This window comes from Nocardiopsis coralli, from assembly GCF_014892575.1.
GTDB lineage: Bacteria > Actinomycetota > Actinomycetes > Streptosporangiales > Streptosporangiaceae > Nocardiopsis > Nocardiopsis coralli.
Map to the genome: position 1 here is coordinate 57,100 of NZ_JADBGI010000025.1, position 44,179 is coordinate 101,278.

39 protein-coding genes and 1 tRNA gene are annotated in these 44,179 nt (G+C 70.7%); 6 read left to right on the plus strand and 34 right to left on the minus strand.

Annotation, left to right across the window (positions count from 1 at the left end; genetic code table 11):
• Positions 1 to 247: 247 nt before the first annotated feature.
• Positions 248 to 439, plus strand: coding sequence for a DUF397 domain-containing protein (locus tag IDM40_RS22820; protein ID WP_193124095.1), 192 nt, complete (start codon positions 248 to 250; stop codon positions 437 to 439).
• Positions 440 to 910: 471 nt separating this feature from the next.
• Here the strand turns inward: IDM40_RS22820 and IDM40_RS22825 are convergent, their stop codons facing one another.
• From IDM40_RS22825 to IDM40_RS22940, 24 genes are all read right to left on the minus strand, one after another.
• Entirely contained in the window at positions 911 to 1,396 is a 486-nt protein-coding gene (locus tag IDM40_RS22825; protein WP_193124138.1) for a DUF2550 domain-containing protein, read from the minus strand.
• A 16-nt stretch (positions 1,397 to 1,412) separates the two neighbouring features.
• Positions 1,413 to 1,802 carry a F0F1 ATP synthase subunit epsilon gene (locus IDM40_RS22830; RefSeq protein WP_193124096.1) on the minus strand — a complete coding sequence of 130 codons (390 nt, stop codon included), beginning with the start codon at positions 1,800 to 1,802 and terminating at the stop codon, positions 1,413 to 1,415.
• Between the two features lie 129 nt (positions 1,803 to 1,931).
• Complete coding sequence (gene atpD, locus IDM40_RS22835; RefSeq protein WP_193124097.1) at positions 1,932 to 3,380, minus strand: F0F1 ATP synthase subunit beta; 1,449 nt, start codon at positions 3,378 to 3,380, stop codon at positions 1,932 to 1,934.
• Positions 3,381 to 3,384: 4 nt separating this feature from the next.
• Entirely contained in the window at positions 3,385 to 4,305 is a 921-nt protein-coding gene (locus tag IDM40_RS22840; protein WP_193124098.1) for a F0F1 ATP synthase subunit gamma, read from the minus strand.
• 3 nt (positions 4,306 to 4,308) lie between these two features.
• Positions 4,309 to 5,949, minus strand: a complete 1,641-nt coding sequence (gene atpA, locus IDM40_RS22845; RefSeq protein ID WP_193124099.1) for a F0F1 ATP synthase subunit alpha — start codon at positions 5,947 to 5,949, stop codon at positions 4,309 to 4,311.
• A 73-nt stretch (positions 5,950 to 6,022) separates the two neighbouring features.
• Positions 6,023 to 6,844: a F0F1 ATP synthase subunit delta gene (locus tag IDM40_RS22850; protein WP_193124100.1), complete on the minus strand. Its 822-nt coding sequence runs from the start codon at positions 6,842 to 6,844 to the stop codon at positions 6,023 to 6,025.
• The gene (locus IDM40_RS22855; protein ID WP_193124139.1) at positions 6,844 to 7,386 is read right to left on the minus strand and encodes a F0F1 ATP synthase subunit B; all 543 of its coding nucleotides are present in this window, start codon (positions 7,384 to 7,386) and stop codon (positions 6,844 to 6,846) included. Before IDM40_RS22855 ends, IDM40_RS22850 begins: the two co-directional genes overlap by 1 nt.
• Positions 7,387 to 7,442: 56 nt before the next feature.
• Positions 7,443 to 7,661 carry an ATP synthase F0 subunit C gene (atpE, locus tag IDM40_RS22860; protein WP_193124101.1) on the minus strand — a complete coding sequence of 73 codons (219 nt, stop codon included), beginning with the start codon at positions 7,659 to 7,661 and terminating at the stop codon, positions 7,443 to 7,445.
• Between the two features lie 116 nt (positions 7,662 to 7,777).
• Positions 7,778 to 8,629, minus strand: coding sequence for a F0F1 ATP synthase subunit A (atpB, locus tag IDM40_RS22865; RefSeq protein ID WP_193124102.1), 852 nt, complete (start codon positions 8,627 to 8,629; stop codon positions 7,778 to 7,780).
• Between the two features lie 99 nt (positions 8,630 to 8,728).
• Positions 8,729 to 8,959: an AtpZ/AtpI family protein gene (locus IDM40_RS22870; protein ID WP_193124103.1), complete on the minus strand. Its 231-nt coding sequence runs from the start codon at positions 8,957 to 8,959 to the stop codon at positions 8,729 to 8,731.
• Between the two features lie 105 nt (positions 8,960 to 9,064).
• A complete protein-coding gene (locus tag IDM40_RS22875; protein WP_193124104.1) occupies positions 9,065 to 9,487 on the minus strand; it encodes a hypothetical protein in 423 nt (140 codons plus the stop codon).
• A 251-nt stretch (positions 9,488 to 9,738) separates the two neighbouring features.
• Complete coding sequence (locus IDM40_RS22880) at positions 9,739 to 10,887, minus strand: glycosyltransferase family 4 protein (protein ID WP_193124105.1); 1,149 nt, start codon at positions 10,885 to 10,887, stop codon at positions 9,739 to 9,741.
• A gap of 115 nt (positions 10,888 to 11,002) precedes the next feature.
• A complete protein-coding gene (locus tag IDM40_RS22885; RefSeq protein WP_193124106.1) occupies positions 11,003 to 11,821 on the minus strand; it encodes an L-threonylcarbamoyladenylate synthase in 819 nt (272 codons plus the stop codon).
• Between the two features lie 22 nt (positions 11,822 to 11,843).
• On the minus strand, positions 11,844 to 12,707 hold the full coding sequence (gene prmC / locus IDM40_RS22890) for a peptide chain release factor N(5)-glutamine methyltransferase (protein ID WP_193124107.1): 864 nt from the start codon (positions 12,705 to 12,707) through the stop codon (positions 11,844 to 11,846).
• Positions 12,704 to 13,771, minus strand: coding sequence for a peptide chain release factor 1 (prfA, locus tag IDM40_RS22895; protein ID WP_193124108.1), 1,068 nt, complete (start codon positions 13,769 to 13,771; stop codon positions 12,704 to 12,706). The genes prmC and prfA overlap by 4 nt, the downstream gene beginning before the upstream one ends.
• Positions 13,772 to 13,888: 117 nt before the next feature.
• Positions 13,889 to 14,104 carry a 50S ribosomal protein L31 gene (rpmE, locus tag IDM40_RS22900; RefSeq protein ID WP_017615179.1) on the minus strand — a complete coding sequence of 72 codons (216 nt, stop codon included), beginning with the start codon at positions 14,102 to 14,104 and terminating at the stop codon, positions 13,889 to 13,891.
• Positions 14,105 to 14,294: 190 nt separating this feature from the next.
• Positions 14,295 to 16,130, minus strand: a complete 1,836-nt coding sequence (locus IDM40_RS22905) for an L-lactate permease (RefSeq protein WP_193124109.1) — start codon at positions 16,128 to 16,130, stop codon at positions 14,295 to 14,297.
• Between the two features lie 216 nt (positions 16,131 to 16,346).
• A complete protein-coding gene (gene rho, locus IDM40_RS22910; protein ID WP_193124110.1) occupies positions 16,347 to 18,353 on the minus strand; it encodes a transcription termination factor Rho in 2,007 nt (668 codons plus the stop codon).
• Between the two features lie 437 nt (positions 18,354 to 18,790).
• The gene (gene thrB / locus IDM40_RS22915; protein WP_407940039.1) at positions 18,791 to 19,729 is read right to left on the minus strand and encodes a homoserine kinase; all 939 of its coding nucleotides are present in this window, start codon (positions 19,727 to 19,729) and stop codon (positions 18,791 to 18,793) included.
• Between the two features lie 97 nt (positions 19,730 to 19,826).
• Entirely contained in the window at positions 19,827 to 20,885 is a 1,059-nt protein-coding gene (thrC, locus tag IDM40_RS22920) for a threonine synthase (RefSeq protein ID WP_193124112.1), read from the minus strand.
• Between the two features lie 354 nt (positions 20,886 to 21,239).
• Complete coding sequence (locus IDM40_RS22925) at positions 21,240 to 22,523, minus strand: homoserine dehydrogenase (RefSeq protein ID WP_193124113.1); 1,284 nt, start codon at positions 22,521 to 22,523, stop codon at positions 21,240 to 21,242.
• A gap of 71 nt (positions 22,524 to 22,594) precedes the next feature.
• Positions 22,595 to 23,980 carry a diaminopimelate decarboxylase gene (lysA, locus tag IDM40_RS22930; RefSeq protein WP_193124114.1) on the minus strand — a complete coding sequence of 462 codons (1,386 nt, stop codon included), beginning with the start codon at positions 23,978 to 23,980 and terminating at the stop codon, positions 22,595 to 22,597.
• A 121-nt stretch (positions 23,981 to 24,101) separates the two neighbouring features.
• Entirely contained in the window at positions 24,102 to 25,160 is a 1,059-nt protein-coding gene (locus IDM40_RS22935) for a DALR anticodon-binding domain-containing protein (protein ID WP_193124115.1), read from the minus strand.
• Positions 25,157 to 25,543: a response regulator gene (locus IDM40_RS22940; protein ID WP_193124116.1), complete on the minus strand. Its 387-nt coding sequence runs from the start codon at positions 25,541 to 25,543 to the stop codon at positions 25,157 to 25,159. The genes IDM40_RS22935 and IDM40_RS22940 overlap by 4 nt, the downstream gene beginning before the upstream one ends.
• Positions 25,544 to 25,695: 152 nt before the next feature.
• On the opposite strand from IDM40_RS22940, the gene IDM40_RS22945 reads away from it, so the two are divergent.
• Positions 25,696 to 25,767, plus strand: a tRNA-Arg gene (locus IDM40_RS22945).
• Between the two features lie 147 nt (positions 25,768 to 25,914).
• Here IDM40_RS22945 and IDM40_RS22950 read toward each other — a convergent pair.
• The 8 genes from IDM40_RS22950 to IDM40_RS22985 form a co-directional block, all read right to left on the minus strand.
• Entirely contained in the window at positions 25,915 to 26,697 is a 783-nt protein-coding gene (locus IDM40_RS22950; protein ID WP_193124117.1) for an IclR family transcriptional regulator, read from the minus strand.
• A gap of 22 nt (positions 26,698 to 26,719) precedes the next feature.
• A complete protein-coding gene (locus tag IDM40_RS22955; protein WP_193124118.1) occupies positions 26,720 to 28,090 on the minus strand; it encodes a YjiH family protein in 1,371 nt (456 codons plus the stop codon).
• A gap of 241 nt (positions 28,091 to 28,331) precedes the next feature.
• Positions 28,332 to 29,306, minus strand: coding sequence for an arsenic resistance protein (locus IDM40_RS22960; RefSeq protein ID WP_193124119.1), 975 nt, complete (start codon positions 29,304 to 29,306; stop codon positions 28,332 to 28,334).
• 3 nt (positions 29,307 to 29,309) lie between these two features.
• Positions 29,310 to 30,137: a MerR family transcriptional regulator gene (locus IDM40_RS22965; RefSeq protein ID WP_193124120.1), complete on the minus strand. Its 828-nt coding sequence runs from the start codon at positions 30,135 to 30,137 to the stop codon at positions 29,310 to 29,312.
• 99 nt (positions 30,138 to 30,236) lie between these two features.
• Positions 30,237 to 30,938 carry a carbonic anhydrase gene (locus tag IDM40_RS22970; RefSeq protein WP_193124121.1) on the minus strand — a complete coding sequence of 234 codons (702 nt, stop codon included), beginning with the start codon at positions 30,936 to 30,938 and terminating at the stop codon, positions 30,237 to 30,239.
• 256 nt (positions 30,939 to 31,194) lie between these two features.
• Positions 31,195 to 32,484, minus strand: coding sequence for a WD40 repeat domain-containing protein (locus IDM40_RS22975; protein WP_235997856.1), 1,290 nt, complete (start codon positions 32,482 to 32,484; stop codon positions 31,195 to 31,197).
• A gap of 290 nt (positions 32,485 to 32,774) precedes the next feature.
• Positions 32,775 to 33,206 carry a PPOX class F420-dependent oxidoreductase gene (locus tag IDM40_RS22980; RefSeq protein ID WP_193124122.1) on the minus strand — a complete coding sequence of 144 codons (432 nt, stop codon included), beginning with the start codon at positions 33,204 to 33,206 and terminating at the stop codon, positions 32,775 to 32,777.
• A 324-nt stretch (positions 33,207 to 33,530) separates the two neighbouring features.
• Entirely contained in the window at positions 33,531 to 34,472 is a 942-nt protein-coding gene (locus IDM40_RS22985) for a LysR family transcriptional regulator (protein WP_193124123.1), read from the minus strand.
• A 197-nt stretch (positions 34,473 to 34,669) separates the two neighbouring features.
• Between IDM40_RS22985 and IDM40_RS22990 the strand changes: the two genes are divergently transcribed.
• From IDM40_RS22990 to IDM40_RS23000, 3 genes are read left to right on the plus strand one after another with little or no spacing between them, the layout of a single operon-like run.
• Entirely contained in the window at positions 34,670 to 35,854 is a 1,185-nt protein-coding gene (locus tag IDM40_RS22990; RefSeq protein WP_193124124.1) for an acyl-CoA dehydrogenase family protein, read from the plus strand.
• Positions 35,851 to 37,083 carry a CaiB/BaiF CoA transferase family protein gene (locus IDM40_RS22995; RefSeq protein ID WP_193124125.1) on the plus strand — a complete coding sequence of 411 codons (1,233 nt, stop codon included), beginning with the start codon at positions 35,851 to 35,853 and terminating at the stop codon, positions 37,081 to 37,083. The genes IDM40_RS22990 and IDM40_RS22995 overlap by 4 nt, the downstream gene beginning before the upstream one ends.
• Positions 37,080 to 37,994 carry an FAS1-like dehydratase domain-containing protein gene (locus tag IDM40_RS23000; RefSeq protein ID WP_193124126.1) on the plus strand — a complete coding sequence of 305 codons (915 nt, stop codon included), beginning with the start codon at positions 37,080 to 37,082 and terminating at the stop codon, positions 37,992 to 37,994. Before IDM40_RS22995 ends, IDM40_RS23000 begins: the two co-directional genes overlap by 4 nt.
• Positions 37,995 to 38,262: 268 nt before the next feature.
• Here the strand turns inward: IDM40_RS23000 and IDM40_RS23005 are convergent, their stop codons facing one another.
• Entirely contained in the window at positions 38,263 to 39,519 is a 1,257-nt protein-coding gene (locus IDM40_RS23005; RefSeq protein WP_193124127.1) for an MFS transporter, read from the minus strand.
• Positions 39,520 to 40,023: 504 nt separating this feature from the next.
• Between IDM40_RS23005 and IDM40_RS23010 the strand changes: the two genes are divergently transcribed.
• Entirely contained in the window at positions 40,024 to 41,085 is a 1,062-nt protein-coding gene (locus IDM40_RS23010; protein ID WP_193124128.1) for a LacI family DNA-binding transcriptional regulator, read from the plus strand.
• A gap of 865 nt (positions 41,086 to 41,950) precedes the next feature.
• On the opposite strand, the gene IDM40_RS23015 is transcribed toward IDM40_RS23010, so the two are convergent.
• Positions 41,951 to 43,858, minus strand: coding sequence for an AfsR/SARP family transcriptional regulator (locus IDM40_RS23015; RefSeq protein ID WP_193124129.1), 1,908 nt, complete (start codon positions 43,856 to 43,858; stop codon positions 41,951 to 41,953).
• Positions 43,859 to 44,179 lie beyond the last annotated feature (321 nt).

Sequence of the window (44,179 nt, forward strand, 5' to 3'; positions counted from 1 at the left end):
TCCGCTCAGCCCTCGCGCGAGGCCGCGGCGGCCGGAGCCGCATCAGCAACCGGACTCGGAGTTGTCCGGTGAGGGGACTGACGAGCCCGGCCGCAACACCTCCATCATCCGTTCCAGACGCTCCGTACCGCAGGATGCAAGCACTCCACGGCCACATCCGGACACCCCGTGTAAGCGATGTAAGCGCAAGCCTCACCCTTGGGACAGAGGACCCCTACGGTCGAACCTGCTGAAGGAGAACCAGCGAATGAGTGACGCGAGAGCGCCGCTGTGGCGGACCAGCAGCTACTCGAAGGCCAGTGGCGAGTGCGTCGAGGTGGCCGACAACGTCGGCGACGTGCTGATCCGGGACTCCGAGCAGCGCGAACAGGGCCACATCACCATCCCGGGCCATGGGTGGAGCATGTTCCTCACGACGCTCAAAGCCCCCAACAGCTGAGCGTCGGGAAAGAGAACCCTCGGGAAGAGGGCGCGGCCTGCACGCCGGGGTGAGGTCGGCCCCGCAGGCGCCGGGAGGGGCGGGCCGTTGGTTGGCCTGGTGCGCGCGGGGCTCGAAGGGGGTTGCTTGAGCCCCGCGCACGTCCTGGGAAGCGGCCTCGGAGCGTGCCCCCGGCGACGAGGGGCGGCCTTGCGCTTCACCCTCATCATTGCGCATCGACGCAGGCCAGGACGGTTGGATCACCCCCGTGGCCGGATGCGGACACACGATGTAAGCGCCCGAGCAGCGAGAGCCACGTGCCAACCCCCGCGTTTACAGCCCAGACAGACGTTTTCCCTGTTCAAGAGGGATCCAGCGCTCAGCGCGGTGCGCTTACGCAAAACCGTCGGCGCTCACATCTTCGTGTGAGCGCCGACGAAAGACCAGAAACCACCGGCGACCGGGGAGCGCGGAACGCCGACCCCGGGGTCCTCACGCCTCCCAGTGCGTCCCGGGGGGCATCGACTCCAGCCACGACAGGAACCCGGTCATCGCCATCTCGCCCATCGCGAGCTCGAAGGCGGCCTCCGTCGGGTCCTCGCCCTCGGCGGTCAACCACCCGAGGCTGACCACGCTCACGTCGGCGGGCAGCCGGTCGCGGTCCTCGGGCGTGGGGGAACGCCGCCCCACAATGACAAGACCGCGGCGCGACAGCGTAGCTGTCGGCCGCGGTCTGAGCGAGAAGATCGGGAACCAGCCGAGGCTCTCCGAGCCGTACCGGCCGAAACCGATACGCCATACACCTCGGCGTCCCCGAGCTCCGGGCGCACGCAGATAACACTCGACCGCGCCGCCGCGCCGCTCGATCACCGAACGGCGCAACGCGCCGGCGAGCAGGACCACCGCCCCGACCAGGAGCACGGCCAGCAGCGTCCACTGCGCGGTCTCGAACCCGATCCCCGACAGCAGCCGCTCCATGACCACCCAGTCCGTTCTAGGCGACGTCCTCGCCGGCAGCACGCAGACGGCTGCGGGCGCGGCCGAGAGCGACGTTGTCGCCCTCCTCGGTCGCGGTCGTCAGCGCCGTGCGTGCACGGTCCACATCGATGTCCTCGGCGAGCTCGGCGGTCTCGGCGAGGATGGACACCCGACCCTCACCCGAAACCGAGACGAACCCGCTGTGCGCGGCGACCCGGACCTCACCGGTCTCGCGCGCACCCAGTACGCGAACGACGGCGTCGTGGGCGAGAACCGAGAGCACCGGGACGTGCCCGGGCTGAACGCCGATCTCACCCTCGACGGTCTTCGCGATGACCATGTCGCCCTCGCCGGCCCAAACCTCGTGCTCGGGCGAGACGATCTCGACGAAAAGCTTCTTCGACACTGCCACAAACTCCTCGGCTAGCGGGTGGGTTCGGCCGGGCCGGCCCCGACTCGTTTCCTTCGGGGCGGCCCGGCCCGACTATCCCGCCCGACGCCCGCCCACGATCGGGGACGGACGCATGGCGCGGTTCTAGCCTTCCTGCAGCTTCTTGGCCTTCTCGACGACCATCTCGATGTTGCCGGCGTCGAGGAAGGCCTGCTCGGGCAGGTGGTCGTACTCGCCGTCGCAGACCGCCTTGAAGGAGGAGATCGTCTCCTCCAGCGGCACGAACACGCCCGGGTTGCCGGTGAACTTCTCGGCGACGAACATGTTCTGCGAGAGGAAGCGCTCCAGGCGGCGGGCCCGGTTCACGACGACCTTGTCCTCCTCGGACAGCTCGTCCATACCGAGGATCGCGATCTGGTCCTGCAGGTCGTTGTTGCGCTGCAGGATCTCCTTGACGCGCTGGGCGACGTCGTAGTGCTCCTGGCCCACGTACTGCGGGTCGAGGATGCGCGAGGACGAGGCCAGCGGGTCCACCGCCGGGTAGATACCCTTCTGCGAGATCGGGCGGGAGAGCTCCGTCGTCGCGTCCAGGTGGGCGAACGTGGTCGCCGGCGCCGGGTCGGTGTAGTCGTCCGCGGGCACGTAGATCGCCTGCATCGAGGTGATCGAGTTACCGCGCGTCGAGGTGATGCGCTCCTGCAGCTGACCCATCTCGTCAGCCAGGTTGGGCTGGTAACCCACGGCCGAGGGCATACGGCCCAGCAGCGTGGAGACCTCCATACCCGCCTGGGTGAAGCGGAAGATGTTGTCGATGAACAGCAGCACGTCCTGGTTCTGGACGTCGCGGAAGTACTCCGCCATCGTCAGAGCCGAGAGCGCGACGCGCAGACGGGTGCCCGGGGGCTCGTCCATCTGGCCGAAGACGAGCGCGGTGTCCGGGAGGACCCCCATCTCGTCCATCTCCAGGAAGAGGTCCGTACCCTCACGGGTGCGCTCACCGACACCGGCGAACACGGACACACCACCGAAGTTGCGGGCGATACGGGTGATCATCTCCTGGATGAGCACCGTCTTGCCCACACCGGCGCCGCCGAACAGACCGATCTTCCCGCCACGCACGTACGGCGTGAGCAGGTCGATGACCTTGATGCCGGTGACCAGCATCTCGGTCTTGGACTCGAGCTGGTCGAAGGACGGCGCCTTGCGGTGGATGGGCCACCGCTCGCTGACCTGCAGCTCGGAGCTGGGCACGTCCATGGACTCGCCCAGCGTGTTGAACACGTGGCCCTTGACGCCGTCGCCGACGGGCACGCTGATGGGCGCACCGGTGTCGCGCACCTCGGCGCCGCGGACGAGACCGTCCTGCGGGGCCAGGGCGATCGCACGCACCTGGTTGTCACCCAGGTGCTGGGCGACCTCGAGCGTGAGGGTCTTGGTCTCGCCGCCCAGCGTCACGTCGACGTGGAGGGCGTTGTAGATCTCGGGGATGGAGCCCACGGGGAACTCCACATCGAGGACCGGGCCGGTGACCCGGGAGATGCGGCCGGTGGCGGTGGCGCCAGCGCCGGCCGTCCCTTCAGCAGTCGCAGTCACTTTCTTACTCACTTCCCGCGCTGGCACCAGAGAGGGCGTCGGCGCCGCCGACAATCTCACTGATCTCGTTGGTGATCTCGGCCTGACGCGCCTGGTTGGCCAGGCGGGTCAGGTTCTTGGCGAGCTCCTCGGCGTTGTCCGTGGCGGCCTTCATGGCTGCACGGCGCGACGCCTGCTGGGAGGCGGCCGACTCCAGGAGGGAGAAGTAGATCCTGTTGGTCACGTACTGCGGGAGCAGCTGGTCCAGGACCTCCTCGGCGGAGGGCTCGAACTCGTACAGCGGCAGTGCCTCGCCACCGTGCTGCTCCTGCAGCTCCTCCTCGTCGACCTCTTCGACCTCCAGCGGGAGGGCACGCACCGAGCCCGCTGTCTGGGTCAGCATCGAGACGAACTCGGTGGAGACCACGTGGATCTCGTCCACGCCGCCTTCCTCGGTGTCCTGGGAGAACTTCTCCATGAGGGTGGAACCGATGTCCTGGGCGTCGGCGTAGGACGGGCGCTCGGTGATGCCCTCCCACGAGCCCTCGATCGGACGCTCGCGGAACTTGTAGAAGGCGATCCCCTTGCGGCCGACCATGTAGGTGACGACCTCCTTGCCCTGCTCATGGAGGAGCTGGGTCAGGGATTCGGCCTCCTTCATGACGTTGGCCGAGAAAGCTCCGGCCAGACCCTTGTCACTGGAGACGACGAGAACGGCAGCACGCTTGGGGTTCTCGGCCTCGCTCAGCAGCGGGTGGTCCTCCACCCGGCTGGCCAGGGCCGAGACCGCACGTGTGATCTCCCGTGCGTAGGGGCCGGCAGCCTCGGCCGCGCGCTGCGCCTTGGTGATGCGCGTCGCGGCGATGAGCTCCATCGCGCGGGTGATCTTGGCCATCGACTTCGTCGACTTGATCCTCCGGCGATAGACGCGAAGCTGTGCACCCATGGGTTACTTCCCGCCCTTGGCGACCTTGATGGTCTCCTGGCCGACCTTCTCCTGCTCGAGAGCCTCGGGCTCCGCCTCCTGGCCGAGCAGCGTGCCGGCCGAGGTCTGGAAGCCCTGCTTGAACTTCTCGATCGCGTTCTCGAGAGCGCTGCGGGTCTCGTCCTCGAACTTGCCGCTCTCGCGGATGTTGTCGAGGATGCCCTTGTGCTCGCGCTCGAGGTAGGAGAGGAAGTCGTCCTCGAAACGGCGCACGTCCTCGACCGGGACGTCGTCCACGTGGCCGGAGGTACCGGCCCAGGTGGAGACGACGGTCTTCTCCATCGCGAAGGGCGAGTACTGCCCCTGCTTGAGGAGCTCCATCATGCGCTCACCGCGGGCGAGCTGCTGCTTGGAGACCGCGTCCAGGTCGGAACCGAAGGCCGAGAACGCCTCGAGCTCGCGGTACTGTGCCAGGCTCAGACGCAGGCTGCCGGAGACCTTCTTGGTCGCCTTGGTCTGCGCGGAACCACCCACACGGGAGACCGAGATACCGACGTCGATCGCCGGGCGCTGGCCCTGGTTGAACATGTCCGAGTCCAGGAAGACCTGGCCGTCGGTGATGGAGATGACGTTGGTCGGGATGTAGGCCGAGACGTCACCCGCCTTCGTCTCGATGATCGGCAGGGCCGTCATCGAACCGGCGCCCATCTCGTCGGAGAGCTTGGCGCAGCGCTCCAGGAGACGGGAGTGCAGGTAGAAGACGTCACCGGGGTAGGCCTCACGGCCCGGCGGGCGGCGCAGCAGCAGCGACACCGCACGGTAGGCCTCCGCCTGCTTGCTCAGGTCGTCGAAGACGATGAGCACGTGCTTGCCCTGGTACATCCAGTGCTGGCCCAGGGCCGAACCGGTGAAGGGCGACAGGTACTTGAAGCCGGCCGGGTCGGACGCCGGGGCGGCGACGATGGTGGTGTAGTCCATCGCGCCGGCCTCCTCGAGGGCGCCGCGCACGGAGGCGATGGTCGTGCCCTTCTGGCCGACGGCGACGTAGATGCAGCGCACCTGCTTGTCGGGGTCGCCGGACTCCCAGTTGGCCTTCTGGTTGATGATCGCGTCGATGCCGACCGCGGTCTTACCCGTCTGACGGTCACCGATGAGCAGCTGGCGCTGCCCGCGACCGATGGGGGTCATGGTGTCGATCGCCTTGATACCGGTCTGGAGGGGCTCCTCGACCGGCTGGCGCTGCATCACGGTCGCGGCCTGGACCTCCAGGTCGCGGCGCTCGTCGGAGGCGATCTCGCCCTTGCCGTCGATCGGCTGACCGAGGGGGTCGATCACGCGCCCGAGGAAGTCGTCCCCGACCGGCACCGAGAGGACCTGGCCGGTGCGGCGCACCTGCTGGCCCTCCTCGATGCCCGTGAAGTCACCCAGCACCACGACACCGATCTCGCCGATCTCGAGGTTCTGGGCCATGCCCAGTGTGCCGTCCTCGAACTGAAGCAGCTCGTTCGCCATCGCCGAGGGAAGGCCACCGACGCGGGCGATGCCGTCACCGGAGTAGATGACGGTACCCACCTCTTCCGCGCGGGTGGCACCAGGCTCGTACGACTGGACGAAGCGCTGTAGCGCGTCCCGGATCTCGTCCGGTCGGATCGTCAGCTCCGCCATCTCTACGTTGTCCTTGCTCTCAAATGGCGCCGGGCCGGCGCCGTGCGTGCTTGCCTTGCGTTGTTCGCGTGTGTCAGCCGGCCAGACGGCGCTGGACCTCAGCGATGCGCCCGGCGATGGTGCCGTCGATGACCTCGTCACCCACGCGGACCGAAAGGCCACCCACGATGTCGGGGTCGACCTCGGTGTTGAGGTGGATGGCGCGGTCGTACTTGCGGGTCAGGAGAGTCCTGAGCCGCTCCAGCTGCGCCTCGCTCAGCGGGTGGGCACTGCGCACCACAGCGATGTAACGCTGGGCGCGGTCGGCGACCAACTGCCCGAGGTGCTCGAGCGCCTGTTCCAGGGTACGTCCCCGCGGACGGGTGACCGCTTGGCCGACCAGAGCCAGCGTCGCGGAGTTCACCTTGCCCGAGAGCAGGTTCTCCACCAGGGAGAACAGCTGGGACTCCTCCACACCTTCCCGGGTCAGGGCAGCGCGCAGCTCGGGCTCGGAGATGACGATCCGCTGGAAGCGGAACAGCTCGTCCTCGAGCTCGTCCAACCGCGTGCCCTCGACCGAGGTGACGGTCGCGTAGACCGCCAGGCGCTCCAGGGCGTTGGTCATGTCGCGCGCACCGGACCAGGGCTGGGAGACGACGTCGTTGACCACGATGACCGTGGACGGCGACACCTTGCCCTCGAGGACCTGTCCCACGAGGCCGGTCTTGGCCTCGACGGGGTTGGCCTGGTCCGCGAGCCAGCGGCGGAGCGAGTGCTCGCGGTCGAGCACTGCCACGACCTCGAAGAGCTCGCTCCCGAGGGAGACCGCGTGCTGGGCGGCGTCCGCCGACGCCAGGACGTTCTCGTCCAGGCGCCGGGTCGCCTCAGCCAGGGAGTTTCGGCTGATCCCACGCATCAGCGCACCTCGGCTTGCTTGGTGCTCTCGCTCTGCTCCAGCTCCTCGAGGAACCGGTCGACCACGCGGTTCTGCGCGGCGCTGTCGTTCAGGGTCTCGCCGACGATGCGGCCGGCGAGATCGGTGGACAGCGAACCGATCTCGTTGCGGAGCTGGACGAAGGCCTGCTGGCGGTCCGCCTCGATCTGGGCCTGTGCGGCCTCGACGATGCGGCGGGCCTCCACCTGGGCCTCTTCGCGGGCCTCGGCGATGATCGCGGCGCGCTGTTCCTTGGCCTTCTCGAGCTCCTGGGCGTACTCGCGGTGCGCCTCTTCGAGCTTCTCGCGGTACTGCTGGCGGATCTCCTCGGCCTCGGCCTCGGCGCGCTGTGCCCGCTCGATGCCGCCCTCGATGGCGTCGTGGCGCTCGTCGAGGACCTTCATGACCTTGGGTACTGCCTTGCGGGCCACAAAGAAGTAGACCACGGCGAGTGCGATCAGACCGAAGGCGAACTTCACCCAGTCGATCCGCAGAATGTTCTCTTCGGCTGCCAACTCCACCAACATGGTCAGCCCTCCTTCGCGTCAGATGCCATCAAAAACGGTTGGCAGGAACAGCTTTAGATGGCGAACGCGAGGACGAAGCCCAGAATGGCGAGGGCCTCGATGAGCGCGAAGCCCAGGAAGATGTTGGTCTGCAGCGGGCCGCGGGCCTCGGGCTGACGGGCGATGGCCTGCATACCGAGACCGAAGACGATACCGACACCGATACCGGCGCCGATGACGCTGATGCCGTAACCGATGCTGTTGAGGTTGCCCTCGATGGCGGCGATGTCCATAGTGTTTCCCTTTACTCGACGTCCGGCGTCGCATTTCCGCGATTGGTCAGTGCGCCGGGTGTGGACGGGTCGTTACACCTTCGTTCCGGCCGGGGAGGCCGGAATCCAGGGGTTCTTTAGTGAGCGGCCTCGAGAGACTGATTGAGGTACAGGCTCGCCAGCAGCGTGAAGATGAACGCCTGGACGAGCATGATCAGGATCTCGAAGACGAAGAAGAGGATGTAGCCGATCACCGCGGCACCGGAGAACAGCACCGAGACCGCAGCCAGCGCCGGCTCGGCGCCGATGCTCAGCATGTACCAGCCGCCGTAGGCGAACACGGCCAGCAGCAGGCTGCCCGCGAACATGGTCGCGAACAGACGCAGGGCGTGCGTCACCGGGCGGATGATGAAGACCGAGAGGGTCTCGATCGGGGTGACCAGCACGTAGATCGGCTTGGGCATCCCGGGCGGGAAGATCTGGTTCCTGATGTAGCCCCATCCCCCCTGCTGGCGCATACCGACCACCAGCGTGAGGACGAAGATGAACAGGGCGAACATCGCCGGGAAGGAGAGGTCGCTGTTGACCGGCAACATGCCCGGGATCAGACCCGAGATGTTCATGAAGACGATGAGCGTGAAGATCGCCGTCATCAGCGGGATGAACTTGTCACCCTTGGCACCCATGGTGGGGCGGGTGATCTGGTCCCGGATGAACAGCACGAACATCTCGCCCACGCCCTGCCTGCGACCGGGGACGAGGCTCAGCTTCTTGCTGAACCACGACCACAGGAGCAGGGATGCGCCGAGGGCGACGACCAGCAGGACCAGGTAGAGGTCGATGCCGTCGCTGCCGGGGATGCCGCCGAGCCACGGTTCGGGGAAGAACATCCCGATGCTGGGAGCCTCGAACCCGCAGCCCGCCTCTCCTTGAGCAGGGAAGAGGTGGCAACCCGGTTCGGCCGCGAGAATGCGCGCGTCAGCACTCACGGCGAATCCTTTCGTCGTGACGCAAGAAAGCCTCTTGGATGGTTGTGGAGGAGGTCGCCCGAACCCGGACGGGTGTCGGACTCACTCCGGCGGGAGAGTTCAGGCCTGGCGGGACTTGGCGACGATCAGGTAGACCGCGCCGACCAGGCCGAGCACCGCCCCGATGGGCAGAAAGAGTGCATCGAAGCCCAAGAGCCAGTCCGCGATCCAGCCGATGCCGGTCCACACGAGCACACCCGCGAGGAGAGTGGAGAACATGGCCCAACCGTCGGACTGACGCGGCGCTTGCGCATCGCGGTCCTGGGTGTCCTTGGCTGGTTCGCTGCTCATCTCGCTCCGGAATATAGCATGTGGCGCCGGGCTGGAACGGGGCCTCCCGCCTGCCGTCGGCCAGGGTATTACGCCCGCTCTCGCGGGCCCCCGCGGGGTGCCCCATCACGTGTTCCCCGACGTCTCGTCCGGATCCACGTGCGGGATCTTGGCCTTGGAGATCGCTCGGATCTGCCCGCCCAGCCAGACCAGTACACAGGCCAGCGCCGTGTAGACGAAGGCCTCGTTGTCCAGGTCAGCCATGAGAGGGCTTCGGCCGAGGGTGACCAACAGGATGCCCAGGACCGCCATCTTGATGACGAAGCCGAGCAGGTTGGCCGCCATGAACAGGTCCTTGTTCCGGCGGGACACCGCGATCACGGCCCACTGCCCGAGCCCGAAGCAGCTCAGCACGACCACTGCCCCCATGAGCGCGCTGAGCGCACTGGGTGCACCGCCGAGCAGTGCCGCCACACCGATGGCCAGAACCCCGCACACCACGCTGGGAAGTGCGGCGCCGCGGAAGATCGCGACGTCGTGTTCCTGCATGACAAAGCTCCGTCGGGGTTCTGTGGATACCTGCTCGTGAAAGCTATCACAAGGTTTCGGGGGCCGAATCCGGGGATGCCTTAACGCGACCTTAACGGCTCTCGAAACCCCACTTCGACGGCGCTTTCGGGCCTTGTGTCACCTTCGCCACATCCGCACCGATCAGGACATCCCAGGTCAGATGGGAGCCATCAGGGACCTTCGGTCACCGGGGGACCGAAGGCAGGTCCCGATCGAGAGCGACGGACCGGTCAATCGTGACCGGAACGAGTCTTAACGCGTCCTATACGCTCCCACGACAGCAGTCCGCGGCGGCGCAGTCGGGGCAGCACGATGAGACCGACCGCACAGACGGCGACCAGTGCCGTGACGGTCAGGACGATGAACGGGGTGTCGAAGACCGACAGCGACACCGCCGCGAACGCGACGATCCCCGCCCACAGGTACATCAGGAGCACCGCACGCACGTGGCTGTGTCCCATGTCCAGGAGCCGGTGGTGCAAATGGCCGCGGTCGGGGGCGAACGGGGACTTGCCCGCCAGGGTCCGGCGCAGCACGGCCAGCACAAGGTCGGCCAGCGGCAGCGCGATGACCAACAACGGCAACAGGATCGGCAGGAACACCACCAGGCCGGAGTTGAACTCCTCGCGTGCGGTGTTGGCGTCGAACTGCCCGGTGACGTTGATCGTGATCGAGGTCAGCAACAGGCCCAGCAGCATCGACCCGGTGTCGCCCATGAAGATCTTGGCCGGGTGGAAGTTGTGGAACAGGAAGCCCAGACACGTGCCGGCCAGGATGATCGCGATCATCGCCGGGTACGACTGGCGCTCGAAACCCTGCTCCACCGCGACCACGTAGTAGTAGGCGAAGAAGGCCAGCGCCGAGATGCCGACGATGCCCGCGGCGAGCCCGTCGAGTCCGTCGGCGAAGTTGACCGCGTTGATGGTGACCACGATCAGCAGCACCGAGATCATCGCGCCGAGCCAGGGCCCCAGCGACAACTGTGTGCCCGGCAGTGGCAGCCACAGGAGCTGGACGCCGTGCGCGACGAGGATGCCGGCCGCGGCGGTCTGCCCGGCGAGCTTGCTGATCGCGTCCATCCCCCACCGGTCGTCGATGATGCCGATGAGGGTGATGAGTCCGCCGGCCAGCAGCAGCCCCCACCAGGTGTCGGCGACGAAGACGTTCTGCAGGTGCGGGAGTTGCGCGGAGATCAGCAGCGCCGCCGCGAAACCGCCGTAGATGGCGATGCCACCCATGCGGGGGATGGGTTCCTTGTGCACGTCGCGGTCGCGCACCGGGGGTGTGGCCCCGATGGCGATCGCGAACTTGCGCACCAGCGGAACCAGTAGGTAGGTCACCGCGGCAGCGATGACGAACGTGAGTGCGTACTCGCGCACGTCCGTCCCCTCTAGGCTCTGTTACTCGGACTTCGCGGTCGGGTTCGGGGGCCGTCGGCCGGTGCCGGATGCCCCGGAACGCGTACACGGGGTCGGCCGGACCGTGGGCCCGAGCCTAACCCTCGGAGCGTCCCTCGGGGGTGTTCTCGGCGGCCGGGGCCTGCTCCTCGGCGGTGTCCCCGGGCTTCTCTCCGGTGTCTTCCGCCGGGGTCTCGGCGGAGCTCTCGGAACCCTCGGAGTTCTCGGCGCTCTCGTCGGCCTTCGTCTCCGCGCGCTTCTTGGGCTTGCGCAGCTCACCGATGACGGTGCCGCACACAGCGCGCAGCTGCTCGATGGAGATCGCACCCGTGCGCAGCACCCGCGGCACCGCGTAGGTCAGATCCACGATCGTCGAGGGGACCGCGGATTCGGTCGCGCCCCCTTCGAGGTAGACGGCGACGTCGGCACCGAGCTGCTCGTTCGCCTCCTCCGCCGTCGTGGCGGCGGGCTGCCCCGACTTGTTGGCGCTGCTGACCGCCATCGGGCCGGTCTCCTTGAGCAGCTCCAGCGCGACCGGGTCCATGGGCATGCGCACCGCGACGGTGCCCTTGGTGTCGCCCAGGTCCCAGGACAGGCTCGGGGTGGCCGTGCACACGAGGGTGAGCGGGCCCGGCCAGAACTCCTCCATGAGGTCGCGGCCGTGGTTGCCCATGTCGTCGACCAGCGCGGTGGCCGCACGCATGGAACCCACCAGGACCGGCGGGGGCATGTCGCGTCCGCGCCCCTTGGCCTCCAGCAGCCGTGCCACGGCGCCCGGGTTGAAGGCGTCGGTGCCGATGCCGTAGACCGTGTCGGTCGGCAGCACCACCAGATCGCCCCGGCGCACCGCCGAAGCGGCGTCGGTGACCCCGTCCTTGCGGGCGGTGTCGTCCGCACAGTCGTAGATGCGGCTCACCTGTCGTTCACCTCTTCAAGACTCAGCTGTCTGCGTCGGCCCGGCGCATGACCACGAAACGGTCGCGCCTGACCATGTCCTTGCGGTTGAGCACGTCGCGCCAGCCCCGGTCCTCGGGGAAGAACCACGGGATCTCGATGCCCTGGCCGTCGTGGTGCTCGACCGCCATCGCGCCGCCCGGGCGCAGCAGCCGCCGTCCGACCTTCTCCAGGTCGCGGATCATGTCGAGGCCGTCCTCGCCCGACCACAGGGACGGGGAGGGATCGTAGTCGCGGACCTCGGGCGGGATGGCGCCGGAGTCCCGGGTGGGGACGTACGGGGGGTTGCTGATGAGCAGGTCGACGCGCCCGTCCAGCTCCGACAGCGCGGTGCGCATGTCGTCCAGGTGCGCGGTCACACGGTCCGCGTGGCCGGTCTCGTCGATGTTGGTCTGGGCCCACTTCAGGGCCTCGGGATCGATCTCGACGGTGTGCACCCGCGAGCGCGGGACCTCCTGCGCGATGGAGATGGCGATGGCGCCGGAACCGGTGCCCAGGTCGACCACGAGCGGGTCGGCCACGTCCATCGAGCGCAGGGTCTCGATCGCCCAGTCGACCATGATCTCGGTCTCCGGGCGGGGGACGAACACCCCCGGCCCCACCTTCAACTGGAGGTAGCGGAAGAAGGCGTTCCCGGTGATGTGCTGGAGGGGTTCGCGGGCCTCGCGCCGGGCCACGCACTCCCAGTACCGGGCGTCGAAGTCGGAGTCGGCGACCGCGTGCAGCTCTCCTCGACGAACGCCGTGCACGAACGCCGCGAGTTCCTCGGCGTCGGTGCGTGGCGATCCCACGCCCGCTTCCGCGAGCCTCAATGTCGCGCGGGCGACCTCGTCGAGCAGGAAGTTCATGATTGAGCTGCTTCGAGCCTCTCCTTGGTGTCGGCGTCCACCAACGCGCGGATGACCCCGTCCAGTTCGCCGTCGAGGACCTGGTCGAGGTTGTAGGCCTTGTAACCGACCCGGTGGTCGGAGATGCGGTTCTCCGGGAAATTGTAGGTGCGCACACGCTCGGAGCGGTCCACGGTCCGGACCTGGCTCGCCCGCTCGGCGGCGGCCTCGGCGTCCTTGCTGGCCTGGGCCTCGGCGTAGATGCGGGCCCGCAGGATGCGCATGGCCTGCTCCTTGTTCTGGAGCTGGCTCTTCTCGTTCTGGCACGAGGCCACGATGCCCGTGGGCAGGTGGGTGATGCGCACGGCCGAGTCGGTGGTGTTCACGCTCTGGCCGCCGGGCCCGGAGGAGCGGTAGACGTCGATCCGCAGATCGTTGTCGTGGATCTCGACCTCGATCTCCTCGGCCTCGGGCACGACGAGCACGCCCGCGGCGGAGGTGTGGATGCGCCCCTGGGACTCGGTCACCGGCACACGCTGCACGCGGTGCACGCCGCCCTCGAACTTGAACACCGGCCAGACCCCGGTCCCGGGTTCGGGGTTGCCCTTGTTCTTGAAGGCGATGGTGATGTCCTTGTAGCCGCCCAGGTCGGAGTGGGTGGCGTCGATGACCTCGGTCTTGAAACCGAGGCGCTCGGCGTAGCGCAGGTACATGCGCACGAGGTCGCCGGCGAACAGGGCGGACTCCTCGCCGCCCTCGCCGGCCTTGACCTCCATGATGAGGTTCTTGTCGTCGGCGGGGTCGCGCGGGATCAGCAGCACACGCAGGCGTTCGGTGAGTTCGTCGGCCTCCGTGGAGAGGCGGTCGGCCTCCTCGGCGAAGGCGGGGTCCTCCGACGCGAGTTCACGCGCGGCCCCGATGTCGCTCTCGACCTGCTTGAGCTGGCGGTAGGCCTCGATGATGGGGGTGAGCTGCGAGTACCGCTTGCCGAGCGTGCGCGCCTTGTTCTGATCGGCGTGCACCTCGGGGTCGGCGAGCTGCTGCTCCAGCTCGTAGTACTCCCCCAGAAGATCGTCCAGCTTCACTGTGCCACGTTCCCGTCCTGTATCGCTTGCCTCGCCTGGTTGTGTGTCACCCCGCCGTGTGAGGGCGGTGGTGCGCACCGGCGGCGCCTCCCCGGCGCCGCCGGACAGCGGGCAGCGCTACTTGGCGGTGCGCTTGCCGAAGCGCTTCTCGAAGCGGGCGACCCGGCCACCGGTGTCCAGGATCTTCTGCTTGCCGGTGTAGAACGGGTGGCACTCGGAGCACACGTCGGCACGCAGTTCGCCCGCGGTGAGGGTGCTCCGCGTGATGAAGTGGGCGCCGCAGGTGCAGGTCACTTCAGTCGGAACGTACTCGGGGTGGATGTCGGACTGCATGGTGTGTCTCCTCTTCAGGGGCGCAGCCGCCGGACGCATGCCGAGCGCGCCACCCTGAGGGTGGGGATGTGTCGGGACCATGCGCGAACCGGTGCCGCGGCGATCTGGGTAGTGAGGACAACGGCGCCCGTGGGGCGGACCGGTCCTCACTACCAGTTTGCCAGACTCACAACGATGCCGGGACCAGTCCCTATTCCGGACGGCCCCCTCCCGCGCCGGGCCTCGGCAGCCGTGTGTGCTCGGGGACCGGCAGCTTGGCGTCCCTGCGTTTGAGCCAGGCGAGGAGCGCCGCCAGGGCCGCGAGCGTCGCGGTGAGCATGATCGTACCTGCGTGCAGTGCGACCCCGTTGACCAGCACGTAGGCCAGGGATCCGGTGACGAGCAGGTAGTAGGTCATGGGCAGCACGGTCTGGCGCAGCACGTCGCCCTCGCGCCCGACGAGGCCGACGACGGCGGACGCGGCCACGACGTTGTGCACGGTGATCATGTTGCCCGCTGCGCCGCCGGCGGCCTGGGCGGCCACGACGGACTCGGGCGGTGCGGCGATCCGGTCGGCGGTGGCGTGCTGGAACAGGGAGAACATGAGGTTGGAGACGGTGTTGGACCCGGCCACGAACGCGCCGAGCGCACCGATCCACGGTGCGACGAGCGGCCAGTCGGTACCGCCGAGTTCGGCGGCCCCGGCGGCCAGGGTGAGCGGCATGCTCTCCAGTCCGGTGTCACCGAACTCGGCCCCGGTGTTGATGAAGACCCGCACCAGAGGCACGGCGAAGAGCAGGGCGACGGCGGCCCCGGCCAACTGGGATCCGGCCATCTTCCACGAGTCCAGGATCTGGCGCCGGCCCATGCGGTGCAGGCCGTAGGTCACCAGGCTCACGAGGATGAAGGTCGCACCCGGTGAGAACAGCGGTTCCACGGCGTCGCCGATCCCGGTGCCGAAGATGTCGTCCCAGCTGAGCGTGGCGCCCTCGAGCCAGACCTTGAGCGGCTCGATGGTGCGGGTGATGACCAGGACCGCGGCGACCATGAGGTAGGGCGCCCAGGCGCGCAGCAGCCCGATGCGGTGTTCGGTGCTGACGGCCTCGGAGCTGCCGTCGCCGGACTCGATCTTGCCGGTCCAGCGCGCGAGCCAGTCCTCACGGGGCGGGAAGTCCCAGACGGTCTTCGGCAGCAGGAACCCCTTGCGGGCCGCCAGCACGACGATGACCAGGCCGGTCAGACCGCCGAGGAGGCTGGTGAACTCCACCCCGAGGAAGTAGTTGTACAGCACCGACGGGATCGTGAGGGCGAAGGCGGCGAAGAGCGCGAACTTCCAGGCGCCGAGGCCGTCGGAGAAACGGCGTTCCTTGCCGTAGAACCCGCAGAGCATGCAGCAGATGAGCAGCGGGACGAAGGTGCCGGCGCCGGCGTGCAGGAGAACGGTCTGGAAGCCGATCTCGGAGATGTACTCGGGGAAGCTCATCCCGAGAGCGGCGGCGCGTTCCTCCACTCCCCCGCCGCCCTCGAGGCCGCCGGAGACACCGACGAGGACCGGTGTGCCGACGGCACCGAAGCTGACGGGGGTGCTCTGGATGACCATGCCGACCATGACGGCGGCCATCGCGGGGAACCCGAGCGCGAGCATGAGGGGCGCGACCACTGCGGCGGGGGTTCCGAAGCCGGAGGCCCCCTCGATGAAGCTGCCGAAGAGCCAGCCGATGATGATGGCCTGCACCCGGCGGTCGGGGCTGATGTCGGTGAAGGTGCGTCTGATGGTCGCGATGGCCCGGCTCTTGGTGAGGGTCGCGAGCAGGAGCAGTGCGCCGAAGATGATGTAGAGCAGGCCGACCGCGAGGATCAGGCCTTGGATGCTGGAGGCGAGGACGGCGACCCATTCGGTCTGCCAGAAGTAGACGGCGATACCGACGACGACGATGTATCCGACCGGCATCGCGTACATGGCGGGCAGCCGGAACCCCACGAGCAGGATCCCGACGAGGACGATGGGGGCGAGGGCGAGAAGGCTGAGTACGGCGAGGTGGTCCATCCAGACGGCTCCCTGGCATGGGGGGTACTCGACGCCGCGATGCTAGGGGTGATCCCCCTGGGGCGATACACCCCTTCTGTGATCCGAGACACACAAGTGATCTTTTCCGGGCCGCGGTGCCTCCATCTCGCTATGTGGAATGCCTGGGCGTCGCCGCACACACGAGAAGGGGCCCTCCGCCGCGGGAGGGCCCCTTCGCCGTTACCGGATCCCCGATCAGGTGGTCTTCTGCACCTGCATCAGGAACTCGGCGTTGGTCTTGGACTCCTTCATCTTGTCCAGGAGCAGCTCGACGGCCTGCTGCGTGTCGAGCGCGTGCAGCACCCGGCGCAGCTTCCAGACCACGTTGAGCTCCTCGTTGGACATGAGGATCTCTTCCTTACGGGTGCTCGAGGCGTCCACGTCGACCGCGGGGAAGATCCGCTTGTCGGCCAGGGACCGGTTGAGCCGCAGCTCCATGTTGCCGGTGCCCTTGAACTCCTCGAAGATCACCTCGTCGGCGCGCGAACCGGTCTCGACCAGCGCGGTCGCCAGGATGGTCAGCGAACCGCCGCCCTCGATGTTGCGGGCCGCACCGAAGAACTTCTTCGGCGGGTACAGCGCCGTGGAGTCCACACCGCCGGACATGATGCGCCCGCTGGCCGGTGCGGCCAGGTTGTAGGCGCGGCCCAGGCGGGTGATGGAGTCCAGCAGGACCACGACGTCGGTACCCATCTCCACCAGGCGCTTGGCGCGCTCGATGGCCAGGTCGGCGACGGTCGTGTGGTCCTCGGCGGGACGGTCGAAGGTCGAGTGGATGACCTCGCCCTTGACGGTGCGCTGCATGTCCGTGACTTCCTCGGGACGCTCGTCCACGAGGATCACCATGAGGTAGCACTCGGGGTTGTTCTCGGTGATCGCGTTGGCCACCGACTGCATGACCATCGTCTTGCCGGCCTTGGGCGGGGAGACGATGAGACCGCGCTGCCCCTTGCCGATGGGCGCGACCAGGTCGATGATGCGCGTGGTCATGATGCCGGGGTCCGTCTCCAGCCGCAGGCGCTCCTGCGGGTAGAGCGGCACGAGCTTGGAGAACTCCTGGCGGCCCTTGGCCTGGTCGGGCGACATGCCGTTGACCGAGTCCAGGCGGACCAGCGCGTTGAACTTCTCGCGGCGCTCGCCCTCGCGGGGCTGGCGCACCGCACCGACGATCTGGTCGCCCTTGCGCAGGCCGTGCTTGCGCACCTGGGCGAGGGAGACGTAGACGTCGCTCTGCCCGGGCAGGTAGCCGGTCGTGCGCACGAAGGCGTAGTTGTCGAGGATGTCGAGGATCCCCGCGACCGGCAGCAGGACGTCGTCGTCGCCGATGACCGGGTCGGCCTCCTGGCCTCCCCCTCGGCGCCGGTCCCGGCGGTCGCGCCGCCGGCCGCGACGGCGTCCGCCGCCTCCGCCGAAGTCGTCGTCGTTGTCCTTGTTGTGGTCGCGGCCCTGGTTCTGACCACCGCCGCCCTGCTGGGCGTTGTTGTTGTTCTGGTCGTCGTTGCCGCCTCCGCCGCCGCGGTTGCGGTTACGGCGGTTGCGCTGACGCTCGCGCCCCTGACCGGACCGGTTGTTGTTCTCCCGGTCCTCAGAGGCGTCGGGGCCGTTCTTCCGGGGGGTGCTGGATGTCTTGGTCACGCTGCTCGCGGAGGTAGAGGAATCGGCGCCGTCCACCGCTCGGGGCTGCTCACCGGAGTCGTCACCGCGGTTGCGGGACGAACGGCGGTTCCGGGAGGGCTTGTCGCCCTTCCCGCCCTGGGAGTCGGCCACGGCCTGGTCCGACGGCTGCTCACCCGAGGACTTCTTGTCGTCCTGGGTGTGGTCCGAGGCCGTCTTCTCGGAGGCCGGGACCTCGGCCGATCCGCCGGTGTCCCCGACCTTACCGGCCTTGGGCGCCGGGTCGGCTTTCTTTGCTGATTTGGGCTTCGCCGGGGCGGCCTCGACGGGTCCCCCCTGCTTGGCCTCGATCGCGGCGATGACGTCGCTCTTGCGCATGCGCCCCGTACCGGTGATGCCCAGGCTCGACGCGAGCTTTTGCAGCTCGGGGAGCTTCAGAGCCGCGAGCCCGGTACCCCGCGTACTCGCGCGGGACCGAGACGAGGAGGTGGCGTTCGACGCCGACTCACCGTTCTCGGCACCGGAAGCGTCGGTGGTGGCTTTGCTGTCGACCGCCGCGTCCGTGTGGAGCTCGGTTGTGTCGCTCACTAAGGGTCCTTCCCAAGGAGCGGGCTTCGGCCGTCAGCGGGTCGCTGGAGCGGCCGGCCCGTGTGTTGCGAACCGGCAGGGGCCGGGTAGGGCGTGCCCCACGTCGGTCGGAACCGGCGAGAAGACGGTCCCCTACCCAATCGCGGCGGGCTCTGGGTATGGCCAGACGTCGGGGCGGGTGGCTCGGTGATGATGCCCGTCAACCTTGGCCACACTCATCCGGGGACGAGGTGACTGCGGAGAATGAAGGGCGAGATCGCGGAGAACCGCTGACTCACCACTCGGGCCACCGCCTCCGCGCGATCGTAGGACCGGACCGCCGGAGTATGGGACGCGGGTGCCGTCGTGGCGGATGAGCACACGCCCCGCAACGGGGCATCTGGTGCTTCACCAAGCCTAACATCACCAGCGGCCACGGCTATTCCTCGACACGGAAGCTACGGATGGGGAGATGGGGTCCACACCCCCGCCGGCTCGACGTGCAGGGGGCGTACGTCCCAATCATTACCCGCCCTCCGCCGGATCGAATCAACCTGCCCGGCGATTTCCGGCGATTCCGGGGCGGCCTCGCCCTCGGGGACCGAACACAGGACGAGCACGGTGGGCCCGGCCCCGGAGACCACGGCGGGCAGTTGCCCGTGTTCTCTGAGGTCAGAGACGAGGTCGAGAGTGCGGGGCATGGCCGGGGCCCGGTACGACTCGTGTAGCCGATCCCGGGTGGCCGCGTACAGACCTTCGGGGTGGCCACAAACGGCCGCGGTCATGAGCGCCGCGCGCCCGGCGTTGAAGGCCGCATCGGCGTGCGGGACGGTCTCCGGGACGAGTCCCCGCGCCTGTGCGGTGGAGACCCGCCAGTCGGGCACACACACGACGGGCAGGATGCGCGGGTCCACGGGCAGGGAGACCGCGCCCCACCCCTTGCCCTCGCGGTAGGCGACGGTGTAACCGCCGTACACGCAGGGCGCCACGTTGTCGGGGTGGCCCTCGATGTCGGCGGCGACCCGGTAGATCCAGTCGCGGTCGGGGCCACCGTCGGGCCCCGTGCGGCCCAGCAGTGCGGCGGCCGCGGCGACCCCGCCGACGATCGCGGAGGAGGACGACCCGAGCCCGCGTGCGTGCGGGACCCGGTTCACGCAGGTGAGGTCGAGGCCCGGGGCCTTCTCCCCCACCCGGTCGAAGGCCTCGTGCAGCGCGCGGACCACCAGGTGGCGTTCGTCGAGCGGGACCTCGCCGGCGCCCTCTCCCCGGACGACGACCGTCAGCTGGTCGTCGTCGCGGAGGCGGACCTCGAACTCGTTGTACAGGCGAAGCGCCAGGCCCAGGGCGTCGTAGCCGGGGCCGAGGTTGGCGCTCGTTGCGGGCGCGTGCACCGTCACCCGCGTGGGTCGGGTCATCGTGGCTCCTCGATGGGGCGCCCCGGGCGCGGACCCGGGGCGTATGCGGTGCGGGACGGCGGGGGCGCCGCCCGCGGAGTCAGACGAGGCCGAGGGCCTTGGCGGCGGCCTGGGCGTCGACGGGCACGGTGGTGGCCGCGCCCGCGCCGGCCAGGGCCCAGTCCGGGTCCTTGAGGCCGTTGCCGGTGACGGTGCAGACCACACGGCTGCCCTCGGGCACGAGCCCCTGCTCGGCGGCCTGGATCAGGCCGGCCACGCTCGCCGCGGAGGCGAGCTCGACGAAGACGCCCTCCTCGGCGGCCAGGAGCTTGTAGGCGGCCATGATCTGGCGGTCGGTGACCTTGTCGATGAGGCCGCCGGACTCCTCGCGGGCGTTCTCGGCGAGGTCCCAGGAGGCCGGGTTTCCGATGCGGATCGCGGTGGCGATCGTGTTGGGCGCGGTGACCGGAGCGCCGTCGACCATGGGCGCGGAGCCGCTGGCCTGGAACCCGAACATGCGGGGCTTGTGGGTGGAGACGCCGTCGTCGGCGTACTCGGAGTAACCCATCCAGTAGGCGGAGATGTTGCCCGCGTTGCCCACCGGGATGCAGTGGATGTCGGGGGCGTCGCCGAGCGCGTCGACGATCTCGAACGCGGCGGTCTTCTGGCCCTGGAGGCGGTACGGGTTGACCGAGTTCACCAGCGCGACGGGGTAGTCGATGCTGAGCTTGCGGGCCAGTTCCAGGCAGTCGTCGAAGTTCCCGTCGACCTGCAGGAGCGTGGCGCCGTGCACGAGCGCCTGGGCGAGCTTGCCCATGGCGATCTTGCCTTGCGGGACCAGGACGGCGCACGTCATGCCGGCACGGATCGCGTAGGCGGCGGCGCTCGCGCTGGTGTTGCCGGTGGAGGCGCAGATGACGGCCTTGGCGCCCTCCTCGGCGGCCTTGGTGATCGCCATGGTCATGCCGCGGTCCTTGAAGGAGCCGGTCGGGTTGAGACCCTCCACCTTGAGGTGGACGTCGCAGCCGGTCAGCTCGGAGACGCGCGTGGCGGGAAGGAGCGGGGTCCCGCCCTCCTGAAGGGTGACGACGGGGGTCTTCTCGTTGACGGGGAGGCGGTCGCGGTATTCCTCGACGACGCCTCGCCACGCCCGTGCCATGCTCACGACGGTGTCCCTTTCGGGTGTTGGATGACGCTCCACGCGCGATTGGTCCGGTGGGTCCCGGCGCGAGTGCGTGGGCTCCCACCTGCCCAAGAGTCTATGGGCATCGGGGGACCATCTCGAATCGCGGGCAAGCGTCTCGGGATATGGGCATTCGGGTGCGCAGCGGGTGCACAGCACGCACGCCGAGGGCCCGCCCGGCGCCCGGAGGACGGGCACCGGACGGACCCGAACCCCGTAGAGCCTGCTCTCGATTTGAGCTCGACCCCCGAACCCATGGGCTACTGCACCGAAGGTGTCCGTTGAGGGTTGGTGGCGGGCGACGGGTGGGAGGAGCGGAGGCCCGAAGAACTACTCGAAGTTCTCCACGCGCATCACACTCGCGACCTCGCGCACGACGTCGTCCTCCTGCAGCCGTTCGACGGTGCTGCGCAGGGCGGCGTCGGGCGCCTGGTGGCTGACGAGGACGAGCTGGGCGTCGTCGCCGCTGCCCTCCTGGCGCACGTTCTTGATGGAGACCCCGTGCTCGGCGAAGGTCTGCGCGACCGTTGCGAGCACACCGGGACGCTCGGCCACGTCGAGGGCGACGTGGTAGCTGGTGACGGTCTCACCCATGTCGTGCACGGGCAGTCCGGTGTCGTGGCCGCCCTCGCCCACATGGGTGTCGGCGAGGCGGTTGCGGGCCACGGCCACCATGTCGCCGAGCACGGCGCTGGCGGTCGGGGTGCCCCCGGCGCCGGCACCGTAGAACATGAGGCGTCCGGCCGACTCGGCCTCCACGAAGACCGCGTTGTAGGCCTCCTTGACGCTGGCGAGCGGGTGGTCGACGGGCAGCATGACCGGGTGCACACGCACCCCGACCGACTCCCCGTCCTCCGAGCGCTGGCAGATCGCCAGGAGTTTGACCACGCAGCCCATCGCCCGGGCGCTGGCGATGTCGGCGGCGGAGACGCCGGTGATGCCCTCGCGGTGCACGTCGGCGGCGGTGACCTGCTGGGTGTGGAAGGCCAGGCGGGCCAGGATCGCGGCCTTGGCGGCGGCGTCGAAGCCCTCCACGTCGGCGGTGGGGTCGGCCTCGGCGTACCCGAGGGTCTGGGCCTCCTCCAACGCCTCGGTGAACCCGGAGCCGGCCGAGTCCATGCGGTCGAGCACGTAGTTGGTCGTGCCGTTGACGATGCCCAGCACCCGGTTCACGCGGTCCCCCGCGAGGGAGTCGCGCAGCGGGCGCAGCAGCGGGATCGCCCCGGCCACGGAGGCCTCGTAGTAGAGGTCGACGCCGGCCTCACGCGCGGCGGCGTGCAGGGTCTGGCCGTCCTCGGCGAGCAGGGCCTTGTTGGCCGTGACCACGGACTTGCCGGCCTTGAGGGCGGTCAGCATCAGCGTGCGGGCCGGTTCGATGCCGCCGATGACCTCGACGACCACGTCGATGTCGGGCCGGGTGACCAGGCCCGTGGCGTCGGTGGTCAGCAGCGCCGGGTCGACACCGCGGTCCCGGTCGAGGCGGCGTACCGCGATGCCGCCGATCTCCACCGGTGTGCCCACGCGCGCGGCCAGTTCCTCGGCCTGCTCGTCGACCAGGCGGACGACTTCCGAACCCACTACGCCGCATCCGAGCAGCGCCACCTTCATCGCCATTTGGGCGTGACTCCCACTTCTCTCGTGTCCGTGACCTCGCGCGGCCGGGGCCGCTCCCGGGGACGGACGTTTCAGCCGACGTCGAGGCGGAGCAGGTCCTCCTCGGTCTCCCTCCGCACAATGACCCGGGAGTCCCCGTCCCGGACCGCGACCATGGCCGGACGCGGCAGATGGTTGTAGTTGCTCGCCATCGAGTAGCAGTACGCACCCGTGGCCGCGACCGCGACCAGGTCCCCCGGCCGCAGGTCGGCGGGCAGGTACAGGTCGTGCACGATGATGTCACCGCTCTCGCAGTGCTTGCCGACCAGGCGCGAGAGCATCGGGTCGGCCTCGCTGACCCGCGAGACCAGGCGGCCGGTGTACTCCGAGCCGTACAGGGCGGTGCGGATGTTGTCGCTCATGCCGCCGTCGACGCTGACGTAGGTGCGGATGCCCTCGACGTCCTTGACGGTCCCGACCTCGTAGACGGTGATGCCGGCGGGGCCCGCGATGGCCCGGCCCGGCTCCACGGCCAGGCGCGGGACCGGGAGACCGGCCTCCTCGCACTCGCGCTGGACGATGGTGGTCAGCCCGGCCGCGATGGTCTTGGGGTCGAGCGGGTCGTCGGCGGAGGTGTAGGCGATGCCCAGGCCCCCGCCGAGGTCGAGCTCGGCCAGGGTCACGTCGAGCTCCTCGTGGATCTGAGTGAGGAAGCGTGCGACCCGGCGGGCGGCGACCTCGAACCCGGAGGTGTCGAAGATCTGCGAGCCGATGTGCGAGTGCAGGCCGACCAGGTCGAGGTGGTCGGCGGCCAGCGTGCGGCGGACGGCCTCGGCGGCGGCGCCGGTGCTCATCGCGAAGCCGAACTTCTGGTCGTCGTGCGCGGTGGCGACGAACTCGTGCGTGTGCGCCTCGACGCCGGTGGTGACGCGGATGAGGACCTTGGGGCGTGCCCCGGCCTCGGCGGCCACCGACTCCAGGCGGTCGATCTCGTCGAGGGAGTCGAGGATGATGCGGCCGACCCCGGCCTCGACGGCGCGGCGCAGCTCGGCCACGGACTTGTTGTTGCCGTGCATGCCGATGCGCTCCGGCGGGACCTCGGCGGCCAGGGCGACGGCCAGTTCACCGCCCGAGCACACGTCGAGCTTCATGCCCTCCTCGGTGACCCAGCGGGCCACGGCCTTGGTGAGCAGCGCCTTGCCGGCGTAGTAGACGTCCGAGCCGGCGAACGCGGTGCTGTAGTCGCGGGCCCGGGCGCGGAAGTCCTCCTCGTCCATGACGAAGAGCGGGGTTCCGTGGGTGCGGGCGAGTTCCCCGACCCCGATGCCGCCGACGGTCAGCTCGCCCTCGACACGGCGTGACGTGGCGGGCCAGACCTTGGGGTCGAGGGCGTTGAGGTCCTCGGGCGGCAGTGGCGGGTTCTCCTCCGGCAGGACCTCCGCGTGGCGGGATCCGGCGGGGTGCGCGTAGCGGCTCATGATGGGCTTTCGACTGGACTTTCGTCTGTGCGGTGGCGGAGGGCGCCCCGTCCATTGTCCACCAACCCGACCGGGACGAGAGGGTTGGGTCGGGGGCGTGCGACTGCGGTGCCGGCGGGCCCTACAGCCTCGTGGGCGCGGACACACCGAGAAGGAAGAGCCCCGTGCGCAGGACCCCGGCGACGGCGGCTGGCAGTGCCGGGTCCGCGGCGGCCCCCTCCGCCCGCGCGGCGGCACGGGGACACGTCCGCCAATCATCGTAGGCACTGGCCAGCCCCTCCAGGTATCTCACCAGGATATGGGGTTCCTCTCTGCGTGCGGCCGAATCGAGCGCGCTGGGGCCGTCGAAGAGGCGCCCTCTCAGGGACGCCGCGTGCACGGGGCAGGCCGCTGGTGGCCCTGAGCCCTGGGCGGTCCAGCGTTCCTGGCTGGTGGCGTGGGCGTGGGCGTAACGCAGGCGGAAGGCCGGGTTGGCGTCGGTCAGACGGGACCAGGCGCCCGGCCGGTCTGCGGAGGGCAGCACGGGCAGATCGTTGCCGGTGGTCTCGCTGTCGCGGGGGCGTTCGGGGACGGAGCGGCAGAAGGCCACACGTGCGCTGTCCTCCCCGACGGCGCCCAGGGCCCGGGCGGCCTCGGAGAGCAGTTCGGTCTCGTCGCCGTCGCGGTAGGGGTCGCGCCAACCGACGTGCTCCTGCCCCGGGCCGGGCGGGGGGTCGTCCGAGTCCAGGGCCAGGGTGATGCGGGCGCGTGCGTCGGCGCGGGCGTGCCTGCGTGCCTGGGCGAGCGGGCCGGCCTCGTGGAGCGCGGTGCGCGGCCAGACGCCCTCACCCGTCCAGGTGCGGCCGGTGAGCCAGCGGGGGCCGTCGGCGGCGGCGCGGACCATGCGGGTGCGCTGCTCCGCGGTGAAGGTGACGTTGACGAACCCGCGCCGGTCGCCGCTGACACCCGCGTATCCGGGGCGGAGTTCCTCGGCGAGGCGGCCGCCGACCCGCGCGGGGGCGTCCTTGGCCCGGGAGGTGCCCACCAGGCGGACGATGCGGGGCGCGAGCGGGGAGGCGGCGTCGTGGCCCTCCTGTGCTTGTTCGGCGCGCGGCCAGGCGAACGGGACCTGCTGCGGGTCGAGGTCGAAGGCGCGCACGGCGGCGCCGCGGACCTCGGCCTCCAGGGACCACGGGGTCACTCCCGCTCCCCCTCCAGCAGCCCGCGCACGATCTCCACGAGCGCGTCGGGGTCGAAGGGTTTGGTCAGGTAGGCGTCCACCCCGATGCGCTCCCCGTGCCTGCGGTCCTCTTCCTGTGCACGCGCCGTCACCAGCACGACCCGGCAGTGGAGCTCGTCCTGGCGGGCACGCAGGCGCTCGGCCGCGGTCCAGCCGTCCAGGCGCGGCATCATCACGTCCAGGGTGACCACGTGCGGGTCGACGTGGTCGACCTGGTCGAGGCAGTCCTGGCCGTCGACGGCCGTGAACACCTCGAAGCCCTCGAGTTCGAGGTTGAGGCGGATGAGTTCCCGGATCATCTCGTCGTCCTCGACGACGAGAACCCGTGCGGGTAGGGCGTTCACGGGCGAGACCCTACCGCCGCCGGGTGAACGTGCACCACTGGAACGGCCGAACGGCGCGTGGCGATGCAGGATCCGGGCACGGGGCCGTGTGCCCGGGTTCTCCGAGTGGACGAGGACCCCGCAGCCCCTGCTACAGTTGGTCCCGCAAGCGCGCCCCCTTAGCTCAGGGGATAGAGCACCGGCCTCCGGAGCCGGGTGCGGAGGTTCGAATCCTCCAGGGGGCACAGCTACAGGGCCGGCGGGAACACCCCGCCGGTCGGCAGGAGAGGCACCCTTCGGGGTGCCTTTCGTGTTTCCGGGGTCCGGGTCCGGCGGAGGCCCGTCACACGGGCCCGCGCACGACGGTGTGATGTGCGCGACCCCGGCACGGATCAGGTGCGGGCCCCGCGCCTACGGCCGGGGCGCCGACCACTGAGGCGGCGGGTGAGTTCCCGTGCGACCGCGCGGGCGTCCTCGGCGAGCGCGGTCAGGGGCACCGGATGGGTGCTGGGCACCGTCAGGCCGATCGCCGCGACGGGGGTGGCGTTGTGGTCGAACGCGGCGGCCGCCACCGAGGAGAAGCCCGACGTGACCTGCCCCTGCTCGCTCGACCAGCCCTGTCGGCGCTCCTGGGACAACACCTCGCGCAGTTCACCCGGCGTGGTGGGGCCGAGCCCCGTGCGGGCGACGAAGCTGTCCCGGTCGGGGTAGAGGGCACGCACCTGGACGCGGGGCAGATGGCACATCAGGGCGCGGCCCGAGGCGGTCAGGTGGGCGGGCAGCCGGACCCCGACCGCGGTGATGAGGGTGGCGACGTGGGGCGGGTGCTCCTTGAGCAAGTAGAGCGTGTCGGCGCTGTGCAGGATGCCGAGGTGGGCGGTGGCGCCGGTCTTCTCGGTGAGTTCGCGCAGGAGGGGCCGGGCGAGGCGTTCCAGGGGTTCGTGCCGCATGTAGGCGGAGCCGATCTCGAAGGCCGCGATGCCCAGGCCCCAGCGGTGTTCCTCGGGCAGATGGGTGACGAAGCCGTCCTCGGCCATGGTCTCCAGGAGCTGGTAGACGCTGGAACGCGGCAGGTCCAGGTCGGCGGCGATGGCCGTGGCCGGCACCGGTCCTGAGCACGTCGCCAGGTGGCGCAGGATACGCAGGGCCCGAGTGGCGGCCGGTACGCGGTTCATGCGGCGATTGTTCCACCCGGCCTCACTGAGCAACGAGGAAGACGACGTGGGTGATCCCCGCGACCAGGGGGATGGCGAGCAGGGTGCGCAGGAAGAAGAGGACGATGCAGTCCCGCAGGCGGATCGGGATGTCCAGCTCCAGCAGCAGCGGGATCGTCGCGGAGAAGAAGAACAGCTGGCTCAGGGACAGCACGGCGACGAAGAACTTGGCCTCGACGGCCAGCCCCGTACTGATGAGGGCCGGCAGGAACACCTCGCTGATGCCGATCAGGCTCGCGGGGGCGACCGTCTCCGCGTCGGGGATCCCCATCAGGGCGATGACCGGTTCGAGCGGGCGACCGAGCCAGGTGAACAGCGGCGTGTGCTCGGCCACGAGCACGGCGAGCGTGCCGATCGCCAGGATGGTGGGCAGGATGACCAGGGCCAGGCGGATCCCCTCGGTCACCGCCCGGAAGCACTCGCGGGCGATGCTGTCGGCGTTCGACGCCCGTTCGACCGCGCGGCGCACCGCGGCCCGGGCGAGGGATCCCTCGGGGGCCGACTCGGGCTGCGGCTCGGCCACGTAGTCGTCGCGGATCCGGGACAACGGCGGGATCCGGGCGAGGACCACGGCGAGCACCACGCACACCAGCAGGACCGAGCCCACGATGACGGGAAAGAACCGCATCAGGTCCAGGGTCGCGGTGGCCACGGCGAAGAAGCCCAGGCTCACACCGCTGAAGCACGTCGCGAGGATCACCGCCTCACGCGCGCTGTACCGGCCTTCCAGGTACATACGGTTCGTCACGTACAGGCCGACCGAATAACTGCCCACGAACGAGGCCAGCGCGTCGAGCGCTCCCCGGCCCGGGACCCGGAAGACCGGCCGCATGAAGGGCCGCGCGAAGGTCCCCAGGAACTCGAGCCCTCCGTAGGCGAGCAGCAGGCTCACGAACACCGCACCGATCGGCACGATCACCCCGACCGCCATGACGACGGTGGAGAAGATCATCGGTCCGACGCCCTCGTCCAGCACCGCGGCCGGGCCGACGCCGAAGACGATCATCACCGCGAGGACGGCGCCCAGCAGGCGGACGGCCGTGAACACCGGGCCGGTCCCGAACGCGCGGAGGTCGAAGCGTTCGGTGGAGAGGGTTCCGCGGCGCTGCAGGGCCGCACCGACGGTGAGCACCGCGGCGACGAGGATCGCCGTCAGTGCGTAGTAGCGGACCGCGGTCGGGAACCCGTCGGTGATACCGCTGACCAGGAGGTCGAACAGGATCGTCCACTGTCCCCCGACCGGGATCGGCAGGAGGAAGAACACGAGCCCGATCACGGTGGCCGCCACGAACCTGACACGTCCACGTGCTGGGCTCACCGCAGTGGCCGGCGGGCTCTCGACAGGTTCGGGCATGGCGGACCACCTCCAGGAACGGGAAAGACGCGCGGGGGGACCGGGTCTTTGCGCTGCGCCCCATTCTGTGTGTGAGTCGCGCCATACGAGCGGGCCCTGGGCGCCCCTTGTCCGGACCGCCATGGAAATATCCGCTCTGACCTGGAAAAACGCCGCGGGCGCAGTCTCAGATCTCAGACACAGTCTGTTCGCGCACCCCTGGTCCGGGGGTGCGGGTGGGCCGCGTTCCGGAGGGCCGGGGTCAGCGCCGGGCGGTTTCCTCGGCGTGGGGGTCGCGCACGCGCACGAGCTGGGCCAGGAGCGCCAGCACCGGCAGCTCCAGGAGCGGGCCCACGACGAGCGCGACCGCGATCAACGGGCGGTCCGGGAAGGCCGCGACCGCGATGGCCAGGGCGATCGGCGAGTTCCGGGCGGTGGCCGTCATCGTGAGCGTGACCTTCTGCGCGGCGGGCAGGCGCAGGAGCCGGGACAGGCCCACCGAGACCAGCGGCAGGACGACGAAGAAGACCGCGAGCGGCAGCAGTAGGGCGAGCAGGTCGGCGGCGTGCTCCAGGACGGTGCGGGCCTGCCACGCGAACATCGCGAACACCGCCGCGTAGAGCAGCGGCAGCACCACGTTCCCGGCCGGCGCGACGACGTACCGCTCGCGCCAGTCCTCTCCCTTGAACCGCGCCGACGCCCACCGCAGCAGGAGGGCGAGGGCCAGCGGGACCACGAGCACGAGCAGGACCGACTCGGCCAGGGTTCCGGCGTCGACCATCGCGGCCTCGCCGCCCAGCAGCAGCACGTACACCGGCAGCAGGAGGAGCTGCAGGACCAGGTTGACCGGCAGGAGGGCGGCGGCGATCCCGGTGTGGCCGCGCGCCATCGCGGTGAAGACCAGGTACCAGTCGGTGCACGGGGTCACCAGGAGCAGGAGCAGTCCGATGCGCAGGTCGGGTTCGCCGCCCAGCAGGCCGGCCCCGAGGGCCCAGGCGAGCGCCGGGGTGAACACGAAGTTCAGCACGAGACTGGCCACGACCACGGTGCGCGCCCGGCGCACCTCCCCCACGTGCGCGGCGTCCATCTGCACGAAGACGGCGGTGAGCATGACGAGCAGCGCGGGGAGCACGACGTGCTCGGCGGCGGGGCCGATGGGCAGGGCCAGTCCGGCGCCGAGGCCGGCGAGGGCGGCCACGGCGACGAACAGGCTCTGGAGGCGTTCGGCGAGGGACACGGGTCAGGTCTCCACGGTGTGATCGAGCGCGCCGAGCAGGCGGGCGGCCTGCCCGGCGGGGGTGCAGGTGTCGGGTCGGTGCCCGGGGTGCACCCGGACGTGCAGGTGCACGCGCCGCGGGGTGAAATCGATGCGCAGATCGAGGAAGGAGCAGCACTGCTGTTCGGCGGCGGCCAGGTCGGCCACTGCCCCCGCGCGTTCCAGGGGCAGGTCCCAGGAACAGCCGTGCTCCCTGGGTGTGCGCGTCGCCTCGCCCAGGAGCTCGCGCCACCGGTCCATGCGTTCTCGGTGGTCGTGCTCGGCCAGGAGGCAACGCGGGCCGGGGCCGTCGAGGAGCGGCAGGGCGGCGCGTGTCCCCGAGGCAGGGGCGGTGGGGTCGGTGGGCCCGGACGCGCGCGGCTCGGCGGCCCGAGCCCCGGGCGCCATGGCGGTGAGGAACTCGCACCCGGGGTCGCACGGCGCGTCCCGGTCGGGCAGCCGTTGCAGGCGTTCCAGGGCCGCACGGAGCAGGGCCTGGAAGTCCTCCACCTCGGCGGCGCGGGCGCGGGCCTCGGCCAACCGGTGTTCCAGCCGCGGCCCCAGGGCCGACCTCACCCGCGAACAGGGGTGCGCCGACCACAGGGCCGTCAGCTCCGCGATGTCGTCGAGGGCCAGACCCAGGCGCTTGGCGGTGGTGATGAACACGAGCCGGTCGAGGGACCGTTCGTCGTAGAGCCGGTACCCGCCGGGCGAACGCTGCGCCGGGAGCAGGCCGCGTTCTTCGTAGTAGCGCAGCGTCGTGGCCGGGACGCCGGAGCGTTCGGCCAGGTCGGAGACGCGCATCAACACCATGCGCACACGTTAGGCCTTCGAGTCGACTCGAAGGTCAACACGATCGGACCCGGTTCGGGCCCGATCGTGTGTGTACCGGCGGAAGCGGTGGGCGCGCGTTCAGCGCCAGTCGACGTGTGAGGTGGCGAGGTCGTAGTGGGCGGCGACGATCTCGAGGCTGCCCCCGTCGACGAACTCGCGGAGTTCCTCGTCCTGCCGCAGGAGCCCGGCGATGTGGTCGGCGTTGGCGCGCACGCAGGCGTCCAGGAACGCGTCCTCGTCGCCGTCCTCGGGGACGGACTCCACCACCGGCAGGATCTCCTCCACGAGGCGCCCCACGTGGCCGTCCGGGAGCTCACCGGTGTGGTGGGCCTCGACGGCGGCGTCGACGGCTCCGCACGTCGCGTGCCCCATGACCACGATGAGCGGCACTTCGAGGTGCTCGACGGCGTAGACCAGGCTGCCCATGACCGACAGGTCGAGGACCTGACCGGCCGAGCGCACGGTGAAGAGGTCGCCCAGGCCCCGGTCGAAGACCAGTTCCGGGGGGACACGGGAGTCGGCGCAGCCCAGCACGAGGGCGAAGGGGTTCTGGCCTTCCACCAGCTCCTCGCGCCGGTCGCCTCCCTCGTTTGGGTGTTCGGAGGCGACGGCGCGCCAGCGCTGGTTGCCGGCGCGCAGGAGTTCAAGGGCTTCGTCCGGGCCCCGGGTCAGGGGGTCGGCGTCGGCCAGGGCGGGGGCGGCCTGGACGGAAGTGGCGAAGGCGGCACCCATGCCGCCGACGAGCGACGCACGCAGGGCGCCGCGACGGGTGAGGGACATCGGTACTCTATTTCGTTCTGTCGGGGAGTGGGACGGCCTGAACCGGACCGAAGCTACTCCCGCTCCACAGAATGCGACAAGAGCCACTAACGCCATCTTGACGCCGAATTCGAGCATTCACGAATAAATGCGTATCGCCTTCGGGGCGAAGGGCCCGAACGCACGGAACGCCGCCGGCCCGGGGCGTGAACCCCGGGCCGGCGGCGTCGGTGTCGGAGGCGCGGTGCGGCTCAGGGCCGTTCCCGCGCCGGGACCGTCACAGGTCCCAGACGTAGACCTCCCCGAGGGTCTCGGTGGCCACGACCCGCGAACCGTCGTCGGTGATCGCGACGTCCACGAACTGGGAACCGGCCTCCTCCAGGGTCTGGACCACTTCGCCGGCCTCGATGTCCCACACCTTCACGGTGCCGTCGTCGGAGGACGTCACGGCGGTCGTGCCGTCGTCGGAGGCGTCGATGCCGGTGACCTCTCCGTCGTGCTCGGTGAAGGAGTAGAGCTGCTCGCCCAGGTCGGCGTCCCACACGATGACCTCGCCCGTGTTGTCGACGCTGGTCACGGTGTTGTTGGCGGTGAACTCCACACCCATGACCCAGCCGCTGTGGCCGTCGAGCGTGTCGATCTCCTCCTCCGCGGCGACGTCCCACAGCACGACCGTCTGGTCGTCGGCGGCGCTGGCGAGCACCGTTCCGTCGTTGTTGAACGCCACGTCGCGCACCCAGTCGTCGTGGCCGTCCAGGCTGGCGACACCGGACTCGTCGGCCACGTCCCACAGCTTGACCTCGCCGCGGTCGTCACCGGCCGCGACCAGGTTGTTGTCGGGAGCGAAGTCCACACCGCGCACCCAGTCGTCGTGGCCGTCGAAGGACGCCACCTCGGTGCCGTCGGCGTCCCACACCGTGACGGTGCCGTCGTCGCCGCCGCCGGCCAGGTAGGAGCGGTCGTCGCTGAAGTCGAGGGAGAGCACCCAGGTGTAGCTGGGCATCGAGATCGTGCCGTCGGACGCGTTGCTCTCCATGTCCCACAGCGGGATCTCGCCGTCGATGGCGGACTGGGCGATGAGGGTGCCGTTGCCGGTCACCGCGACCGCCTCCGGGTCGCCGCCCGGGTCGATGACCTGGGCCTCGCCCGCGGTCGTCGGCCCGCTGCCGCCTCCGCCGCCGCCGTCACTGCCGCCGCCGAGGGGACCGTCACCGGAGTCGGATCCCACGAGGATGAAGATGCCGGCCGCGATGAGCGCGAGCACCATGAAGACGGCGACGAGCACGATGACGAGCACCGGACCGCCGCCCTTCTTCTTCGGCGGGGGCGGGCCGCCGTAGGGCTGCTGCCCGTAGTCGGGCGCGCCGTACTGGGGTGCGCCGTACTCGGGGCCGTAGGGCGCGCCGCCCGGGCCGTACGGGGGTCCCGGGGGACCCTGCGGCGGACCGGGAGGCCCGGGAGGGCCGCCCTGTCCGGGAGGGAAGCCGGGCGGACCGTACCCGGGGGGCTGGCCGGGCCCGTATCCCTGGGGGTCGCCGTACGGGCCTTGGGGTGGCGGGTTGCTCATGACAGCTCTCTTCGGGACTACAGAAACAGGGGAAGGGAGATGTGCCGTCCGGCCGTCCCCGCGCAAGGGTTCAGGTGTCGCGGTGAGTGGGGGACGATCCGCTCATCATGACAGCACTCACCGATCTACGCGGGGTTCGGACCACGGGTGGGTGCGGGCTGCGCTGCCCGCACGGTTTCTCCGATGCGGGGCGCGTTGTCCTGGTTCCCGGGTGACGGACGTGAATTTCGGGACCGAGTCCCCGAAAGCCCGGGTTCGGTTGTCGCGGCTGGGTTCCGGGCCCGGAAAACTCAGCCGATGTGTTCGCCGTAGACACGCTCGACGGCGAGCGTGATGAGCACCCTGCGGTCATCGACCATGACCTGCCGGTACTCCTCCCAGTCGGGGTGCTCCCCGGCGGCGGCGCGGTAGTAGTCGACGAGCGCCTCGACCTCGGGGCCGTGCGGGTCGTCGCCCGGGCCGGTGATGGTGACCGTGCCCTCGGCCGTCGCCCACGCGCGGCCGTCCGGGCTGGTGACCTCGAGCGCCGAGCGGGCGTCGCGGCGCAGGTTCGCGGTCTTGGCCAGGCCCTCGCGCGAGGAGACCCGCACGACGCCGGCCCCGCGGTCGTAGTGGGGCTGGACCGGGGACAGCTGCGGACGGCCGTCGGACTTCAGGGTGGCGAGGACCCCGAGGTTGCTCGCGGCCAGCAGGGCGTGCGGGTCATGGGGCTGGGAGGTCACGAACGTCCTCTTCCGTGTCGGAGTGGTGCGGCCGGTGTGAACGGTGCGCATGGTGCTCCGCCGTTCACCCCCTGTTGTACCGGCGGGCGTGGGCGCACACCACGGTTACGCGCGGCCGGAACCGGACCCCGGCCCCGGGAATGCGCGCAACGGCCCCTGGCGGCGGCGGGGCGGCGCGGGGGCGGAGATGCAGGAGGCGCGCGAAGCACACAAGACGTGGGAGATGCACGAGGAACGGACAGCGCGGAAGACGCGCAAGAAGCCGAGACGCATGGGGCACGGGAGGCGTGCGAAGCACGCGGGGCACTCGGGCCGCGTGTCGAATCAGCACGTGTCCCGAGCCCCGGCGCTCGCCCCGGGCCATGCGCCCGACGCCACGAGCTCCCGCGCCACATCGGCCACGTGCGCGGCCACCGCCCGCACCGCCGGGGGCACGCGCCGCCCGAGCGGGAGCCCCAGCACCACCGACCGCGAGACCTCGGGCCCGGTCAGCGGCGCACCGGACAGGGTTCCGGCCGCGATGTCCGGCGCGACCCCGGCCGCGGGCAACACCGTCCACCCCTGCCCGGCCTCGACGAGGGCCTTCTGGATGCGCATCGCGTTGACCTCCGTGACGACGGTCGGCCCGGTCCCGTCGTCCGGCCGGGCCCGGTCGATGAGCACGCGGAGCCCGTGTCCGGCCACCGGCAGCACGAGCGGGTGCCTCCACGCCTGCGCCCAGGGCAGCGGGCGTTCCGGGGACAGCCCGGCCTCCGGCGGCGCGACCAGCCACAGGTTCTCCTCCGCCAGCGGGGTGACCGACAGCGAGGGGGTCGCCGCCAGGTCATAGAGCAGGGACAGGTCCACGTCCCCGTCGTCCAGCCAGCGCTGCAGGTGGCCGCTGTACCCGCTCATCAGACGCAGTTCGACACCGGGGTGCAGCTCGGCCAGCCCGCGCACCAAGTGCGGCGCGAGCAGGTCGACCGTGCTCTCCAGGAGCCCCAGCCGCACCACCCCGGACACCTCGCGCGGACCGGGGCGGATCTCGGTGCGCACCAGGTCGAGTTCGTGCAGGGCTCGGCGCGCGTGCTCGAGCAGGACCTCGCCGGCCTCCGTGGGGACCATGCCCTGGTTGGTGCGGTGGAACAGGGGCGCCCCGAGCTCCTCCTCCAAGGTGCGGATCTGCCGGGTCACCGCCGGTTGCACGACGTGCAGGCGGCGCGCGGCCGCGGTGACGCTCCCCGTCTCGCTGACCGCCACGACCGCGGTGAGCTGCCGCAGCTCCATCGCCGTCCCTCCTGACCTGGCGCCATGACGTGTGTGCACCTGGGTATCACGAATCAACATTTCCCAGGGCCGGAGATCAGTGCACATGATGGGCGGAGTCCGTCGTCCGTCCGAACCGGCCGTGGTGCCCCGCGGTGCCGCCGTTGCACCGCCGTTCCCGCCGAGGGGCCGGCCCCGCAGAGAAGAGAGCCGAGCGCGTGTACGAACTCACCGAGGAGGAGACCTCCGTCGTCTCCCTCGTCTCCGAATGGGTGAACCGCGAGGTCAAGCCGGTCGTCCGGGACCTCGAACACGGCAACACCTACCCCGAGGACCTCATCGAGCAGATGAAGGAGATGGGGATCTACGGCCTGGTGATCCCCGAACCGTGGAACGACGCGTCGGTGTCCACCCCCTGCTTCGCCGCCGTCACCGAGGAGCTCGCGCGCGGCTGGATGAGCCTGGCCGGCGCGATGGGCGGGCACAGCGTCGTCGCGCAACTGCTCCTGGCCTTCGGCACCGAGGAGCAGAAGGACCGGTACCTGCCGAGGATGGCGACCGGCGAGATCCGGGCGACCATGGCCCTGACCGAGCCCGGCGGCGGCTCCGACCTTCAGGCGATGCGCACGACCGCACGAGCGGACGGGCCGGACGGCCCGGACGGCCTGGACGGGCACTACGTCGTCGACGGGTCCAAGACGTGGATCTCCAACGCCCGGCACGCCTCGCTCGTCGCGCTGCTGTGCCGCACCGACCCGGAGGCCGAGCCCGCGCACCGCGGCATCAGCATCCTGCTCGTGGAGAAGGGCCCCGGCTTCGAGGTCGGGCGCGACCTGCCCAAACTCGGTTACAAGGGTGTGGAGAGCTGCGAGATCTCCTTCGACGGCATGCGGGTCCCGCGTTCGGCCCTGCTCGGCGGGGTCGAGGGCAAGGGGTTCTCGCAGATGATGCGGGGTCTGGAGATCGGCCGGATCCAGGTGGCCTCGCGGGCGCTGGGTGTGGGGCAGGCCGCGCTCGACGACGCCGTGCGCTACTCCCAGGAGCGGGAGAGCTTCGGCAAGCAGATCTGGGAGCACCAGTCGGTCGGCAACCTGCTCGCGGAGATGGTCACCCAGCAGACGGCGGGGCGCCAGCTCGTGCAGCACGCGGCGCGCAAGTACGACTCCGGGGAGCGCGCGGACATGGAGGCGGGGATGGCCAAGCTGTTCACCTCCGAGGCCGCCATGAAGATCGCCCTGGACGCGGTGCGCATCCACGGCGGGCACGGGTACTCGACCGAGTTCGACGTGGAACGCTACTTCCGGGACGCACCGCTGATGATCGTCGGCGAGGGCACGAACGAGATCCAGCGCGGGGTCATCGCCCGGCAGCTCGTCAAGCGCAACCGGGTGGGTGACGCGTGAGCGCAGCACGGGAGACCGCCGGGGACCCCGGGCTTCCGCTGGAGGGCTTCACCGTGGTCTCGCTGGAGCAGGCGGTGGCCGCTCCCCTGGCCACCCGCCACCTCGCCGACCTGGGTGCACGCGTGATCAAGGTCGAACGCCCGGGCAGCGGCGACTTCGCGCGGGGGTACGACCGTTCGGTGCAGGGCGAGTCCAGTTACTTCGTGTGGCTCAACCGCGGCAAGGAATCGGTCGAGCTCGACATCAAGGACGCCGGGGACCGCGCTCTGCTGGACCGGATCGTGGCAGGTGCGGACGTGTTCGTGCACAACCTGGTTCCGGGTGCCGTCGACCGCCTGGGGCTGGACGCGGCCACGGTGCGCGCCCGGCATCCGCGGCTCGTGCACTGCTCGGTGTCGGGGTACGGGCCGGACGGTCCGTACGGGCGCAAGAAGGCCTACGACCTGCTGATCCAGTGCGAGAGCGGGCTGGTCTCCACCACGGGGACGCCGGAGGAGGTCGCCAAGAGCGGGATCTCCATCGCCGACATCGCGACGGGGATGTACGCCTACAGCGGGATCCTGACCGCGCTGCTGCGGCGCGAGCGCACCGGACGAGGAGCGGCCCTGGACGTGGCGATGCTCGACGCCCTGGGCGAGTGGATGACGCAGCCGGCCTACCGGGCGGTGCACGGCGGCCGGGAGGTGCCGCGGACCGGGGCCCGCCACGCGTCGATCGCCCCGTACGGGCCGTACCGGGTGGGCGACGGCGGCACGGTGTTCCTGGGCGTGCAGAACGACCGCGAGTGGGCGGCGCTGTGCCGGGAGGTACTCGGACGTCCGGAGCTGGTGGGGGACCCGCGGTTCGTGCACAACACCGAGCGGGTGGAACACGACGCGGAGATCACCTCGGCGGTCGAGGCCTCGTTCGCCGGGGGCACGGTCGAGGGGGTCGAAGCGCTGTTGGAGGGAGCCGGGATCGCGAACGCGCGGGTGCGTTCGCCGCGGGAGTTCGCCGACCACCCGCAGTTGCTGGCCCGCGGGCGCTGGGACACCGTGGGGCTGCCCGGGGGCACACGGGTGGGTGCGCTGGTGCCGCCCGTGGGATGGGGCGACCTGCGGTATTCGCTGGGGGACGTCCCGGCGTTGGGCGCGCACACGGCCGCGGTGCGCGCGGAGTTCGGTGGGGGCGACCGGAACGGTACGGGCCGTACGGGCGGCCGGCACGGGTCACAGGAGGTCCGATCATGAGCACACCCGAACCGGGAACCGTCGAACGCACCGAGGTGTTGGCGCACGCGCCCGCCGCGGCGCTCGCGGGGCTGCTGGGCGTCGAGGAACCCGATGCCGAACGCGGTTCCCTGCCGCTGCTCTGGCACTGGCTGTACACGCTGGAACGTCCCGCGCAGGCCGACCTGGGCGCGGACGGCCATCCGGTGCGGGGCACGGTTCCCGCACCGCCGGGGCCGGGGCGCCGCCGCATGTGGGCGGGCGGTCGGGTGACGACGCACGCGCCGTTGCGGTTCGGGGTTCCGGTGACGCGGCGGACGCGGGTGTTGGAGCAGGTGGACAAGGAAGGGCGCTCGGGGGCGCTGACCTTCGTCACCGTCGGCCACGAGCTGGAGCAGGACGGCCGGGTGGCGGTGCGGGAGGAGCAGGACATCGTCTACCGGGACGCCGCGGGTGGAGGTTCGGGGATGGCCGCGGGTGGATCGGCGCCCGCCGAACGGGTTCCGCGGCAGGACCGCACTGTGGTGCCACCCGGCCCGGACGAGTGGGAGATCGCGGTCGACCCGGTGCTGCTGTTCCGGTTCTCGGCGCTCACCTACAACGGGCACCGCATCCACTACGACCGCGAGTACGCGACCACGGTCGAGGGCTACCCCGGCCTGGTCACGCACGGCCCGTTGCAGGCCGTCGCGATGGCCGAGCGCGCGCGGGCGCTGGGCCACGACGCCACGTCCGGCGCGGAGCTCCGGTACCGGTTGGTGTCACCGCTCTTCGACGACGAGGGGCTGGTCGTCGGTGCGGTTCCCGCGGGCGGGGATTCCGGCGGCGGTGGCACAAGCGGGCACGGCGGGGGGACCGGGCACGGCGGCGGCCTGGAGCTGTCGGCCCGCGACCGCTTCGGCCGCCGCACCGCGCAGGCCCGCCTGACCTGACCCGGCGAGTCCGAAGAACGCTCCGGGACGGGCACTCGCCGGCGCTCGTGCCCGTCCCGGAGCGCAACATGACCCCAGCCACCGCGCACCTGAGCGACCCCATCAACCATCCGTCACAGCCACTGCTCCACCTTGGACACTCATCAGCGTTCGCGCACAAGGCGGAGCGGCCCTGGGGCCCGTGCGCCGCAGGGTGAAGGCGGTGCGGTCATGGGCGAACCGGTGGTACACCTGCGCGCGCAGAGTGAAGCGGAGCGTTGCGACCGACTCAACGGCGGTCGGACGTCTCCCGCGCGGACCCGTCTGCAGGACCCGTGGCCGGCTCGGGCAGCGCGTCCGCTCCGCCGTCGGTGCGGGTTCCGTCGTCCTTGTACAGCCCCGGGTTGCGCCGGTCGAGCGCGCCCGCGGTCAGGGCAACGGCCAGGCCCAGGACCGCTGCGCCCGCACCGAGCAGAGCCGGCGAGGTGTACCCGAGCCCGGCGCTGATACCGAGCCCGCCGATCCAGGCCCCACCCGCGTTGGCCAGGTTGAACGCCGAGTGGTTGGCGGAGGAGGCGATCGTCGGCGCCCCGGCCGCCTTGTTCATGATGAGCACCTGCAGCGGCGCGGTCACACCGAACCCGACGGCGCCCAGCACCACGACGGCGATCATCGCGCTCACCGGGTGCTGCACGGCCACGGAGAACAGCACGAGCACCACGGCCAGCGACGCCAGGGACCCGTAGATCGTGGGACGCAGCCACCGGTCGGCGAGCGGGCCCACGGCGAGCGATCCGAGCGTCATGCCCGTCCCGAACAGGGCCAGGACGAGGGGCACCCCGGCCGGCGACATCCCGGCGACCTCGGTCATCATCGGCGAGATGTAGCTGTAGACCGCGAACACGCCGGCGAACCCGAACACCGCGGTGAGCAGGGCGTACACCACCTGGGGACGGCCCATCGCCGCGATCTCGCCGCGCAGGCGCACACCCTTCGGGGAGGGCACGTCGGGCACGAACACCATCACGCACACGAGGCTGACCAGGGCGATCGCGGCGACCACGAGGAATGCGGTCCGCCACCCCAAGAGCTGGCCCAAGAGGGTTCCGGCGGGCACCCCGACGATGTTGGCGACCGTGAGACCGAGCAGCATGCGCGCCACGGCGGTCGCCCGGCGCATGGGACCGGCCATGTGCGCGGCGACCAGGGCGCCCACGCCGAGGAAGGCCCCGTGCGGGAGTCCGGCCAGGAAGCGGCTGGCCAGCACGGTCTCGTACGTGGGAGCCACGACGGTCGCGACGTTCCCGAGCGCGAACAGCCCCATGAAGACCAGGAGCGCGGTGCGCCGGCGCAGCCGGGTGGCCGCGGCGGTCAGGATCGGGGCACCGATGACCACACCGAGGGCGTAGGCGGCGATCAGGTGTCCGGCGGAGGACAGGGTGATGTCGAGGTCGGCGGCCGCTTCGGGCAGCAGACCCATGATGACGAACTCGGCCGTTCCGATGGCGAAGGCCCCGAGAGCCAACGCGAGCAGAGCGAAGGGCATGAGTGTCTCCTGGTACGGGACAGGACGGGATGTGCGGATGCGGATGTGGATGCAGCGGTGTCGTGGCGCAGGGCGTCCGGTGCGTCGCTGCACCTGTGCGTGGTGGCGCCGGGGGCGGCACGCACCTCGGTGGGCCACTGGGGCCCGAACAGGGTGAACACGGGTTTGGCACGTGCTAATTCCAGGTTGGCAGAGATCGGGCGGACGCTCAAAGCCCGACGGCTGTGAACTCGCTCGCTCCTTCGGCGGGTGTTCGGGAGCGATCCGTCGGGGGGCGTTCGGGGACTGACTCCGTCGGCAGGTGTTCGGGGGGCGCTTGCTCGCCAGCGGGCTGCTCGGGGGGCTCCGTCGGCGAGTGCTCGGGGCTCGCTCCGTGGGTCCGACGGCCCCGCGCCACTCACCCGCGGCGCACGCGTAGGCGCCGCCCCGGCTCCCCGCCCGCGCCGACTGCCGCTACCGTGGTCGTTGACCGGACCGGACGGACGAGGGACCAGGGGAAACAGGATGCCGAGCAGCGGTGAGGACGACCCCCGCGAGCATCCGGCCTCCCCCGCGTCCCGTGCGCGTCCCCGCCGGCCCACGATGGCCGACGTCGCCGCACACGTCGGCGTCTCCCGCCAGCTGGTCTCCCTCGTCCTGGCCGACAAACCCGGACCCAACCCGCGCACCCGCGAACGTGTCCTGCGCGGGGCGGAGGACCTCGGGTACCGCGCCGACACCGCCGCGCAGCTCCTGCGCCGCGCCCGGAGCCGCCAGCTCGGGGTGCTCTTCACCATGGAGCACCAGCTCGAGACGCACATCGTCGAGGCCCTCTACCCCACGGCCGCGGAGGCGGGGTACGAACTGGTCCTCGGTGCCCTGCTGCCGACACGCAGCGAACGGCGCGCCATCGACGACCTGATCGGGCTCCGGTGCGAGGCGCTGATCCTCATCGGGCTGGCCGAACAGGCCCCCGCCCACCTGGCGCAGGTCGCCGAGCAGCTCCCCGTCGTTGAGATCGCCCAGTACACCGGTGCCCCCGGGACGGACAGCGTGCGTACCGACGACGCCGCCGGGGTGCGGGCCGCGGTCGACCACCTCGTGGGGCTGGGCCACTCCGACATCGTGCACGTGGACGGCGGCGAGCTCCCCGGTGCCGCCCACCGGCGCGAGGGGTACCTGGAGGCGATGCGCGCGCACGGGATCGGCGAGCGGGCCGAGGTCCTGGCCGGGGACTACACCGTGGAGTCAGGGGTCGCCGCCGCCCGGGAGCTGCTGGAGCGCGACCGGCTGCCGACCGCGGTGGTGGCCGGGAACGACCTGTGCGCGTGCGGGGTCGTGGAGACCCTCGTGCGCGCGGGCGTGCGCACACCCGAGGACGTGTCCGTGGCCGGGTACGACGACAGCCGCACCGCGTCGTTGCCCTACCTCGACCTGACGACGGTGCACCAGGACACGGGGCGAATGGCCGAGATCGCGGTGCGCTGCGCGGTCGAGAGGTTGGACGAGGGGCGCACGGACGACCGCGTGGACGTGCTCGAACCCGAGCTCACGGTGCGGTCTAGTACGGCTCCCCCGGTTTCCTAGGTTTCCCCGGTTTCCTCGGCCCGCACCCCCACGACGCTCCGGGCCATGCGCGAGCGCTAGCGAGTGCATGGAACCGGAGCGAAAACCGGGACCCCGGCCATCCGAGACGTGCACGTCCCAGGAACCCTCCGCACAGCCACCCAACAACGCCAATGGGCGCCCGAGCCGCACCCCCACGACGCTCCGGGCCATGCGCGAGCGCTAGCGAGTGCATGGAACCGGAGCGAAAACCGGGACCCCGGCCATCCGAGACGTGCACGTCCCAGGAACCCTCCGCACAGCCACCCAACAACGCCAATGGGCGCCCGAGCCGCACCCCCACGACGCTCCGGGCCATGCGCGAGCGCCGGCGAGTGCGTAACCCGGAGCGGAAACCAGGGTCGGCCACACGACAAGTGCACGGGCCCAGGAACCTCCGCACAGCCACCGCTCCACCTTGGACACTCGCTAGCGCTCGCACACAAGGCGGAGCGTTCCTAGGGCGCGGGCCGGCCTCGTAGGTAGAGCGTTCCAAGAGGGCTCGCACACAAAGCGAAGCGTCCCGGAGGCCAAGGCACGCCGCGCCCCGAGCACGCTCTATTGCAGGCGCAAACCTCGCCCCAACAACGCCAATGAGCGCGCGTCGCACCCCACGACGCTCCGGGGCACGCGCGAGCGCCAGCGAGTGCGTGCCCCGGAGCGGAAACCGAAGCCCGGCCACACGACACGTGCACGCCACCGGAAACCTGGCACCCCGGCCACACGACACGTGCATGTCCCAGGAACCCTCCCTCACAGCCACCGCTCCACCTTGGACACTCGCTAGCGCTCGCACACAAGGCGGAGCGTTCCCAGGGCGCGGGTCGGCCTCGTAGGTAGAGCGTTCCTAGGGCGCGGCCCGCACACGCTCCCGGCCGTACGCCGCCACGACCCCCGGAACACGGTAACCACCGCCGTCGCGCAGCAGCAGGGATCGGTCGACCAGGCGCACCAGCACCGCGTCGACCTCACCCGGAAGCACGTCTCCACCACCTCCCACGGCCCGAGCCGACTCCAGGGTGAAACCGTCGGGACGCGCGGACAACCTGCGCAGAACGACCCGTTCGGCCTCGGTCAACAGACCCCAGCTCCACTCAGCCATCGCCCGCAGACTCCGCTGCCTCGGCGGACGACCCCTTGCCTCCTCGGCCGGGAGCGAGAAGCCCGCGTCCAGCCCTGCGAGGATCCGCTCGAGGCCCAGCGCCCGAACGCGCGCGGCGACCAGTTCGAGCGCGAGGGGGAGCCCGTCGAGCCTGCGGCAGATCTCGGCGACGGCGGGCGCGTTGTCGTCGGTGAGGGTGAACGCGGGGTCGGCGTCGCGGGCGCGCTCCACGAAGAGCCGTCCCGCATCCGATCCCAGGACGGCCTCGGCGGTGATCGTGCCCGCCTCCCCCGTCTCCCCCGTCTCCCCTGTCTCCGGTGTGTGCAGGGGTTCCAGAGCGATCACGCGTTCCCCGGGCACGTCGAGGACCTCCTGGCTCGTCACGATGCCCCTGACCGGAACCCCCTCGGAGGCGAGCGTCGTGAGCAGTCCCGCCACCGCCCCGGCCACGTGTTCCCCGTTGTCGAGGACCAGCAGGGTGTCACGCCCGTCCAGCGCCGCACCGAGGCGTGCGAGCGGGTCGTTCCCGGTGTGAACGTCCCCGTCCGGGAGGCGCGCGAGCACCAGCGAGGCGAGGTCGGCGGCCGAGGCGTCACGCTCGGCCCCGGCGAGTTCCACCAGGTGCACACCGTCGACGGGGCCGTGGGCCGGGCGGGCGCCGAACGTGTCCTCCCCGGCCAGGACACGGGCCGCGGCCAGCGCCAACCGGGTCTTCCCCACGCCCCCGGGCCCGGTGACCGTGGCCAGGCGGGCGTCCCCCGACCCGTCCCACATCCGCACGAGCCGGTCGAGCTCCCGGCCGCGCCCGAGCATCGGGGTCGCGGGCAAAGGGAGGCGGGCGCGGGTTCGGGGCCCCGGGAAGGTCCCTGCGCCACCGGATGACCTGGACCCGGTCGGAACGGGTCGGGGCCCGATACCGCCGTCCAGAGCCGGGTCCTGCCGGAGGACCGCGGTGTGCAGCTCGGCCAGACGGGGCCCGGGGTCGACCCCGAGCTCCTCGTCGAGGCGGGCACGCGCCTGCTCGTAGGAGGCCAGCGCCTCGCCCTGCCGCCCCTCCCGGTACAGCGCGAGCATGTGCAGTGCGCGGGCGTGTTCGCGCAGCGGGTGTTCCGCGAGCAGGTCCCCGGTGTCGGAGGCCGCGCAGCAGGACTCGCCCAGGCCGAGGTAGGCCTCGGCGCGGATCTCCCTCGCCGACAGCCGGAGTTCGTCCAGGCGTGCTGCCTCGGCGGCGGACGCGGGAACGTCGGCCAGCTCCGGGAACGGTTCGCCGCGCCACAGGTCGAGCGCGCGGGAGGCCAGGGCCGTGCGGGCCGCGGGCCCCGACGCGGCATCAGCCCGTTCGACCAGGTCCTCGAACAGGCTGCTGTCGACGTCCTCGGGCGCCGCATCGAGCCGGTATCCGCCCGCGCTGTGGAGGACTCGGCGCGGGCCCAGGAGGCGCCGGAGCTGGGAGATCTTGGTCTGCAGCGTGTTCAGGGGCCGACCGGGCGGGTGTTCGCCCCACAGGTCGTGGACCAGCCGGTCGGCCGGAACGGGCACGCCCCGGTGCAGCAGCAGGTTCACCAACAACGCCCGGACCTTCGCCTCGGGGACGGCCACCGGCTCCCCCGCGGCGTTCCGGACGGTCAACGGTCCCAGAACCCCGTAGTGCATACCGCCAGCCTACGCAGCCGCTCACCCGCGCCCCCGAGGTGCCGGGGACGCTTTCCGTTCTGGAGGGCGTGCGCGAGTCGCCCCGACAACGCTCCGGGGCGCGCCCAACAACGACACAGGTCGTGCGCGAGCGCCAGTCCTGACAACGCCCGAGTGGTACAGGAGCCGCACCCCCAGCAACGCTCCGGGCCAGGCGCGAGCGCCAGCGAGTGCATGGAACCGGAGCGGAAACCAGGGCCGGGCACCAACAACCTGCACGACCCAAGCACCTCCGCACAGTTCCCGCTCCACCTTGGACACTCGCCAGCGCTCGCACACAAG

Excerpts from the sequence above, each read along its gene's own strand:
- lysA (WP_193124114.1), bottom strand. The coding sequence starts at position 23,980 with ATGAGCCGCTACGCGCACCCCGCCGGATCCCGCCACGCGGAGGTCCTG.
- IDM40_RS23000 (WP_193124126.1), top strand. The coding sequence starts at position 37,080 with ATGAGCACACCCGAACCGGGAACCGTCGAACGCACCGAGGTGTTGGCG.
- IDM40_RS22955 (WP_193124118.1), bottom strand. The coding sequence starts at position 28,090 with ATGCCCGAACCTGTCGAGAGCCCGCCGGCCACTGCGGTGAGCCCAGCA.
- IDM40_RS22925 (WP_193124113.1), bottom strand. The coding sequence starts at position 22,523 with ATGGCGATGAAGGTGGCGCTGCTCGGATGCGGCGTAGTGGGTTCGGAA.
- IDM40_RS22905 (WP_193124109.1), bottom strand. The coding sequence starts at position 16,130 with ATGGACCACCTCGCCGTACTCAGCCTTCTCGCCCTCGCCCCCATCGTC.
- thrC (WP_193124112.1), bottom strand. The coding sequence starts at position 20,885 with ATGGCACGGGCGTGGCGAGGCGTCGTCGAGGAATACCGCGACCGCCTC.
- IDM40_RS22950 (WP_193124117.1), bottom strand. The coding sequence starts at position 26,697 with ATGAACCGCGTACCGGCCGCCACTCGGGCCCTGCGTATCCTGCGCCAC.
- IDM40_RS22840 (WP_193124098.1), bottom strand. The coding sequence starts at position 4,305 with ATGGGTGCACAGCTTCGCGTCTATCGCCGGAGGATCAAGTCGACGAAG.
- atpA (WP_193124099.1), bottom strand. The coding sequence starts at position 5,949 with ATGGCGGAGCTGACGATCCGACCGGACGAGATCCGGGACGCGCTACAG.
- IDM40_RS22850 (WP_193124100.1), bottom strand. The coding sequence starts at position 6,844 with ATGCGTGGGATCAGCCGAAACTCCCTGGCTGAGGCGACCCGGCGCCTG.
- IDM40_RS22870 (WP_193124103.1), bottom strand. The coding sequence starts at position 8,959 with ATGAGCAGCGAACCAGCCAAGGACACCCAGGACCGCGATGCGCAAGCG.
- IDM40_RS22975 (WP_235997856.1), bottom strand. The coding sequence starts at position 32,484 with ATGAGCAACCCGCCACCCCAAGGCCCGTACGGCGACCCCCAGGGATAC.
- IDM40_RS22875 (WP_193124104.1), bottom strand. The coding sequence starts at position 9,487 with ATGCAGGAACACGACGTCGCGATCTTCCGCGGCGCCGCACTTCCCAGC.
- IDM40_RS23010 (WP_193124128.1), top strand. The coding sequence starts at position 40,024 with ATGCCGAGCAGCGGTGAGGACGACCCCCGCGAGCATCCGGCCTCCCCC.
- IDM40_RS22985 (WP_193124123.1), bottom strand. The coding sequence starts at position 34,472 with ATGGAGCTGCGGCAGCTCACCGCGGTCGTGGCGGTCAGCGAGACGGGG.
- IDM40_RS22825 (WP_193124138.1), bottom strand. The coding sequence starts at position 1,396 with ATGGAGCGGCTGCTGTCGGGGATCGGGTTCGAGACCGCGCAGTGGACG.
- IDM40_RS22965 (WP_193124120.1), bottom strand. The coding sequence starts at position 30,137 with ATGGTGTTGATGCGCGTCTCCGACCTGGCCGAACGCTCCGGCGTCCCG.
- IDM40_RS23015 (WP_193124129.1), bottom strand. The coding sequence starts at position 43,858 with ATGCACTACGGGGTTCTGGGACCGTTGACCGTCCGGAACGCCGCGGGG.
- IDM40_RS23005 (WP_193124127.1), bottom strand. The coding sequence starts at position 39,519 with ATGCCCTTCGCTCTGCTCGCGTTGGCTCTCGGGGCCTTCGCCATCGGA.
- prmC (WP_193124107.1), bottom strand. The coding sequence starts at position 12,707 with ATGAACTTCCTGCTCGACGAGGTCGCCCGCGCGACATTGAGGCTCGCG.
- IDM40_RS22970 (WP_193124121.1), bottom strand. The coding sequence starts at position 30,938 with ATGTCCCTCACCCGTCGCGGCGCCCTGCGTGCGTCGCTCGTCGGCGGC.
- atpE (WP_193124101.1), bottom strand. The coding sequence starts at position 7,661 with ATGGACATCGCCGCCATCGAGGGCAACCTCAACAGCATCGGTTACGGC.
- IDM40_RS22820 (WP_193124095.1), top strand. The coding sequence starts at position 248 with ATGAGTGACGCGAGAGCGCCGCTGTGGCGGACCAGCAGCTACTCGAAG.
- rpmE (WP_017615179.1), bottom strand. The coding sequence starts at position 14,104 with ATGCAGTCCGACATCCACCCCGAGTACGTTCCGACTGAAGTGACCTGC.